The following is a 56,966-nucleotide window of genomic DNA, read 5'->3' as shown; positions in this document are numbered from 1 at the left end:
CGCCGCCCTGGATCGCCCCGTCGGGCAGGCCCTGCGGGTTGGCGACGACATGGTCGGTCGTCTCGCCGCCGACGTCGCCGGTCGCCGATCCGACGACGAGCAGCGGCGACGCGGTCGTGATCGCAAGCGAGCCCGGCGCGGCATCGCCGTCGCCATCGACGATGGTCACGGGCACGTTGAAATTCACCGGATTTTCGGTCTGCACGACCGCGCCGAAGTCGCCGATCTTGAACGTGTCGCCGCCCGCGTGGTGGAATTCGATGCTGTTGTAGCCGTCGGCGGTGAAGCCCGCGATGACCGCGTTCGACACGACCCCGGCGACGGTCGCCTCGCCGTTCGCGAAGGTCACGGTGAAATTCTGCCCGCCGACATTATAGGTGCCGTTCGCGGTCACCGAGAGCGTCGCGCCGTTATAGCTGATCGCGACCTTGGTGATCGTATCCTTGATGCCGTCCCCGATGTCATTGTCGGTATCGACATCGTCGCGCGCGACCAGCCGGACGCTGCTGCTGCCGTTGATATTGGTGAAGAGCGCCGACGCGCCGTTCGCGGTGTAGTGCGAATCAAAGGCGTGGTTCTGGTTCGCCAGAACCCCATAGTCCTGCCCGTTGCCCGGCGATCCGGTCAGGTCGATGACGAAATCGACGCGCACCGCTTCGTTCGCTCCGACATTATTGTTGTCGACGCCGGTTTCGGTGTTGTTCGCGTTTACCGTGCCACCGTCGGCATTATTCTTCATCGGCGTGATCAATATGTCCTGGCTGTTGTTGTCGCCCGCCTTCACGAAACCGACCCAGGCGGTGTTGCCGCCGACGAAATCATAGCCGCCGCTGTTAAAATCGACCGTCGCGGTCGAATCGAGCTTCTGTACCATCTCGACCTGATACTGGTCGGCATGGCCCGCGGGTTGTAGGCGGATGATGAAGACATCGTCGCCGTTCGGCTTTTCAGCGGTCAGGACGGTGCCGTTTGCCGAAATGACATAGGTCAGCGCCTGGCCGCCCGACGTCAGATTCTGGCTTTGCAGCGCGGCGATCGTCGCGGCGGTGAAGATCACGCTTCCCGGGCCGTCGCCGCCGTAATTGTTATCGACGTCGCCGTCGCTGTCGAGCGACTGATAGACCGACGAGCCGGGCGCATTGATCAGCGCGGCGGCCAGCGGCGCGATGGCAACCGGCGAATCGTCCTCGAGCCCGATCGTCAGCGCACTCGCATTGGTGACCGTCGTCGTGCCGTCGTTGGCGCTGACGGGCACGACGAGCGACAGTGCATCCTCCTGCGTCGTGTCGGGGTGATCGATCGGCCCCGACAGCGTCACGGTGTAATTGCCGCCATTGTCGATCGCGACGCTGATGATCGTTTCGGTCCCGACCTTGCCGAGCAAGAGCTGCGGGTTGGTCGTGTCCCACACGATCGGCTGGCCGCCCGAGAACAGCGCGGTCGCGGGCGCGCCGAGCGATAGCGTCAGCGGATCGCCATCGGGGTCGCCGACCGCGATCGTGCCGGTGCGGAGCGTGAGGTTGGTCGTGTCGACGGTCCCGGCGCTATCGGGAAAACCGCCCGCCAGACCTTCGTCCGACACCGCGGTCGTCGCCGATCCGATCGTCGGCAGGTCGTTCGTGCCGTTGATCGTGATCGTCAGCGTCGTCGTCGAAGTGTCGCCGTCGCCGTCGGTGATCGTGTAGGTGAAAGTCTCGGTCAGCGTTTCTCCGACGCCGAGCGCCTGCACCGTCGCATTGCCGTTGTTCAACGCATAGGTGTAGCCGCCACCCGCGCTCAGCGTCAGCGAGCCGTAGCTGCCGGCCAGCGCCGCACCGACATTGCCGGTCACCGCCGTCGCCGATGTCCCCGCCGCGACGCCGGTTACCGTAGCGCCATCGGCGCCAGCAGTGTCGGCGCTGCCCGGCGCGTTGGTGGTTCCGACGCCGGTGATGACATTGCCCGTCGCGTCGCCGGCATCCTCGGCCACCGCATCGGTGTCGGGGCGTGCGGTCGGCACGTCGTCGATGATGGCGATCGACAGGAGGCTGTCGACATTGTCGCCGTCGGTGTCGGTGAGCTCGACGGCGAAATCCTCGAACAGGCTGTTCTCGCCCTGGACGCTCGCATGCGTTTCGGCCGCGTTCAGCGTATAGCTGTAGCTGACCTCGCCGGTCGCGGCATTATAGGCCGTGATGTTCAGCATATTGCCGAGCGGGGTGGGAATCGCCGCGGGCGTGAAGACGCCGTTGTTGATCACCTGCACGCCGTGGATCGACAGATCCGCGACGCCGTCGGGCGCCGAGATATTGAAGCTGCCTGTCGTGGTCAGCGATTCCTTGGTCGTGTCCGACCCGGCGGGCAGGTCGTCCTCGTCCACCGTCGCGTCGCCGCCGTCCAGCTTGGACGTCAGATTGGTGATCGTCACCCCGTCGTCGGTGCCGGTCAGCGTCACCGTCAGCGTCGCGGGATCGCTGTCGCCGTCCTTGTCGGTCAGCGTATAGGTGAAGATATCGGTCAGCGTCGCCCCGGGCGCCAGCGCATCGATGGCGGCCTGCCCGGCGGGCGTGAGCGTATAGGTCTGCGTCCCATCGCCATTGAGCGTGATCGTGCCGTAGCTGCCGGTCAGGCTGGCGAAGCTGCGGCTGCCGAATCCGTCGGCGCCGTTGTTGTCGTTGGTATCGACATCGAAGGTGACGAAGCTCGGACCGCCTTCGGTCAGCCCCGCGTTGTCGTCCTCCGCTACCGGCGCGTCGTCCCGGAAGACGAGGTTCTGGCCGATATTCGCCGTTGCCGTCGCCGTGTCGCCGTCGCCGTCGGTGACCGTCGCGGTCAGGGTGATCAGGTTGTCCGCGACCAGACCCGTCGGCTGATCGGCCCCGCTGTCGGGCGTATGGACCACGGCCCGGATCTGGTCGAGCGTGACCGTCCCGTTCGCCGCGACGCTGAGCGTGAAGACAAGTGCGTCCGACGTCGCGGTCCGCCCCTCGACCACGCCGCCGACGACGCTGAGGACGACGGCTTCGTTGGTCGCGGTGTCGACCAGCCCCGTCGCCCCGGCATTGATACCGAGCGCATAGGTCGTCGCATTCGCCGCCGCAGCGCCGTCGGCACCGAACACCGGCACAAACACCGAAGCGAAGCTGGCCTGTGCATCGGTGCCGAGCGCCGTCTCGTCGACCGTCAGGACCGGCTGCGTGCCGCCTGCGGTGACCGTCGGCGCATCGTCGTCGAAGGTAATTTCGAGCGTGCCGTTCGCGGGCGACCCGTCGCTGTCGGTGACGGTGAAGGTCAGCGTCGCGGTGGCGTCATTCTCGTCACCGCCGGCGGCGTGCAGGACATTGTCGAGCAGCGTCACCTTATAGGCGCCCGCCGCGCTATCGGTCACCTCGACGGTGAACAGGGGGCCGCGCGGACCCGTGCCGGTCAGCGTGCCGGTGCCCGCGTTCCAGGCGAGCTGCACCGATTCCTGACCGACGCTGACGAACAGTCCGTCCATCGCGGCGAAATCGACCGAACCCGCGCCGTCACCCCCGAAATCGAGGTTCAACAGACCAGCGAAGGTCGCCTGATCATTGTCGCCATCGCTGTTCGGATCGGGCAGGTCGCCCGCCGTGCTCGCGGGATTGCCGCCGGCGAGCGCATCATCGTCGACCGACGCCTGCGTCGTGCCTGCGGTCGGGACATTGGCGTCGGCGATCGTGAAGGTGATCGGCGCGGTCGACGTGTCGTTGTCGCCGTCGGTCACCGTATAGGTCGCCGAAGCGCTGCCGGTGCCCAGAACCGCAGCGTCGGCGGTGAAGCTGTAGCTGCCGTCGGCCTTTACCTTGATCGTGCCGTCGCCGATGTCGATGGCCTGCGAGAAACCGTCGCCGCCGAATATCAGCGTCGTGCCGTTGATCGCCGTGACGCTCGCGCCATCGGCGCCCTCGACGAAATCGAGCGTACCGGTGACGGTCGCGCCCTCGGCGACATTCTGGTTCGGCTCGGGCGAGGCCGCCGGCACGTCATCGATGACGATGATGTCGAGGCTGGCATTCGCGCTCGATCCGTCGCTGTCGGTGACGGTGACCGCAAAACTGTCGGTCACATTGTCCTCGCCCGCCGCCGGATGGGTCAGCGTATTGTCATCGAGCACATATTCGTAAGTGAAGGTGCCGCCGATCACCGAACCGTCGGCCGCGGTCACGGGGGTAAAGCCGGTGATCGTCACCGTGCCGAACGCACTTGTCGTCGTCAGGCCGGGCGTGAAGACGCCATTCGTCATCACCTGCGCGGTGCCGATGGTGACGTCGTCGAGACCGTCGGGCGCGGTGACGGTGAAGGCACCCGTCTGGGTCAGCGCCGCGGCATCGGGCGACGATCCGTCGGGAAGATCGTCTTCGTTGACGACCTCCTCACCACCTGGGACCGCAAGGCCATTGATCGTCACGCCGTCGTTGGCGCCGTTGATCGTGATCGTCAGCGTCGTCGTCGCGGGATCGCCGTCGCCGTCGGTGATCGTGTAGGTGAAGGTCTCGGTCAGCGTCTGACCGGCGGAAAGCCCCTGCACCGCGCTGTTCGCGTTGTCGAGGACATAGGAATAGCCGCCGTCGGCGTTCAGCGTCAGCGTGCCATAGGTGCTGACGAGCGGCGCGCCGACCGTGCCGCCAACGAGCGCGGTGACGGTCGCGCCGTCGGCGCCCTGCGTATCGGCGGCGCCATCGGTGGCGTTCGCGTCGCCGCCGCCGCTGCCGGTCAGGACGTTTCCGTCGGCGATCAGCGCGCCGTCCTCGGTCACGCTGTCGACATCGGGGTTCGCCGCCGGAATATCGTCGATGACCTGCACGGTGACGACGCCGGTTGCGGGGTCGCCGTCGGTATCGGTCGCCTGCACGGTGACCGTTCCCAGCGCCTGCGTCTGCGCGGCATTGGCGATCGCGTGCGGCAGATTGTCGGCGAGGGTGACCGTGACGCTGGCATTCGCCGTCGCGCCGGGCGCGATGCTCGCGGGCGCGGTCAGGCTGATCGTGATCGCGGCGGGGCCGCCCAGCGTCAGCGAGCCGGTGATCGTCTGCCCGTCGGGCGCCATCGACCAGAAGATGTCGGTACCGGCGCCGTCGAGATTGGCGACAAGGCCCGCGACCCCGGTAAAAGCGAAGCCCGAGAGCGTGTCCGATCCCGCGGTGAAGGCAAGGGTGCCGCTGTCGGTCTCATCCGGGCTTGCCGGATTGCTGCCGATGCCGTCGATCGCCACCTCGTTCACGGTCAGCGTGACCGGCGTCGCGTTCACCGGGCCTGCGCCGTCGACGATCGCGATCGTCAGGCTGTCCGACGTCGGATCGCCGTCGCGATCGACCGCCGACAGGGTGAAGGTCGCGGACGGATTCGTGGCGTCATCCTGATCGTTCGCCGCCGCGAAGCTGAAGCTGCCGTCGGCGCCCACCGTCAGCGTGCCCGTCGGCTGCGTAATCGACACGCTGCTCCCCGGCGTCAGCGACAGAGTGGCGCTGCCGCTGCCGAAGCCGACGAGCACCGACGCGACACCGTCGGCGCCCTGATCGAGCGTCCATGTGCCGTTCACGGTCGCGCCTTCGACAACACTCACCGGCGTGTCGGAGACGCTGAGCGTTGGCAGATCGTCGACAATCGTGACGTCGAACGCGCCCGACGACGGGGTGCCGTCGCTGTCGGTGACGGTGAAGCCGATGCCCGCGAGCAGATCGCTGTCCTCGCTACCCGCAAGCGCCTGATCGATCGCCTGCGAAAGCGTGACCGTATAGCCATAGGTGACTTCGGTCGCGCCGGGACCGGCGACCGCGCTCGTCAGCGCGATGCGGATCACCTCTGCGCCGCCGACCGAGCCGACGAGATCGTCGCCGTCCTTGGCGAAGGTTACCGGAACGGCGCCGACGGTAAGCTGCGTGTCGAGCGCGCCGCTGTCGTTCAGGACAAGCGAACCGGCGAGCGCCGCCGGCACGTCGCTGCCGAAATCGACGGTGATCGTCCCGCTGGCGCTTGCGCTGCCCGTCGAGGTCACCTCGCCCGCAAGGCCATTGTCGGCATTGGCGCCGGGAAGCCCGTCCTCGTCGACCGTCACATCATCGGCATTGCGGATCTGCGGCGCCGAATCGGCGACGAGCGTAATCGTCGCGGTGGCGACGTCGGTGTCGCCGTCGCCGTCGGTGATGCGATACTGGAAGCTGACGGTGCCGCTTTCCTGCGCCGCGGGGGTGTAGGTGAAGCTGCCGTCGCCATTGTTGACGAGCATGCCGGTGCCCGTCAGCGATCCGGCCACCAGCTCGACCGCCCCCGGCTGGACGCTGTCGGCACCCTGTACGTCATTGGCGAGTACATTGATCGTGACCGGCGCATTTTCGATCGTTTGCGTGGCCGCGTCGTCGATCGCATCGGGGACGTCATCGGTGATCCGGACGTCGATCGTCGCGCTGGCGCTGCTGCCGTCGGCGTCGGTGACGGTCACGCCGACGCTGTCGGTGCGATCGTCCTGTCCGGCGGCGGGGTGGTCGGTGCGGTTGTCGGTCAGCGTATAGCTGTAGGTAAAGGTTCCGCCGATGACCGATCCGTCGGCGCCCGTCACGGGCGTGAAGCCGGCGATGTCGAGCGTGCCATAGGCGGTCGCGACCGATTGCGGCGTGAAGCTGCCGCCGGCGGTGACGAGCGTCAGCGGCGCGCCGAGCGGCACGCCGTTGAAGCTGTCGAGCACGACGCTGCCCATGCCGTCGGGGGTCGATACGGTGAAGCTGCCGCCGTCGGTCACGCCGTCGGGGGTCGTATCGGACCCCGGCGCTTCGCCGGCACGCGCGGGCAAATCGTCCTCGTCGACGAACAGTTCGGCGCCCTCGGCGTCGAGCCCCTCGATCGTCACGCCGTCGTCGGCGCCATTGATCGTGATCGTCAGCGTCGTCGTCGCGGGATCGCCGTCGCCGTCGGTGATCGTGTAGGTGAATATCTCGGTCAGCGTCTCGCCCGCCGACAGGCCCTGCACCGGCTGCGCCGCATTGTTCAGGACATAGCTGTAGCTGCCGTCGCTGTTCAGCGTCAGCGTGCCATAAGCGCCCGCCAGCCCCGCGCCGACGCTGCCTGCCGCCCCGCCGAAGCCGACCGCGGTCACGCTCGCGCCGTCGGCGCCCTGCGTATCGAGGACGCCGTCGGTGCCGTTCGCGTCCCCGCCGCCGCTGCCGGTCAGCACATTGCCGTCGGCAGTCAGCGGCCCGTCCTCGGTCACGCTGTCGGTGTCGGGGCGCGCCGTCGGCACGTCATCGACGATATCGATCACCAGCGTGTCGGTCGCAGTATCGCCGTCGCTGTCGGTCACCACCGCGGTGAAGCTGTCGAAGGTGTCGTCCCCCGACGTATTGGTGGTGAGCGTATAGCTGTAGCTGTAGGCGCCCCCGCTGACGGTCACGGTCAGCACGCCGACAGGCGTTGTCACGGTGCCGCCGGAGGTCACATCGACGCCGTTGATCACGAGCGATGCGATGCTGTCGTTGCCCGTCGTCAGCGTGAAGCTGCCCGTCGTCGTCTCGCTGTCCGAGGCGAAGCTCGAGCCGTTCGGTAGCCCCGCCTCGTCGACGCTGTTGTCGGCGCCCATATCGATCGTCGGGACCGAATCCTTCGCGAGCGTCACCGTCACCGTCGCGGTCGATGTGTCGCCGTCGCCGTCGGTGATCGTGTAGGTGAAGCTGTCCTCGCCTTCCTGCCCCGCCGTCGGGGTATAGGTGAAGGTGCCGTCGCCATTGTAGACGACCGTCCCTTTCGCCGGCGCGGTCGCGAGCACGACGCCCGTCGCGGGATCGACGCCATCGGCGCCGCGAACGTCGTTCGCCAGCACGTCGATGACGACCGGCGTATCTTCGGCCGCGCCGGCGCTATCATTCGCCGCGGTCGGCACATCGTCGACGATCCGCACATCGAGGCTGGCGTTCGCGCTCGATCCGTCGCTGTCGGTGACGGTGACGGCAAAGCTGTCTGTAACGCTGTCCTCGCCGTCGTTCGCGTGCGTCAGCGTGTTGTCGGCAAGGACATATTCATAGGTGAAGCTGCCGCCGATCACCGAGCCGTCGGCGCCGGTGACGGGCGTGAATCCGGTGATGTTGACCGTGCCTAGCGGACTGGTCGCGGTGCCGGGGGTGAAGACACCGTTGGTAACGACCTGGGTGCCGCCGATCGTCACATTCCCGAGCCCGTCGGGGGTCGAGACGCTGAAGCTGCCGTCCTGGGTCAGCGCGGCAGCGTCGGGCGAGGAACCATCGCCAAGATCATCCTCGTCCACGGTGAGCTCGGCGCCCTCGGCGTCGAGGCCATCGACCGTCACGCCGTCGTCGGTGCCGTTGATCGTGATCGTCAGCGTCGTCGTCGAGGTGTCGCCGTCGCCGTCGGTGATCGTGTAGGTGAATATCTCGGTCAGCACCTCGCCCGCCGACAGGCCCTGCACCGGCTGCGATGCGTTATCGAGAACATAGCTGTAGCTGCCGTCGGCATTCAGCGTCAGCACCCCGTAGGCGCCCGCGAGCGGCTCGCCGACACTGCCGCCCGCCAGCCCGGTCACGACCGCGCCGTCGGCGCCTTGAGTGTCGGCGACGCCGTCGGTCGCATTGGCGTCGCCGCCACCCAAGCCCGTCAGAACATTGCCGTCGGCGGTCGCCGGACCGTCCTCGGTCACGCTATCGCTGTCGGCGCGCGCGGTCGGCGCATCGTCGATGACGTCTATAATCAGCGAGCTTTCGCTGCCGCCGCCGCCAAGGTCGGTCACCTCGAGCAAAAACTCGAACTCGGTGTCGTCACCCGACGTATTGTCGGTCAGCGTATAGCTGTAACCGACCGAACCCTGCCCCGTGGCGGGATCATAGGTGTAGCTTGTGACGACGAGCGTGCCTGCCGCGTCGCTGAACACCGTCTGCGGAAGGCTGCCCGGGGCGATGACCGTCCCCGCCAGCGTGACACTGGCGACGCCGTCGAACGAAAAGAAGGGGATCGTGCCCGCGGTCGTCTCGCTGTCGGCGGCGCTGTCCGAACCCGCGGGTTCGCCTTCGCGTGCGGCAAGTCCGGCTTCGTTTACCGTCGCAAAAACCGGCGGCGGCGGCGGCGGTGGCGGTGTGGTCCCGATCGCGATCGTCAGCGTCGCGGTCGAGGTATCGCCGTCGCTGTCGGTGATCCGATAGGTGAAAACGTCGTTGACCCCGCCCGGCGTGCCCGGATTGCGGACATAGCTGTAGCTGCCGTCGGCGTTGATGGTGAGTGTGCCATATTGCCCCTGCACCGTCCCCGGCGCGGAGAAGCTGTCGCCGCTCCCCGACCGGATGCCGGTCAGCGTCGCGCCATCGGCACCCGACGTGTCGGCGCCCGCCGTACCGCTCGTCGTTCCGGCGCCGGTCAGCACATTGCCCGTTTCGGGACCGCGCGTTCCCCCTGCCAGCGCATCGGTGTCGTCGCGCGCGGTCGGCGCGTCGTCGACGACGCTGACGGTCAGCGTCGCCGCCGCGGTGTCGCCGTCGCGATCGGTGACCACCACGTTGAACACGTCGGTCGGATTGTTGTTCGCATTGGTGTTGTCGGTCAGCGTATAGCTGTATCCGACGTTGCCCGGCGTCAGGCTTGTGATCGTAAGCTGGCCGAGCGGCGTCGTGATCACCTGCCCCACGGCGGTGACCGCCGTGCCGTTGATCGCGATCGAGTCGAGTCCGTCGCCCGCGTCATAGACAATCGAGCCGGTCGTCGTCTCGCTGTCCGCCGCCGCATTGGTACCCGCTGGCTCGTTGCCGCGCACGGGCAGGCCGGCTTCGTCGACGCTTGCGGTCGCCGCCGTTACCCCCGCGGGTTCGTTCGGTGTGACGATGACGACTTTGGGCTCCTCATCGAGCACGTCGGGAAGCAGTTCGCGGTCTTCGGGCTGCGGAAAAGCGAGTTCGGTGTAGGGCAGCAGGTCGCCAAGCGCATAGGCGTCCTGGATCGGTCCTTCGGGGTCGGCGAAATTGCCGCCCGAGCTGCGCGTGCCGGCCTCGGGATTGAGCTCGCCGAGATTGTCGAGCAGCTGCGCGACCGTGCTCGCGGGCAGGGTGTCGCCGTCGACGACGATAGACGGAATATCGACCGCGCCGTTCGTAATGATCAACACTTGCCCGTTCGGCAGCGTGACGATCAGGTCGGCGCCCGACACGCTGATGTCGTCGATCGATGCGCCGGCAGGCAGGACGACGCGCCCACTCGCGTCGGGAAGGAGGATCGCCTGGATTGCCAGCGGAAGCGCCGATGCGGCCGCGGTGACCTGTGCGGCAGCGGCCAGGAATTGGCTATCCGCTACGGCCTGGCTCGACGGGTCCGCCGATGCGCCCTCCCCGCCTCCGCCTTGAGGCCCCGTGATTCCGTTGCGGGCCGGATTGTCGAAAGAATCCATGGCTATTTTCCTCGCACGCGCTTCACCCCGCCGCGAATGCAGCAAAGCAAAGTTCCACCAATGTCAGTGCGACCCACTGTCCGAGCGACTCGGACCTTCCCCACTCGTCAGGAGAGCATGGATTCTCGAGACTCCGCAAGCGCGTTAACAATTTTTTAGAAAATGCAGTCTCCGACTTAACCCTGTTCCTCTGGAGCGGGATTGATCCCAATAAAAGTGTTACTGTTCAATTAGATGAAGTTATATTTCAAAGCGGCAACCTGTTCGTTCTCCGCCCGATTGCGTCCCGATTCGGTCCAAAGGATGCAACGGTTCATCGCACATCTCCCCGCCAATGATGCAGAATCCGCTTAATTGTTAAGTCCGGAATCTCGATGTCGACGGCAAGTCTGCGGGTATTTTTGCGCATCCAGCTCAGCGATCGGGCTGGCGAAAAGGCAATATTAAACTTGGCGCGCGATAGCTGGTCGTCAAAGGAGACGCCGGTGAGATCGCTGCTGGCCCATATCGCGGAACCCGTCGAGGCGGCCGACCGCAGACGAACGCCGCGGCGCACCTTGCGGCTCGACGTCGCGGCGCGCTCGGCGACGAGCGAGGCGATGGTCGTCATCCGGAACCTGTCGCGAACGGGCCTTTTGATCGAGACCGACGCCCCCTTCGCGCTCGGCGAAACCTTTCTGCTGGTCCTGCCCGAGCTGGGTGCCGCGCCGGCGCGCGTCGTTCGCGAGAACGGCCGACTCTTCGGGTGCGAGTTTCTGACCCCGGTCCCGGCGAGCGCGATCAGCGCCGCGTTGCTAAAGACGCCGCACGGCGACGGCGCCGTCGATGATGCCGATGCGAGTGCGGCGGGCGATTTCGGCGAACTTTATCCGCGGCGTCCGTCGAGCGCCTTCCTATTCACGGCGCTGACCGCGCTGTTCACCGCGGTGATCCTGATCTTCATCGTCGCCCTCGCCTCGCTGACCTTCTCCTGACCCTGCGCGCGCATTCTACATGAGATGCGCGGCCGATGGAGAAATGGAGACGAAGGGACAGCCGCAAGCAAACGGCCCGCCCGAAGATGGCGGCAGTCTCGCTGGGATTGTCGAGAAAAACTGGAGCGGGCGAAGGGATTCGAACCCTCGACCCCAACCTTGGCAAGAAATTACTGCAAATACCCCAGAGCTTCTTTTTCTACGCCAAGGTACGAAAATCCAAGCATTTGTTGACTTCGGCCTACGATAATTTATCCTAGCCCTACCCTGCGAAGCGGTGATTTTCTATTACGTCCTCATTACTTTTCGAATCGGCCACCCTCGCGTAATATGATGGAGGAACTTGTGGCGCTTGCGAAGCTCAATAAGCGGACGGTCGATGCGCTGGCTGCACCAGCGACAGGCCAGGCATTTCTTTGGGATACCGAGATCAAAGGTTTCGGTGTCCGTGTCGGCGCAACCGGGACGAAAACCTTCGTCATCCAGTATATGAATGAGGAAGGCCGGGTTCGGCGAGTGAAGATCGGGCGCTTCGGCGTGATGACGGTCGAGCAAGCCCGCGAGCTCGCGAAGATTCAGTTGGGCAAGGTCGCCTCTGGCGAAGATCCCGCAGAGGAGTCGCGCCGGGTCCGGAAGGATCTCAATGTCGCCGAGATGTGCGAATGGTATCTCGTCGAAGCGCGAGCCGGCCGCATTCTTGGACGGAAGAACCGCCCGATCAAGGACACCTCGCTCAACATGGATGAGAGCCGCATCCTGACGCATATCATCCCGCTGATGGGCAAACGCCTCGTGCGGAAGCTGACGATCGCCGACGTCGAGGCAATGCAAAATGACATTGCAACCGGTCAGACCCGAAAGCCTCCTTCGGGCGGGCGCGGCGGCCGCCCGACGGGCGGTGCCGGCGTTGCCGGGAGGAGCCTCGGCACCCTCCAGGCCATCCTAGGCCATGCAAAGCACAAGGGACTGATTGCGGAACATCCTACGAAGGGCGCGAAGAAGCTCGCGACCAAGAAAAGGACCCGGCGTCTCAGCATCGCCGAGATCGAGCTGCTGGGTCGGGCGATCGGCCGGGCCGAACTGGGTTCCGAGAACCCCGTTGCGCTCGCAATTGTCAGGACGCTCCTTCTGACCGGCTATCGGCGCGAAGAGGCGCAGGCGCTGCAGCGGCAGTGGGTTAACCCCATGGGCGGCTACGTCGCGTTCCCCGACACGAAGAGCGATGCACAATTTCGGGCGATCGGACCCGAGGCGATCAAGATCGTCGTCGCTCAACCCGAAATAGCCGGCTGCCCCTACGTCTTTCCCGCGTCGAATGGCGAAGGCCCGTTTACCGCCGTCAGCGACTGCTTGGCCCGACTATGCCGCTCGGCCGGCATTGAGGGCGTAACGCCGCATACGCTGCGCCACACCTTCGGCAGCATGGCGGGCGAACTCGGCTTCTCCGAGCTCACGATCCGCGCGATGCTAGGCCACGCGTCGCAAAGTGTGACGCAGGACTATGTTCATATCGATGAAGCCGTGAAGCTGGCGGTCAGCCGCACTTCGGACGAGATCGCAAAACATCTTGAGACTGGCGTGCGGAAGGCGGCAAAGATGAAGTTCGCCGCCTGATCAAGGCGGCGAACCGTCGCGCGCCTCCATTTGCTCGAGAAGCTGCACTCCGATGATTTCCAAATCGGACTTGCCGATATCGGCAACTCTCCGGATCGAGAGGTCATGCTTTAGTATGGCAAGGTCCATCATCAGATCGGGCTCGCCATTCTCCTTCACGTAAGTGGGAACCAGAATGAACGAGCCACCCGCGGGATAGTTATCGAGAAAGAACCTCAGATTCGTGTCGGCGGCAGGTTCGAGCAGCTTGAGGCGGCTCGGCATGCTCACCAGCGTACCAGCGAAATCCCCTGGCTCAGTTCCCGCCATCAATAGCACCGCATAGTGGGACGGGGGCCGACCAGGTAGTTCGCGCAAGATCGCGATGTGGATAGCCCCTTTGGCATCTCGTGCGCCGAACCGTTCGCGCCAACGCTCGAAAATTTGGCGTCCCGCCTCGCGATCCTCAAAGTGCAATCCGACGATCGGGAGATCATGCTGCAGACCGAGCATCACGCCGATCCAGCGGGCCTGCTCCCATTGCGGAATGTCCAAGATCGAGCGCACTTCGACGCTGCGGTGATCGCCAGTCGCGTATCGCTCGCTGATTGTTTCTTCTTCGGGATCAGCCTCTGGCACCCTTACAATTACCGGCCGGTCGGCCTTCGGCGGAAACCGCTCGAGCGATAGCTCGTTCCAATCCGTCAGTCGCGACGCTGGACTGTTCATCGCCCGGATGCGGCTGTTCGAACTCGCGACTGCGGCGCTGACGCGCTCAAGGAGTGATTCTTCCCGAAAAAGCTTCTCCAGAGATATTTTTTGCCGGTCGGCGAGTGAGGTCGCGACGAGCATCAGCGTTGAGAGAAGCAGGAATTGGCTATGGGTTCCGCTCTCACCGAGATGATCGGCGGGTGTCGATCCGGCAGGCCAATGAAGTTTGGCGCGCATGTTATTGCCATCGAAATCAACGTTCGGTGCTGTGGCAACATCGCTTTCCACGAGATCGATATCAAAGCGCTCGACGAATGCTCCGATCCGCAGGCCGATAACCGTAGCAAACAGCGTGTCGATAACCGCCAGCAGGGTTTGGCCGGCGAGCAGCGCTGTGTCGCTGCCCGATAGATGCACCGCGACGCGCATGCCGATAACGCGGGTCTCGATGCTGTGCGGTCGCGGGCTGCCGGTAACCAGCGGCCGACCACCGAGGTCGCCCGCTGGCTGGTTGGCCGCGCGCGCGAACATGCCTTCAAGTCCCCCTTCCGGCTCCTCCTCGGGCTGACGTTCACCCAGGCGCTCCGCATAGCCCAAGGCGTAGAGAAGCGCGCCGCAGGACATAGGCAAACCAAGGCGTTCCAGAACCGTCGGGAGGCCCGCCATCGCCTCGAAGTCATCGGCCGAGCTGTTGAGAAACTGGCAAGTGAGGACGCCATCAAATTCCTTCAACCTCTCGTCGACGCGAACCTTCGAAGCGTCGTCGAGCGGCAGCAACTTTCGGCAACCATTCACCATCCGGATCGCGTCGAGCGCCTCGGGCAGCAGCCGCAACTCGATGTCTATCCAGATGAGGAGCATCAACGCGGGAACGAGGGTGACCGATGGATGGCTATCGTGCTCCGAATCTGCAATTATCGATGCGACAGCAAACAGCGCCGCGGCACGCGCAGCCCAGAGCGTACCGGTGCCCCGATAGGCGACCGCGAGCATGTAGCTCGCTTCGATGAGCTCTTCCGCATATTCGCGCTTGGTGAGTTGATGCGTGGCCCGTCCGAGCAGACGAATTATCTCAAGACGGTCCGCATTTGTGTCGAGCCGCCGCGCCCTTCGCAGCAAAATACGTCCACTCTCGCCTTCGCCGACCCGCTTGCCCATGAAGTCTGCGAGCTTGTCGACCAGTTCACCATAGGCCGGATCGTTCCCGGCAAGCGGCCCCACCTCCTCGATCAGCTGCGCGAGCCGCTCGGCATCATATTCAGCGAGCCCCGACGCCGCTTCGAGGATAGCTTCGGCTTCCTGCCAAAAGGGGGAGATTTCGTCGCGTCGATCGAACGCAAGGGAGGTGATCTCGAGCATTAGGGAGGTCGTGCGCGCTTCGAGCGCATTGTTGGGACGGTCCTTCTGACCCGCAAAAAATTCGAGGCGAGCGACCAACGCGGACCGGCGTTCCGAGAGGCGAACCTGTTCGGCTGAACGATAGCCCTGTGCGACCGCCGTAATCAGGCATTGCAGAAGGTTTGCAAGGCGTTCCGCGTGTCGCGCCGCGGGCGAGCCAAACGCGAGTTCAGCGAACGCGTCAAACTCGCGGTCCAGGAGGTCAAACTCGTCGAACCAGTAGAAGGCCGTCCAAAGCCGCTGATAGCGTGCTTCGATCTGCTGGCTGAGCAGACCATGTTGATCGGCGATGCGGATCGCCCGATCAAATCGCCCATGGGTCTCGAAAGGCGGCCGCTCCAACTCCTTCGAAAGCGTCGCAGCGAGCAGGGCGTCGGTCACGCGCTGCGCCTCGATGCCGGCATAAGCGGCAGGGTCCTGGATTGCCTTCTCCAGATCTTCGAGTTGCTGCGACCGCGCGTAGTCGGCTGGCCCGACACGCGCCTTCTCGTTTCGCTTACCGACTCCGAGATAGTCGACAGCGATATCCTGATTTCCGTGCGTCAGAACCCGGTCGATGATCCAGCTTCGGTCGAATATCTCGACGCGAAAGCCGAATTTCTCTGACAGCTCATCCTGAATCTTGGCGACATCTTTGGAGCGGCCATAACGCGAGGTGACGACGAACACCTTCGTATAGGGACGCCCAGTCGCCGCGATCCCCTCGATGTCCGATCGCGCCTTCTGCTGCCACTGCTTCTTCGCGCTGAAAGCAAACGCCCAGCGCTCGCTTCCAGAGTTGGCCTCGCCGACATAGTGAAGTGTCGTAATCTCGTCGGAGACCGCAAAGGTCTCACTGTCGGCCTTGCTGTCACCGCCGCCCTCCGGGCCCGTCGCAGGCTTCAGATTCTTGCAGACGATCCGCTCGCAAAGCTTCCGACAGAAAATCTCGAAATCATGGGTCTCGTTGCGCGCCGTGACATACTCGAGGCGCTGCTCCAGCTCATAGGCTTCGAGGATGAAGGCAGGCTCGGACCCGCTATCGGAAAACTCGTCGGGTCTCAGCTGGCGCATGAATTCCGAGGGAAGGATGGCGCGTGTTGCCGCAAGCTGATCGGCCGAATCGTCGGGCTGGTCCATAGAACAAGTCTAGAACATCGCGATTTCACACGCGAGCGGGAATTCCTTCCGGCCTGCTCCGCTACACTTTCGGGAGAAGCGCCAGAGCGACTCTCAAATCCGCATCGGTCTCACAAGCTTCGATCGGGCGACGACCGGCAAGCTTCGGGTGCGCACTGTTGAGAAAAAGGTGCGCGCGGTCGGGATCGCGGAAGGCCTTGTTGGAGGCGGTCGTGAGCCGCTTGCGAAATTCCTCCGCCGCTTCCGCCGCCAAAACCCGGCGCTTCCTCACGTCCTCGGCGCGCTCGATATGGCTGAAGGCTCGCCAATAGAGATCGTCGCTGCCACACGCCCACTCGGTGATCGGCACTCCATCGACCACCGTCGATGCGAGCCAGGTCTCGGCCTCGTCCTTGAGCGCGTTTTTCGCGGCAATGGCGAAGTTCCGCCGCCGGCTTTCCTTTGCGTCTTCGATCCGCTTGCGCTCGGCGGCTTCCTTCGCCTCGCGCTTCTGTCGGATACCGTCGCGCCACTCCTGAAAGGGCAATCCGCAAAGATCGTCGACGATGGGAAGGTCGCGATAGCTGCGCGACATGTCGAAGATCGCCCGGACCCGCTTGTCCAGCGCGTGAAAATCATCGCCGCCTTCCGCCGCCACCTTCCAAGGATTTCGGCCGTCGACATTATATCGCCGCATCCAGCGCCGGCTGAAACCATCGGGATCGGGATGGCCGGCATCCTTGGCGATGCAGGCAACGGTGCGCTCAAGGTCGTAGCGATTGTGAACGCGGGCATGAAGATCGGGGTCGACATAGAAGCGCTGCTCGTCACGCTCCCACACCACAGCCTGCCGATCGGTGAAGAGATTGAAGAGATATTCGGTCACGGCTTGGCTGGGCGACCCGAAACTCTCCCGCGAGTAGCCGGCCGCTGCCAGCGCGTTCGGTTTGTAATTGCTGAGGTCGGTGCGCAGCATCCATGTCGGCAGCACGCTCTCGAGATTGGCCTCGTTCGGCCACTCGCCATGGATATGGATGTCCGATCCCGCCGAGTATTTGATGCTCGGCGTGTAGATCAGGGCATGCACGAGCGCCGCCTGCCAAAGCTGCGGCCTTACCGTGAACCAATGGCCCATCCGGCTCTTGGCCCCGAACAGATAGTCCAGTTCGGCATATTGCAGGTCGGCCATGATCTCCGCGACCCATTCGGTATCGACGGGAGGCTTCTGCGGTCGCTCCCGGATATGCCATCGGAGCGCCTCGCCCTTGCGCGTCGCTTCCGCCGTGACCCGCTCGGACAGGCGCTGCGCGGAACGCTCGCGATCCGGATGATGGATCCAGTGCCGCGGTGCGTCGTGCAAAATCTGCTGGTCGAGTTCGGCGCCATCAAGCTGGCGCCAACGCACTCCGTAAAGATCGATCTCGATCATCGGGCAGCCTGCGCGCGCGACCTTCTGCTGCTTCTCCTCATCGACCGCGTGCGACACCTTGAATTCCACCGCGCGGCGATCGGACCCGATCCACACCATGGCATCGGGCTGAAAATCGCCCTCCGATGTCTCTAGCCTCACCTCGTCGAGCGCGAATTGCCCGCCTTCGAAAACGACCTCCTCCAATCGCTCCTCGCGGAGGACAAGGCTTGGCAGGGTGACCCACCGGACAGCAGCCAGCAGCAGCTTGGCGTAGAGATGCAGGGCCGTCTCGCCTGAGCATCGGCTGTCGGACTGGTGCGCGAAATGCTTCCGCATCTTCTTCGGGAGCCGAAGGGTCAGTCGTTCCTTGCATCCAAGGCAGGTAAAGGGGCCGTCGCGGTGCGATACGATCTGTTCGACGTGCCGAACCACGCCATCGCCGCATGCAGCGAATGGCACCCGCAAGCCCGAGGGATCGGGCTTCGTTGTGCAAGGCCGCGGAGGTTGGGTCGGCCGCTCAGGAGCAAAATGCTCGTCCACAGGGCGATCATAATCGACCCTGTGTGCGCATACAAAATACTCTTTACCGCCTAACGCCGCGCCTTCGCAAAACCGCGATCGGTCGCGACGAACCGTTCCAGCATCGGCGGTATGAGCCGTTCGATCGACAACGGCTCCGACAGGCCATTTTCCTTCGCATGTGCCGCGGCATAGTCAGCGAGATCGCGCGCAAGCTTGCCCGTGAGTTCGACAGTAGCCTTGACCGGCTTCTCCTCGACGATCGGCCCAAGTCGCAGCCGACTCATCTCCAATCCGCCTGCGGCTCGAGAATAAGGTCGCGGGTGACGACTACGCGGAGCGCGAAACCCGGCCGGATGGTGAGCGTCGGACGCACCGCCAGTTCGCGCTCGACGATGCGGCGCCCGGCCTGGCTCGTGCTGTCCTGCATCCCGTAGCGGAGCGCCCGGGCGAGTTCGTCGTCGCCGCCGACGCTGAGCTCGCTCCCGACCCCGAGCAGGGTCGAGACGAGCGCGGCGCGGACCATCCGGCCCCAATGATTGTTCACCCGATCCTCCAGCCCCGACATGCCTGCGGCGTCGGCGCCGGGCTGCCGTTCGAGGCGGATCGATCGTCCGCCGGGCAAGATGAGGCGATCCCATGCGAGGAGCACCCGGCTCTGTCCCGCCGCGATCTCGCTGTCATATTCGCCGATCAACCGCGACCCTTGCGGGATGAGCAGGATACGCCCGGTCGGACTGTCATAGATATTCTGCGTCACCTGCGCGCTGATCTGGCCCGGAAGGTCCGAGCGTATGCCCGTGATGAGCGCTGCCGGAATGACAGTCCCGGCCTGGACGATCAGCGCGGAGCTCGGGGCGATCAGCCGCTCGCCACTTTCGAGGGGCCGTTTCGAACCCGATGCCAGAAACTGACGCCGCCCCTCATTGGCCGTGCGAGGCTCCGCCGCCTGTTCGGGCGCGGCCGCCTCGGCGGGCACAATATCTGTTGCTGCGGAACTTGCGGTTCCGCCCCCCAGAAAGAGCCGGCTCGTCTGGGCGCTCTCGCGCTCCTGCAGTGCCCGCTGCCGCGCCTGTTCGGCGGCCGCCACGCGCGGATCGGGAGGATTGCGCCCTTCCGCGCCGATCGGCGGGACGGGGATGGCTTCGCCGCTCCCCTGCGCCGCAACGATCGGCCGGCCAAGGTCGCCGGGGAGCGGCGGACCGAGCTTCGGCACGGCGCCATAATCGGCGGGTGCTCCGGGGACCGCGTCGGGCCGCGCATTGTTGCTCGCTTCATAGAGCTCCCGACGCTCGGCCGGGGCCGGCGTTCGCAGCGCCCACATGAGCGATGCCGCAATCGCAAGACCGCCGGCCCCGCCGATAACCGCCAGCGTTTTCCGTGACAGACGCATGACCCGCGGAGTCTCACCCGCCAAGCGGAACGCATCGGGGCTCGCAGGGGCGATCGGCGCAACCTCGGCCTCGGCGGGCACAGCTTCCGTGCCCGGCTGTTCGGGCGCCGTCACGACCGGCCTCGCGCGCGCGGCGTTTCGCGTTCGATCCGCACGGCCTTGGCGCCGCGCCCGCTCCCCAGCCGGAGTTCAGCGCGATCGAAAAGGCGGTCGACGATCATGTAACGGCCGTCGACCCGGTAGTTGAGCAGCTCCGCCGCGCCTTTCTCGCCGACCGCGAACAGCGGGGGCATGTCCGCGGTTGCGATCGCAGCACCGAACTCGACGAAGAGCTGGCGCCCATCGTCGAAAACGCGCACCGGCCGCCAGGGGACCTTCGCGCCGGAGATGCGATACGCAAAACTCAACGCCGCGAAATCGATCCCGCCTGCAACCGGAGCGAGCCGCGCCTGTTCGGTCCCGGCGGAGCGAAGCGCGATCAGCTCGTCCTGCGGATAGGACCAGGAGACCGCCGCCATATAGGTGGCGGGGGTCGCGCGCAGCTCGATGTGATAGGTCCGACGGCTGGTGTTGATGACCAGATTCGTCATGATGTCGGGGCGCGTGGGCTTCACCAAAATATGGACGCGGCGCGACGCGCCCGTCCCGCTCACCGTATCGCCGATCACCCAGCGCACGGTGTCGCCGGCCGCGACAGGCCCCGGACCGACAAGCTCCTCGCCTTCCTGCAATGCGATGTCGGTGACCTGTCCGGGGGCGGTGTAGACTTGGAACAGCGCGCCATCGGCCCAGGCATATTTCTGGATGGCGTTGAGGAAGGTCGCGCGCTCGGGCTGGACGCGCGCCGCGTCGTTCGCGCGGCCGACCTGCGTGCGCGGATCGGCGGGTGCCGCCTGCGCCGGCAGCGCGAGCGCGGCAGCGCCGAGAAGAAGGGTAAGGCGGATCATTGGCTGAGCTCCTTCGACCAAGAAATAGCGGTGACAAAAACGCCGAGCGGGTTCCGGCGCAGGGCGTCGGGAGTGCGGGGCGGCTGGATCGAGGTGGTCAGGATCGCCGACCAGCGCGACGTCTCGACCAGGCTGCCATCCTGATAGCGGCGCTCGGTCCAGGCGATGCGAAAGCTGTCGCGCGATGCGCGGATGACGCTCGATACATCGACGGCGACCTGCATCTTGCCGACTTCGGCAAAGGGATCGTTCGCGCGGGCGTGATCGCTCAGCGCCTGCGCGCCCTTGGGCGTGGTGAAGTCATAGGCGCTGAGCCAGTCCTTTCGGAGCACCACCGGATCGGCCGGGATCGAGCGGACATGCTCGATGAAGCGCGCGAGATGGAATGCGATCTGCGGGTCGGTCGGCGAAAAGTCGGCATCGGCGGGCGCCACCGATCTTGCCTCGCCGAGCTTGTCGACCTCGACGACCCAAGGGGTGATCGTGCCGCGGAGCGACTGCCACACGAGCGCCGAGGCGAGTCCGCCCGAAAGCGCGAGACAGCCGAAGAAGGCGAGGCGCCAGCTTTTCGCCTGGGTGCGGGCCGAGCCGATGCGGTCGTCCCAGACCTGCGCCGCGCGCTGGTAGGGCGTAACCGGGACCGGGGACTTGCCATAATGTTGGGACGGGCGTCGAAACATGGGTTCAATCCTTCTGGCTGATGTCGGGAGCGGAGCCGGCGCCATGGCTGTCGCCGGCCTTGAGGGTCTGCGAGGCGATGGTGGCGCCCGAGGTGACGGCCTGACGTCGCTTCATGGCGGCCGCCCAGGTCGGGGGCGACGCCGCGCCGTCGCTCGCGGTGGCAGCGCCGGCCACGGACTTGCCCGCCTGCCCCGCGGCATAGCTTTGACGCAGGCGGTCAGCCGCGGCGCGGAGCGGCGAACCCGCGCCGCGCGCCGTGTCACGCGCCACATTGGCGAGCCCCGCACCGAACGCCCGCATCCCGCTCTTCCCGGCCGCGCCCCGGGCATAGGATGCCGAAGCGCTGCCGGACGCGCGCGAGGCGCCGAGCGCGGTGCGACCGACGGCGCTGCTCGCCGCGCCCGCCGCCAGCGTCGCGCCGGCGGCCCCGGCGGCGATCGTGGCGCCGGCCGCGAGGGTCGTGCCTGCGGCGGCGCCTGCGCCGAGCTGCGGGCCGCCCGCCACGATGCCGTTGGCGACGCTCGGACCGAAGATGCCGAGACCGAGCAGGGTCAAGGCGCCGAGGGCGATCGCCATCACCTCGCGGATGTCGGGTTCGGTCCCGAGCCCCGCGTCCATGAAGCGCTGGAAGAGGGTCGTGCCGATGCCGGTGATGACCGCGAGCACGAGCAGCTTGATGCCCGAGGAGATGATATGGCCGAGGACGCGCTCGGCCATGAAGGCGGTACGTCCGAAGAAGGCGAAGGGCAGCAGGACGAAGCCCGCGAGCGTCACCAATTTAAACTCCAGGATCGTGACGAAGACCTGCACCGCGAGAATGAAGAAGGCGATCACGACGATCACCCAGGCGATCAGCAGGATCAGGATCTGGACGAAGTTGGTGAAGAGCCCCACCGGGCCGACAAGATCGGCGGTCGCGTCGAGCAAGGGCTCGGCGGCATCGAGGCCGGTGGACGCGATCATGCCGGGGCGCATGAAATCGCCGATCGCCATCGCGCTTCCTGCCGCTTTCAGGCCCAGCCCGGCGAAGCTCTCGAGCAATATCGTGGCCAGCGCCTGGAAATTGCCGATGATGAAGGCGAAGACGCCGATATAGAGCGTCTTCTTCACCAGCCGCTGCAGCACATCCTCGTCGGTGCCCCATGCCCAGAAGAGCGCCGCGATCGTTATGTCGATCACGATCAGCGTCGAGGACAGGAAGCCGACCTCGCCGCCGAGCAGACCGAACCCGCTGTCGATATAGGTCGAGAAGACCGACAGGAAATTATCGATGACGCCGGTGTCGTTCATGGCTTGCTCTTTTCGGTCCGGAAGAAATGGCGCCGCTTCGCTTCCCAGGCCGCCTCGCATTCGGGATCGGCTTCGGTGGCGGTTCGGCAGCGACGAAGCGTGTCGCCATAATCGGGGGGTGCGTCCGCCCCGGAGATCGCGGGGGCGGACGCACGGGGCGCGGGCGGATCGAGCGCGGCGACAAGGGCAAGGGTCAGCGCAAGACCCAGGACGATTGCCCCCATCACCAGCCCGCCCGCCCGGCCCATCTCAATTGCCCTTGCGGAAGCGGCGGAAGCGCTCGCGGCCTTCGGCCTCGGCGGCCGCCGCGCGCGCGGCATCGAGCATCTCGGCGCGGCCCTGCGCACTCATGACGGCGGCGAGATCGGCGATCTGCTGCGACTGGATGGCGAGCAGCTGGTTGCCCGCCTGCGCGGCCTGCAGCGCGCCGGTTGCCGACTGGCTGGCGCCGACGATCGTCGAGATCGACGTCCGCGTTCCGCCCATGTTCGTGACGATGCCGGCCTGCACCTTCATCGCATCCTCGAAGGCGCCGACGCTGTCCTTCCAGCGCGCCTCGGCATTGGCGACCATCTCGGCGGCAGAGCCCGTCAGCGCTCCGCCCTTGTAGCGCGCCTCGAACCCCTTCTGGATGTCCGACACGTTGAACGCGATGCCCTCTGCCTGCGCGAGGAGCTGGCGCGTCTGGTCGACCTGCGCCTCGAGCGTGCCCAGCGTCGATGTCGGCAGGCTGTTGAGGTTCTTCGCCTCGTTCATCAGCGAGGTCGCCTGATTCTGCAGCTGCTTGATCTGGTTGTTGATCTGCTCGAGCGTGCGCGCCGCGGTCAGGATATTCTGCGAATAGTTGCGCGGATCGTGGACGATGCCGCCGAGCTGGGCGCTCGCCGGGACGGCCAGCATCGCGCCCGACACGGGCAGCAACACAAGTGCCGCGGCAGCGACGGCGCGGACGATATTCTTCTTCATCGGGGGCACTCCTCATTGGGGGCGGCAATGGTGGGGAGCAGCTCGGCCGCCCATTCGAGCTTGCGGTGGGAAAGCCAGGCGGCCGCGAACCCTTCGGGGCCGTGCGCTGCGAACAGCTCCGCGATGCGCGTCTGATCGGTCTTCGAAGATGCCGCGGTGAAGGCGAGCGCAACCTCGCCTAGCCCCAGGTCGAAGAGGCGATTGCCGCGCCGCGACTGGCAATAATAGTCGCGCTTCGGGGTCGCCCGGCTCAGTATCTCTATTTGCCGGTCATTGAGACCGAAGCGCTCGTAGATGCGGGCAATCTGCGGCTCGAGCGCGCGCTCGTTCGGCAGAAATATGCGGGTCGGACAGCTCTCGATGATCGCGGGTGCGATGCTAGAGGTTTCGATGTCGGCAAGGCTCTGCGTCGCGAAGACCACGCTCGCATTCTTCTTGCGGAGCGTCTTCAGCCATTCGCGGAGCTGCGCCGCGAAGGCCGGGCTGTCGAGCACGAGCCAGCCTTCGTCGATGATGATGAGCGTCGGCGAGCCGTCGAGCCGTCCGGCGATCCGGTGAAACAGATAGGACAGGACGGGTCCCGCCGACGCGGCGCCGACAAGGCCTTCGGTCTCGAAGGCCTGCACGCGCGCGGCCCCGATGCGCTCCTCGTCGGCATCGAGCAGCCGCCCCCAGGGTCCGCCGACCAAATAGGGCGCGAGCGCCTGCTTGAGGTCGCGCGACTGGAGAAGCACCGCGAGCCCCGTCAGCGTGCGTTCGGCGACAGGCGCCGTCGCGAGTGAGGTCAGCGCCGACCAGAGATGCTCCTTCGCCGCCGGGTCGATCATCATGCCTTCGCCCGCGAACAGCGCGGCGAGCCATTCGGCAGCCCAGCTCCGCTCGGACGCCTCGTCGATCCGGGCGAGCGGCTGCAACGCCACGCCGCCCTCGCCATCGTGGAGCGCCCCGCCAAGATCCTGCCAGTCCCCGCCCATCGCGAGGGCTGCGGCGCGGATCGAGCCGCCGAAATCGAACGCGAAGATTTGCGAGCCCGGATAGCGGCGAAACTGCATCGCCATCGTCGCGAGCAGCACCGATTTGCCTGCCCCCGTCGGACCGACGACGAGGCAATGACCGACGTCGCCGACATGGAGGGAAAGGCGGAACGGGGTCGAGCCTTCGGTCTTGCCATAGAGCAAGGGGGCGTCTCCGAAATGCTCGTCCCGTTCCGCCCCCGCCCACACGGCAGACAGGGGGATCATGTGGGCAAGGTTGAGGGTGGAAATCGGCGGCTGGCGGACATTGGCGTAGGCGTGGCCGGGCAGGCTCCCGAGCCAGGCCTCGATCGCGTTCATGCCCTCGATCGTGCAGGTGAAGTCGCGCCCCTGGATGACTTTCTCGACCAGCCGGAGCTTCTCGGCGGCGAGGGCCGCGTCGCTGTCCCACACGGTGACGGTCGCGGTCACATAGGCGACGCCGGCATGATCGGCGCCGAGCTCCTGCAACGCCATGTCGGCGTCGGCCGCCTTGTTCGAGGCATCGCTGTCGACGAGCGCCGATTGCTCGTTGGTCATCACCTCCTTGAGGATCGCCGCGATCGACTTGCGCTTGGCGAACCATTGTCGCCGGATTTTCGTCAGCAGCTTGGTCGCGTCTGTCTTGTCGAGCATGATCGCGCGGGTCGACCAGCGATAGGCGAAGGCCAGCCGGTTGAGATCGTCGAGGAGGCCGGGCCAGGTCGCGGTCGGAAAGCCCGTGATCGTCAGGGTCCGCAGATGCTGCTCGCCGAGCCGCGGCTCAAGCCCGCCGATGAGCGGCTGGTCCGTCAGCAGCGCGTCGAGATAGACTGGCGTCTCGGGAACCCGGACACGCTGCCGCTTCGTCGATACGGTTGAATGGAGATAGGTCAGCGTCTCGCCGTCATCGAGCCATTCGGCCTCGGGCATGAAGCCTTCGACGAGATGAAGGATGCGGTTCGACCGGTCGATGAAGCTCGCGAGATGCTCCTTCGGATCGACCCCCGAGCGCTCCATACCCTCATAAAGCCAGCCCTCCGCCCGCGAGGCATCCTCGGCCGGCGGCATCCACAGGAGGGTCAGATAATAGCGGCTCTCGAAATGCGCCCCTTCCTCCCGGAATTGCTCGCGGCGCTCCATGTCGACAAGAGCGGATGCCGGATCGGGAAATGAGGATGCGGGATAATCGCTCGACGGCAGCCGCTGCGCCTCCACGAACAAGGCCCAGCCGGAGCCGAGGCGCCGGATCGCATTGTTGAGCCGGGCGGTGACCGCGACGAGTTCGGCGGGGGTGGCGCTGTCGAGATCGGGGCCGCGGAAGGCCGCGGTTCGCTGGAACGAGCCATCCTTATTGAGCACCGCGCCCTCGGCGACCAGCGCGACCCAGGGGAGATAATCGGAAAGGCAGGCCGACTTCGAGCGATATTCGGCGAGGTTCATCATGGCCGCATCCAGACAGGATATTTGAGGTGACGCTTGGCGACGTCGACGAATTGCGGGTCGCGGCGCGCCGCCCAGACCGAGAGCGCATGGCCGACGATCCAGAGGACGAGACCCGCGATCCAGAGGCGGAGGCCAAGGCCGATCCCGGCCGCGAGCGTGCCATTGGCGATCGCGAGGGCGCGCGGCGCGCCGCCGAGCAGGATCGGCTCGGCGAGCGCGCGGTGCACGGGCGCGAAGAAACCGGTGACTTCGGCCGGGGCATCCATCAGACGACGGCTCCGCCGCCGAAGGAAAAGAAGGTCAGGAAGAAGCTCGACGCCGCGAAGGCGATCGACAGCCCGAACACGATCTGGACCATGCGGCGAAAACCGCCCGACGTGTCGCCGAACGAGATGGTCAGCCCGGTGATGATGATGATGATCAGCGAGATCACCTTCGCGACGGGCCCCTCGACGCTTTCGAGGATCGATTGCAGCGGCGCTTCCCACGGCATCGACGAGCCACCGGCCCGAGCGGGCAAGGCGGTAACGAGCGCGACATAGAGAGCGGTCGAGGCGAGCAGGAAGCGCGGCGCCTCCCGCCGGGCGGCGTGGGTCATGGTCAGTCTCCTTCGGGGGTAAAGAGGGGGGTGATGCGATAGTCGCCGGTCGACGCATCGAGACCGTCGACGCGGGCGAGTTCGGCAAGGCGCCGCCCGGCGCCGTCGCGCACGAGAACGGCAACGAGATCGATCGTTTCTGCGAGGAGGGCCCGTGGGACCGTGATCACGGCTTCCTGAATGAGCTGCTCCATGCGGCGGAGCGCGCCGATCGCGCTGCCCGCGTGGATCGTGCCGATGCCGCCGGGATGTCCGGTGCCCCAAGCCTTCAGAAGGTCGAGCGCCTCGGCACCGCGGACCTCGCCGATCGGGATGCGGTCCGGCCGAAGCCGAAGCGAGGAACGGACGAGATCGGACAGCGACGCGACCCCATCCTTGGTGCGCATCGCGACGAGGTTCGGAGCCGCGCATTGGAGCTCGCGGGTGTCTTCGATCAGGACGACGCGTTCGCTGGTCTTGGCGACCTCGGCGAGCAGGGCATTGGTGAGCGTCGTCTTGCCCGTCCCGGTTCCGCCGGCGACGAGGATATTGAGGCGCTCGGCGACCCCGGAGCGTAGCGCCTCGGCCGCCGGTGCGGACATGATGCCGGCTGCGACATAATCGCCGAGCGAGAAGACGGCGACCGCGGGCTTGCGGATCGCGAAGGTCGGCGCCGCGACCACGGGCGGCAACAGACCCTCAAAGCGCTCGCCGCTTTCGGGAAGCTCGGCCGACACGCGCGGCGACCCGGCATGGACCTCGGCGCCGACATGATGCGCCACGAGCCGGATGATGCGCTCACCGTCGGTGGCCGCGAGCAGGATACCGCTATCGGTGATCCCTGCGCCGAGGCGATCGACCCAGAGCCGACCGTCAGGATTGAGCATGATTTCGATGACCGCGGGGTCGGCAAGCCACTCGGCAATTGCGCCGCCAAGCGCTGTACGCAGCATGCGGGCACCACGCCCCTGCGCCTCGAAACGGACCGGCTCTGCGCCCATGATAGTCCCCGTTGGATGGTCCGGGCAAGGACGCCCGGCTCGACGGGGACGAGTAAGAGACGCAGAGATTCACTATTTTCAACAGAGATTTGCGCGCGTCGTACTGTGGGTAAGAAAGACAGAGAATGGCGTAGGCCGCGATGCGATCAGTTCCGATTCGGTGGCGATTAAATGAAGGTCGGCGGGTTGTGCCGAGCGTAATTTTGACAACAGTGTCAGGATGAGTGATTCGGGGTCGCAGCATTCGGACGAGTTCTTGAGGTGGACGCGCTTGACAGAAAAGCAGCGGGCCTGTCTCGATTTGCTGCTGGAACGAAAAACCTCGAAACAGATCGCCCGCGACCTCGACATATCGAAGCAGGCGGTGGATCTGCGGCTCACCACCGCACGCGACACGCTGGGCGCGGCCAACCGTGACGAGACCGCGATCATCTATGCGCGGCTGCGCCAGACCTATGATCGGATACCATGTGATCCGGTCATACTACCGCCAGCCCCCGAGCTGGTGCCATCCGACTTCCCGGACGGTGACCCCGCCAGCTTGCTGCATCTGAACGATAATTTGGCAAGCCGAGCCGGGCCTCGGAGCGAAGGCTCTCCGTTCAGGGATTTGCTGAGGCCAAATTACAGGCCTCAGGCCCGGGTCGTGATCGTCGTGAGTTTGCTCATTGCGATCCTGCTCATGGTGATCGCAGGCCTGTCGATCGGTCATTCGCTGACCCGGCTCGCCGCGGCCTGATCCCAACTCTTGTTGAACCATGGTCCGGGAGCGCGGTGCGCTTCCCCGGAGAGGAGAGTCTATGCAAAATCTGAACAACGTTGCGGCCGAGCGGTTGCAGAAAGTGGTGCCTGCCGCTGAGGCACAGATAGACGGCGCCCTTATCGCCGTATCGTCGCTCATGGCGGAAGTGGTAACCGCACGTCGCGACACGGCAGGCGTCCCCGCTGCCAAGGGCCATGCGACGATCCGCCGTATTGCCGAGGCGCAGCTGGCGCTGGTTGGTGTGAGCGGCGACATCCTTCGTGTTCATGGCGACCTTGCCGACATCGGCCGTGAAACGTCGGGCCTCGATCTTCACGAATGCCCGGCAGTTGCCGAGGCTGGCCCGGCGAAGATTGCCCTGGTGAGCTGAGCGACATTGACGATGGGCCATCGGCATGGTGAATGAGCGCGATGCTGCGGATCGCAATCTTCGTGACATTGCTGCTGGTGGCTCTCGTCTACGCCCTCCGGAAAGGGGGCGGCCCGGAGAAGGCAGTAGCAGCCATTCTCCTGTTCATGCTGATTTCCGACCAAGCTCTACACCTGATATTCGCGGTGAATTTCCTCTCGGTCGATGCGGGTCACCTCCTGATCGATCTGATAGCGGCGGCCGCGACGATGACCGTAGCGCTGACGGCCTATCGTTTCTGGCCCATGCTGGCGGCGGTCCTGCAATTCCTTCCGCTGCTGGCTCACACGACCCGCGCGATCGACATGGACCTTCATCCGATAGCTTATCTGACGATGCAGGTTGCTGCATCCTGGCTTCTTCCGCCGCTCCTCGTGGCCGCAACCTGGCAACACCAAAAGCGATTGGCTCAGGCCGGCAGCGATCGGTCCTGGTACATTTCATTGCGACCATCGAGCCGGAACGCTGCGAAGCACTAGCCGACCAGCTTCTTGCTGCGTTTCATTCGATCAGCCGCATTTGGGCGCAGTCGCCCGAAGCACTTGCTCGCGTAATTGGCGACGCGCCGCAGGTGGCAGAGGTCATTCTCGAGGCGCGCAAGCTCGCCGCCGAGAGCTTTTCAGGCGACCTTCGAGGTATCAGCATCGATCCTTTCGATCGGAGGCTGCGCTCCTATCTTATCATGTCGATGGGCTCGCTTTCCGACGAACGGCTCCGCATCCTTTTTCTCGACGGCGGGCGACATCTTCTTGCCGACGAAGTTTTGCAAAGCGGTACACTTGCCCAGCTTGCCATCTACCCCCGGACGATCTTCCGGCGTGCGCTCGAACTCAATGCCGCCGGGCTGATCCTCGTGCACAACCATCCGAGCGGCGACCATCGCCCCAGCGTCGAGGACATCGAGGCGACGCGGAAGCTCGAAATGATCGGACGGTCGCTCAACGTCGAGATCATCGACCACATCGTCGTGACATCAACCCACTGTCATCACGTCATCAGCAATGACACTCTTGCCGGGACGCCCATTCCGTCAGCCTCCTTCACATTGCGAAGTCCGGGAGGTCCCGCGCGCATCGACCACGGGGACATTGCGCTGGCCAATGCAAGGGCCGCAATGCGCAGGCGCCTCCTCCGCCAGCAGCTGATCGGGACACCCGAACTATTCGGCGATCCCGCTTGGGAGATGCTGATCGATCTCTTCGTTCACGAATGCGAACGCAAGCGTCTCTCCATCAGCGCGCTGTGCGTCACATCCTCGATCCCAATGAGCAGCGCGTTGAGGCTGGCACAGCGCCTCTGCGATGCCGGGATTACGCGCCGCGTGCCCGATCCGATCGACGGCCGCCGGACTTTCATCCGGCTCGACCCAGTCATTGCCCACCGGATGCGCGCCTATTTCGAAGCTGGCGCCGAATGAGGGTGGGTCAATGCTCGCGCGCGCCGCCAGCATGTTCGGCGGCAGCGCGCACCATCTGTGCCCAACTGCCGACATAGGCGGCACGGTTCCGGTACTGCTCACCGGACTCGGCGGTCATCAGGGCAACGCCGCCAAGAGTTTCGGCAAATTCGGTGGTGGTACAGACGCCCTTTCGTTCCAGCAGGCCGCCGATCGCCGCCAGGACTGTTCCAACCGCGAACAAAGCGTCTTCGTCCATTATTCTCTCCCAATGTGATGGAGCACCGGGGATGCCAGCATTCGCCCCCGGAGAAAAGCGAGCATGACCAGACAGATTGGTCCAGGATGGAATGCTGATTGCGACAGGTCTGGAGTTTGGGGGAGAGGCCCGTCACTATGCTGCCGAATGCCTGCACTAGCCGGGCAGCATCGGGAGATGGACATGAGCATATTCGACAGCTTCGCACGCCCGCCCTGCGCAGAAACACTTGGCTGGGAGCTTATCGAGGCCGAGGAAGCCACCGGCACCATACGGGTGAGAATGGAAGGGAAGCCCGCCTTCTGTAATCCCGGAGGCAATATCCAGGGCGGCTTCGTCGCTGCGATGCTCGACGATACGCTGGGACCGACGGTTCTCGTGAAATCGGGGGGCGCCTATTATTGCGCAACCATCTCGCTCAACATCAGCTATCTCGCTCCCGCGCGGCCGGGCAGCTTCACCGGTGTCGGCCGGATCGTCCAATTGGGGAAGACGGTCGCCTTTCTCGAGGGCGAGCTTTTCGACGCCGAGGGCCGATGCGTGGCGCGCGCGACGGCCTCGGCACGGGTGGTGTCCACGGGCGGCCTGGATCGCGGCTGATGCCCGAACGCCTTTTCGATGTCGCGCCCGATGGGCAGCTGTTCTTTGGCCCCGGCGTTTTGCGCCGTTCGCCGTTCGCGGCTGATGTAGCCTATATCATAGCGCTCTGGGCCCACATCGATGGCGATCTCGCGAGCATCCTCAGCCGCATGCTGAAAGCCGATATCGCGGTGGGCACGGCCATGTATCTTTCGCTCGTCAATTCGGGAGGCCAGAGGTCGGCGCTCAACGCCGCGGCCAAGGAAGCGCTTCCTGAATGGCAGCAATTGCTCCTGCAGACCATCGGGTCGGTGGCCGAGACCTCGCGAACCGAGCGTAACCAGTTTGCGCACCGCGTCTGGGGTCATAGCTCCGAACTGCCGGATGCAATCCTGCTCACCCATCCGAAGACGATCGTGAACCATAATGTCAGCCATCGACAAAGATCTGAGATATTGCCCGATGGACGCGGCGTGATCAGGCCCGAACCCATCGATGACAAGGACATACTGGTTTACCGGCAGGGCGACATCGACGCTGCCGTGGCCGGAGCCGAGCATGCACAGGAGCTATACCGGCTCTTCTATGCTGTCGTCTGCGGTTCCGGCGAAGGACCCAAGGCTCAGCTCCTCGCGGACCCCATAGTGAGAAAGCGCCTCGACGAGATCGGCAAGAATGCGAGCGAGGAAGCGAAAGCCATATTAGGGATCAAGGCCAAAGAGAAACTGAAGCACTGACCATGCGATACTGGAACACGGGGGACACGCCCACCAATTCGAACCTTGGCGCGCTCGAAAATCTGGCGCGGCCCTGGGCCGGGATCGACGCCGAGCGCCTTCTCGGCGTCATTCGCGGAGTGATCCGGATCGAGAAGATGCTGCCGAAGGCAGTGGGGGCGCATTTCAAGCTGCCGCATCTTTTCGTCGGCGCTGGCCCCTATGATTGGGACGCCGCGCTCCGGGATAAATATCATAGCGAACTGTGCGAGGCACTCAGTGCGGGCCTTGCCGGTGTACAGGCCGACCCGACCCTTGCGAAAGATGGTGGGGCTGATCTCAGCGATCGCCCTCCGACACGGGGTGAAGAGCTTGAGTTCGCCTGCAGGGCCTGGAGCCGCAATCGAACGAGCAGCAATCTCGACGATCTGCGCATCGCATGCAGCGTGCAGGGGATGCAGAGCCGCTTCGACAAGCTAGAGCGCTGGCTGGGCCGAAAGCGCCCGGGCTCGTCTCCCCATACGGTGGCCTATGAGGTCGAATGCGCGCTCGGCGACATCGATCGCTACGCCGATGACTATCACTCCGTCGAAGCGAGCTACCGCTATGCCGAGAGACTACGCGAGCGCGAGCAGCAGGGCGAAGAGGACTGAACGAACTCCGGCTTTCCCGGAAATGCGGCAAGATATCCCCAGACGCACCCCCGACTGTTGATAAAATTGCGATTCACCCTGTTGACAAGCGACTCGCCTGAGGGGCACTCCAGCCCGGAGGGCTTATCCCTCACGGTAACCCGCACGCGCATCTGTAACAGCGCGCCATTTTTGCGATGAATCCGTGAGGTTTGTGATGACCGACATGCCCCCTCTCCCGCCCGTAGGTGATCGTCCGATGACTGACCGTGAGGCCGAGCTCGCCCAGTTCATGGCGCTTGTGCAATTGGGCCGCCACAAATCGGCGGTGCTTCTCGAGCTGTGCCGAACTCCTCTGGCCAAATATCTGGCTCTCGCGATACTGCTGCTAGCGGCTGCCCTGTGCGGTGTCCCCGCCGAGGCCATCAGCTTTCTCTTAAAACTGCGGGCTGGATGAGCCGGTTAAAGGCTTCAATTGGAACCGCCGACATCACGCATCAGCTCCGCGGCGAGCTTTGGTCCAACTTCCATCCTACGTGAAAGGGCATCGACGAAAGCCTCCCACCGCCGCTTCCCGCTGGCCTGCGCGGCCGGCAATGCATCATCGGGCAAAGGCGCCGTGCTCGTGAGCCAGTGTCGAACGAACAGGGCCATCGCTTCTCCCGACATTTCGCCATGCCATTCGATGCGGTCGAGCTGGCGGCCGATGCGGTCGAGGCGCCGGGTCAACAGCGCCTCGATCCGCTCCTCCTGATCGGGCGAGAGAAAGGAGCGCAGTGCAGCCTCCAGCACTTCGGTCCGGGTGAGGCCGCGTCGGCGGGCAAGGTCTGTCAGGTCGCGCGACAGGCCGGTTTCGATCCGGAATGTCTGTTTGACATGCGATCGGATCACAGCTGGATCCCATCGTCGGGATCGAGCGCGGCAGCTTGAGCGCGCCGCGCCATCCGCCGATCCGCGGCGGCGCGAAGCCGCGCTGCATCGGCTTGTGCTCCGTCCTCGGTGAAATCAAACTCGCCATTGACGCTGCGCGGCGGCGGCGGCGCGATATCCTCATGGACGGGAAGTTCGGGTTCCTGCCGAATGCCGCCATTGGCCGCGTCATCGTCCTCCGCCGCCTTCGCTTTCGTCTCCATCGGCTGCTGTACCCGGTCGGCCATCCAATCGTGGCCGGCGGGAAGACCGCGACCGGGTGCGGGCGGCGGAATGACGCGGCCGGCCAGGCGCCGGTCGCCATAGTAGCGCGCCTTCTTGGCCCGGATCGGTGCGAGGCCGGCGGCCATCACGATCTCGTCGTCCGGGGGGAGCTGCATGACTTCGCCGGGGGTGAGCAGCGGCCGGGCGGTTTCGGTGCGCGACACCATCAAATGGCCGAGCCAGGGCGAGAGCCGATGGCCGGCATAATTCTTCATCGCGCGTTGCTCGGTCGCAGTGCCAAGCGCATCGGAAATCCGTTTGGCGGTGCGCTCATCGTTCGTCGCGAAACTGACCCGGACGTGGCAATTGTCGAGGATCGCATTGCTCTGGCCATAGGCCTTCTCGATCTGGTTGAGCGACTGGGCGATCAGAAAGGCCTTGATGCCATAGCCCGCCATGAAGGCGAGCGCGCTTTCGAAGAAATCGAGACGTCCGAGCGCGGGAAACTCGTCGAGCATGAACAGCAGCCGTTGCGACCGTGCCTTGGGATTCAGCTCCTCGGTCAGCCGCCGCCCGATCTGGTTGAGGATCAGGCGCATGAGCGGCTTGGTCCGGCTGATATCGCCGGGCGGCACCACGAGGTAGAGCGAGACCGGGCGCTCGCTTCCGATCAGGTCCGCGATGCGCCACTCGGAATGTCCCGTGACCTTGGCGATCACCGGATCGCGATAAAGACCGAGGAAGGACATGGCGGTCGACAGCACGCCGGACCGCTCATTCTCGCTCTTGTTGAGCAGCTCCTGCGCCGCCGCGGCGACGACCGGGTGGACGCGATCTCCCAAATGGCTGGTGGTCTTCATCCGGTGGAGCGTCGCCTCGATCTTGCGCTCGGGGTTCGACAGAAAGGCCGCGACACCGGCAAGGCTCTTTTCCTCCTCGGCGTAGAGAACATGGAGGATCGCGCCGACGAGCAGGGCGTGGCTTGTCTTCTCCCAGTGGTTTCGGCGCTCGAGGCTTCCTTCGGGATCGACCAGCACGTCGGCGACATTCTGCACATCGCGTACTTCCCACGCGCCGCGCCGGACTTCGAGGAGCGGATTATAGGCGGCCGATGCGGGGTTGGTCGGATCGAAGAGCAGCACCCGGCCATGCTTTGCGCGAAAGCCCGCAGTGAGCTGCCAGTTCTCGCCCTTGATGTCATGGACGATGCAGCTCCCCGGCCAAGTCAGCAGGGTCGGCACCACGAGGCCGACGCCCTTTCCGGATCGGGTCGGCGCGAAGCAGAGGACATGCTCGGCGCCATCGTGACGCAGGTATGTTCCGGCCATGCGCCCGAGAATGACGCCATCGGGGCCGAGCATGTTGGCAGCCCGTATCTCACGCTCCTGCGCCCAGCGTGCCGATCCGTAGGTCTCGGCCCGCCGGCGCTCGCGCGCACGCCACACCGACATGCTGATCGCGACGACAACCGACAGCAGCCCGCCCGACGCGGCGATCGCGGCACCGCGATAGAAGATCGGCGGCGCATAGGCGTCGAAGGCAAACCACCACCAGAAGAAGGCGGGCGGGGGATAGACGGGATAGTCGCCGATGCGGAACCAGGGGGCACCGAGCGCCGCCTGAAATCCGAGCGCTTCCGCCGTCGCTTGGGTCGCGGTCCAGACCGCCGCGAGGACGATCAGCAGCACCGCGAAGATCTGGCCCCATAATATCCTGTCGCTCATCGTTCATCCTTTCTCAGATTGCGATCCCGCGATCGCGGCCAAGGCTCCAGTCGATGCCGCCCGCGGTGGCGGTGCCGGTGACATGCTGCCCGAGGTGCCGGTCGAGCGCCGGGCGCCAGGGCACGAGTTGAAAGCCAAGGCCGTCGTCGATCATCGCGAAGCGCCCCGAGGCGAGCGACACGCGCTCGCGGTAGGTCCCGCTCACCGCGTCGCCGGTGGCCGGCGGGCGATGCGCGAGCCCGGTGCGCGCGGCGATGGTTTCGCAGGCCGCCTCGAGGTCGCGCCGCTTCAGCGTTTCGATGAGATCGGGCGCCAGTACGAGCTTGCCGTTCTGTCGGCTCGCGAGGCCTTCGCTCGCGAGAAACTCGGCGCGCGCTGCCATGGCGCGGCGAACATCGATGCCGAAGCCCGAGGTTCCTGCCGTGGGCTTCGCCGCGACCAGCTCGCGGTCGAGCCAGGTTGCGCCGCGCGCGGATGTCTGGTCGGCGACCGCAAGGTCCGATCGCAGGGCGAGCGAGAGATGCTCGCCGCCGTCGCGTCCTTCCCAGCGCCGCAGCTCGACGACCGCGCCCGGCTTCGCGTCCCCGGTCCATTGGAGATCGGAGAATTTGATGTGATGGGTCCGTCCATCGGTCCCGTCGACGATGGCGAAGGCGGAGCCGGCAAGCTCATCGTCGAGGCCGCGTGCGACCAGCCGCCCGACGAGGCCCGAACGCTCCGCCTCGCCGTGAAGGGCGAGCCTCGATGCGTCGAAGGAGAGCCCTTGCATGCGCATGGCGCGGTGGACGCCCTTGATGATGTCGCCTCGCTCGCCGAGGTCGCGCAATAGGGTTTCGGCGCGCGGATCGATCTCGAAAATGCCGGGTCCAAGGCGCGTCGCAAGCCCAAGCGCCTCGAGCTTCGCCGCACGTCCGATGAGATGCCGATCGCGGCCCGGCGGCGAGCTTGGGTCGGGACGAAGATCGACGATCCCCGTTTCGCCGCCGCGTTCGCGCAGGCGCGCATCGAGCCCGGTCCAACGCTCGGCGCCCGTCTCCCGCACGAGGCTCGCGTCGATCTCCTGTTCGTTTCGCGGGCCGAGTTCGAGGGTCGCGATCTCCGACGCCCGTCCGCGCACGCCTTCCGACATATAAGCGCGGTCGACGACCAGGTCGCTTCCGTCCTCGGCGACGCCGCGCAGGAGTATATGGATATGCGGATTGTCGGTGTTCCAGTGATCGACCGCCACCCAGTCGAGCCGGGTCTCGAGATCCTTCTCCATCCGGCCCATGAGATCGCGGGTGAAGGTCCGAAGGTCCTGCAATTGCTCCGCATCTTCAGGGCTGACGATGAAACGGAAATGATGGCGATCGTCGGCGCAGCGATCGGCAAAGGCCTCGCGGTCGGCGGTATCTCCAGACGCATCGAACATCATGGCATCGCGACCATCGCGGGTGACGCCGTCGCGTTCGAGATAAGCGATATGCCGTGCGAGAGGCGCGGAGCGAAACTGCGCGCCCTTATGCCGGACGATGCGCGCCATGACCGTCACGCGGCGCTGCGCGGGGCCGCGCCGGATCGTCGCAAGCGCGGCGCGGCCGCGGCCATGCCGACCGGTTCCGCTGCGACCGCCGCCGCCCCGACGGGAGCGGGTGTAACCCGAGCGGGCGGCTGCCTTGCGCACCTGCGCCGCGAGCCTCTTCCCGCGCCGCGCCGATCCCGAACCCGCATCGCGACCCCTTCCCGGTCGCACCCGAAAATCATGCTCGTCGCCGCTCACAACGCCGGTGCCATATCGTAAGCGCTTGTTCTGCCTCGGAAATCCAGAGGTCGATATGGCAGCCGGAGGGGGGTGCCATACGCATAAAGCGCTGTAATCCAACCACAATCTGCCGGCGAGCTGGCAGGTCTTTTATCTTGCCATCCCCCCGAACCCCTTCTGAACGCCAAGCAGTGCCTATCCATGGACCGGCGCACTCCAGCAAATATCGCCAGGACGACCATCACCGATTGTCCCCGGAAAGCGGGACGAAGAGGGGCGAGGGAGCAGGCGCGGAATTCGACGGCCCAGCAGGCGCGGCGTCGCCGCGCTGCACCGAAGTTGCAGCCGGCGTGTCCGATCGCTGCTCGGCGAAGAGCGAGGCGCTGCGCCAGCTCGGCGGTTCGGCAGTCCGCGCCATCGCAGATGACGGAGCAGCCGGCGCACCGAGCGCGGGCGCGATGGCTGCGACATAAGCCACCGTCTCGGCGGGCAAGCCGCGCCGCCCCGCTGCATAGGCGTCGGCGCGGCCGGGGCCTGCATTATAGGCAGCGAGCATGAGGCGAACGTCGCGATATCGGTCCCACATCGCGCGCAGATAGGCCGCGCCCGCGAGGATGTTGGCACGCACGTCGAAGGGGTCGGACCCGAGACGATGCTGCGCCGTCAGCATCGCCCAGGTTGCGGGCATGATCTGCATCAGCCCCATTGCACCGGCATGCGAGAGCGCCCGCGGCTTTCCGCGGCTCTCGACATGCATCACGCGCCATATCCAGACCTCCGGAACGCCGAAGCGATGCGATGCCTCCGCCACATGAGCGGCATAGGGGTGGGCCGCGGCCGTCGGCTCTTCCGCCGGTGCCGCGCCCCATGCCCGGTCCGGGGCGGCGCTCGCCGAGCAGAGCAGCAGCAAGGCGAGGCGCACGGCGCGGACGCGCGCCGAGCGAGCCGGATGCATGATGCTCACGCTTGTTCGCGTGGAACGGGACGCGTCCAGAGGAGATGATATTCATCCTCGTTCTGCGTCGAACGGAGCAGATTGGCGCGCAGCGGAACCGCGAGCGCCGGATCGTCGATCTGCAGGGCGATATAGGAGCCGGCGCGTTCGCTGCGGCGTTCCCAGCCTGCCCCGATCTCCACGCCGGTATCGGCTTCGACGAGCAGGACGCGCCAGGCCGGCGCATTTTCCGCGTCGTTCGGCTTCGCCGGAACGATCGCGATCATCGCATCGAGCAGCAGCGTCCGGATCTGTCCGGCATAGCCGTCGCCAGCAGTTTGAAAGCTTCCGATAATCATGAGGACATATCCTTTCCTTCGAGGGTGAATGCGGAGCGATCGGCGTCACGGCGCCAGCGCAGCGGCGCGCCGGGCGCATCGCGCACGAGAAGCGGGTGCGCGACGCCGACGACGCCGGTGTCGGGGAGCGGTCCGAAATATCGGCCGTCGAGACTGTCGGGCGCGGGGTTTAGGAGGAACAGTTCGCCGGGGCGCAGGAGATGGCAGCCGAGCCAGCGCGGCAGCGACCGCCCGAGGCGGTCCGCGTCCCGCGCGCGCGCTGCCGGCGCGCCGTCGATCGTCACGAAGGTGCCGCTGCGGCAGACGAGCGCGCCTTCACCGGCGGCGACATGCTTCAGGAGCGGCACGCCGCGCGGCACATAGCCGCGCACCGCGAGGCGCGTCGCGACCGCCTCGGGCGGGTGGAAGAGGATGAGGTCGCCGACCTCGGGATCGGCGCCGACATCGACGCGGTAGAAGCCGATCGGAACGCTCGGGCTCGCGTTCCAGATGAGGCGCGGTTTCGGCGCGAGCGCTGCCGCCGCGACGAACAGCCCCGCGAAGAGCGTAGCGCTCGCCGCGGTTGCGCGGAACCAGCGGCGGTTCATGGCGCGATCGCCTTGCGCTGGAGCCATGCCCGGTGCCGCTCCGGACCATAGGGCCGGAACGGCAGTCCGGCGGCGATATGGCTGCCGATGTGGCGCCAATGATCGGGCGCCGTCTCGCACGGGTCGAGCCCGTCGGCCTCGATCGCATCGATCGCCGAGAGCACCTGCTGGACCTTCGGCCAACCGTCGACGCGGAGCAGGATGTCGCCTCCGGGACGCACGTAGGGATGCGTCGCGAAGGGGGCGCGGGGCGCGGGCGCCGCGATGACCGAGATGCTCGAGAAGATCGTGCCGAAATCGTTCGCGCCCCAACGGACGAAGCCGAAGACGGCCTCGGGCCGGAAGGAGACGATGCGCGTCCGGCGGCTGACGATGCGCTCGGCGGCGACGCGGCCGAAGCGCAGCCAATTCTCGAGCCGCTGCTCGATCCAGGTCAGCTCAAGGTCGGTGAGACCGCTCGCGGTCGCCGCGACCGGCTGCACGCCGGGAGCGGGCGGGATGTTCTGGGCGGAGCGCATCAGCGGCGGACCGGGCGCGCGGGATGGACGACGCCCTTGCCGGGATCGGATGTCGACTTCTTGCGGCCGATCTCGGCCCAGGCGTCGAGATCAGCGATCGCGTAGACGATCCGCCCGCCGAGTTTGCGGTATTCGGGACCCGTTCCGAAGCAGCGATGTTTTTCGAGCGTCCGGCTCGACAGGCCGAGGTGCAGCGCAGCGTCGGGCGTCTTGAGGTAGCGCGGCGAAATGGGGGTATGCATGTCGCTCAAAAGGGGCCTCCGTTCGCAGCGCCGGGTCCCGTGGGGGGCTCCGGCGGAGAGGCGGCGACATTCGGAAATCGGGATGCGGTTTAGGAACGGACAAAGTGACGACGCGCGGAATGTCCCGATCAGGCGGCGCCGAGCAGCTCCTGATAGCCGCCGTCGCGCATCGCGACCGCGGCGCGGTGCCAGCGCGCGATGCGACGGCGCTCGCTCGATCCGTCCCAGTCGGCGGCCGAGAAATCCTGGGCATCGTCGAGGATGAGGGCGGCGGCGATGTCGCGCGCCGAACGCCCTTCGGCGGAGGCGTCGAGGAGCCGCAGCCACTGGATGAGACGCCAGCGCTCGGATGGTCCGGGGGCGCCTCCCCGCAGGAAGCGATGCGTCGTGACGCCCGCCGAGAAGCGGCGCTGTACGGCGAGGCTCACGGCCATCCGCAGCTCGCTGTGCGGATCGGCCGGATTTACATAGGCGAGCCGTTCATCGGCGAGGAAGCGGCGAAGCCAGAGGCGGAAGCGCCGTCCGTCGGCCACGAACACGAGATGCCACTCGCCCGGCAGGATGATCTCGGAGGCGATATCCGCGGAGGCGATGAGCTCGGCGAGCCGCGGCGCGGCAAAGCCGTCGGGCGCCGGTTCGGCGATGGCGACATGCGCGCAGGCCTCGGGCTGCCAGAGCGCGGGGGATTCGGTGACGGATCGGTCAGGGTCTAGGGCGAAAGACCAACCCCCATCGTCGCGCCAGCCCAGCGAGGCGCGCGGTGCGCCGCCGCGTCGGCGCCAACGCGGCCGAACGATAGGCGCGGCGATAGGCCGGGCTTCGGCGCAGGAACTCCTGCGCGAAATCGGCGCGATCATATGTTTCGAATATTCTCGGAAAATATGGCGATTGCCAATCGACGACCTGATCCATTCGCACCTCCGGCTGATCTTCAGGAATGAAAGCAAAGCCTATCAGCAGCTTGCCCGCATCGGCTGGAACATGGTTAGCGGCATGCAAAGGATCATCGTAACGCATTGCGGCGGAGAATCCCCGCGCGAAAAGCCTCAAAATGAGAGTATCGCCGCCCGGCTTGCGGCCGGGCGGCGTGCTCGATCAGTCCCGCCGCTGGGGACGGGTCCAGACGAGGTCATAGTCGCCGTCGCTTCCTTCGAAGAGCTGCGCGAAGATGGGCGCGGTGAAGCTCGGGTCGTCGAACTTGGTCGAGAGATAGGTGCGGTCGTCCTGGCTGGTCTTCTCCCAGGCCGCACCCACCTCGACGTCGCCGACATAGATGCGGTGGGTCGGAGCGCTGGGTTTGGGATTGTCCTCGGGGACGATGCGAACCGCGTCGACCGAGAGGGCGAGGCTCGCGATTGCGCCCCGATATTCGCCCTTCGCTTTCTTGAAGGTTCCGATCTTGGCCATCTTGAAGTCCTTTCCTTGCTTTCGAGCCGCAGGATCGCGGTCTCGATGCGCATCGGTGGCCGGAAAGGAGACCGCGCCGCAGCCGCAGGCCCGGAGCGAAGCAAAGGACGGCAGCGCAGCGATTTTCTTGGTCCGCGAGGAACGGCGGCACGCCGGGGGAAGAAAATCGGGGAGCGCCGTTGCGGCCAGCGGGCTCAGCGCAGCGGCTTGCCGGCAGATCGCGCAGGGAAGAGACCGTGTTCCTGCGGCGGGAGCGAAGGACTCAGAGGCGGTCGGAAGCGGGCGAAGCGGAGGCCGGGATCGCGGGTGCGCGATCGTCACGTTCCCGGTCGCCGACACCAATTGCATCCACCGAAGACCCGTTAAGTCCCCGGACCGCCGCCACGGCGGCGACGACGGCAGCGAGCATAGGCAGGATCGCCACCAGCATGCCCTCCGTAGCGAAGAGCCGCACGATCCCCGTCATGCCATAATAGCCTGCGACCCCCGCCGGGAGGAGGAAGAGCATTGCGACACAGGCTCGCAGCAATGTCGATCCGCCGTGCGCGTAGAGGTGCCGTCCAGCAAGATGGAGCAGGATCCCCGCCAGGAATGCCATCGCAAGGGCAGCGCCAATGCCATAGCCCCGGTCCAGAAGTTCGAAGGCGAGAGCAATGCCGGTGCCAAGCGGCAGCGCGAGTGCCGCCAGCCGGAACAGAAGCCAGATGAGATAGAGGCCTGCGGCAGCGCCGAGGATAAGCATGAAAGTCACGAGCGTCCTCCCTGGGGACGCGCTCTCCACCACCACCACAGCGCGGTCTGCACCGTCAATCTAGCAGACAGCCGCCCGCGACGGAACCGGAACTGGAACCATCGCGGGGCAAATTTTGCGGGCTCAGCGGTTGAACGGGTCATATTCGCACACGATGTGTTCGGGGTCGCCGTCGAACTCTTCGATGGGCATCACCGCATAGCCTTTTGTCGTTTCGATAAGGACGATGATCGTCATCATCGTGCGGGCGAGGCTCCAGCCGAGCGATTGAGCGGTGGAAAGCGGCATGGGTTTGGCTCCTGTCCTTTCGGAGCGGGACCGTTCCCGCTCGACAGTCGCCCCGCCGGCCGGGGGCGGGCCGCAATCACCGCAGCAAGGCTGCGGCCGCACGCGAAGCGTAGCGGACCCTTCACGGGTTGATTGAAGGAGGCCCGGCTTCGAGCCCAGGGATCAGCGGCTATCGAGAGCGGGTATGGTTTCGCGGGGACTGGAGGCCCTTGCGCCTTCCTCCCGGACCACAATCTGCGTGCGCCGTGGCCCCTGTAGTGGGACTTGGCGATCGTGCCTCTCCACACGAGGTTGCTTGCCTTCTGCCTTGGGTAGGGGTAGGGGGTATCCCTATGGCACATCTTTCAGGCGATAATTCCGAACTCATTGCGCGCGTCCGCCGCATCAGCGGACAGGTTGGCGCGATCGAGCGAGCGCTCCAGTCGCAAGCGCCGTGCGCCGAAGTCCTGCATCTTGTTGCGGCAGTCCGCGGCGCGGTCGCCGGGCTCATCGAGGAAGTGATCTCCGATCATCTCGAGGAGCATGTCTCGCGCCCGGGGCTGACCGACGCCGAGCGCGCGGCCGGTGCCGAGGAGTTGCTCACCGTTATCCGCCGCTACAGCAAATAGGATCGCATAATGGCCACTACCCCCATCGCGGACGCGCGTGTCCACGATCATATGTTCCTGGGCGCGTCACATGACGAGAATGCCCGGCGCACGCTGCTCGTCGTCGTTTTGACCGCGCTGATGATGGTCGGCGAGATCATCGCCGGCTACATCACGGGATCGATGGCGCTGCTCGCCGATGGTTTCCACATGGCGACGCATGCCGGTGCCCTCGGCGTGGCGGCGATCGCTTATGGTTATGCGAAGCGCAATGCGCACAACGCGGCCTATAGCTTCGGAACCGGCAAGGTCGGCGATCTCGGAGGATTTGCCTCGGCGATGGCGCTCGGGCTTGTTTCGCTCGGCATCGGCGTCGAAGCGGTGTCGCGACTGTTCAATCCGACCAACGTCGCTTTTCTCGAGGCGACTGTCGTCGCGGCGGTTGGCCTTGGCGTAAACATTGCGAGCGCCTTCCTGCTGTCGGGCGGGCATCACCATGGTCATGGGCACGGACATCACCATGGTCATGGCCATGGCCATGGCGACGATCATCATCACAACCATGGGCCAATGGCGCAGAGCGGCGACAATAATCTGCGCTCGGCCTATGTGCATGTGCTTGCCGATGCGTTGACGTCGGTGCTCGCCATCGCAGCCCTGCTTGCGGGACGCTATCTCGGATGGGTGTGGATGGACCCCGTAATGGGGATCGTCGGCGCGATCGTGATCGCGCGCTGGTCGTGGAGCCTGATGCGCGACACGGCCGCGGTCCTGCTCGACCGGAGCGACGATCATGTGGCGGAGGAAGTCCGCGAGCTGGTCGAGGCGCCCGGCGATGCCCGGATCGTCGATCTTCACGTATGGCGCCTCGGACCCGACGCGCATGCCGCGATCGTCAGCGTCGCCGGGCCTGCCGGTCTCACCGGCGCGGCGATCCGCGAGCGCCTCGCGCCGGTCCACGAGCTGCGTCACGTCACGATCGAGTGCAACTGAGCGATGCGTTCGCCCTGCATCGAATTATGTGCGTTCGACGGTCGGACGGGCTGGTGCCCCGGCTGCGGCCGCACCCAGTCCGAATGCCGGAGCTGGAAGAAGGCCTCGCCATTCCAGCAGCGCAAGCTGGCCTCGGAGCTTCCGCGCCGATTGGCGAAACTCACGCAGGAAAAATGACGGCCCCGCCCGAAGGCGGGGCCGCTGGGGTCAGCTCGGCGGGTTCCAGATAAGCACCTTCTTCATCGGATCGTCGCCGGGCGCGTTCGCGATATTCGCGTAGATCGTGCCGAATTCGGGGGCCGAAAGGGTGACCGAGACATATTCGGTGCCGTTCGACTGCGACGTGCGGGTCCAGCCGGCGCCGACCTCGTAGCCGTTCTTGCGCGCGATCACGCGGAAGTCGGGCTCATTGTCCTTCACCTTGCGGCCGTTCGGGACGATCGCGATCGGCGCGGTGACCAGAAGGGTCGTCAGCGTGCCTTCGAAGCTGCCGTCGGCCTTGACGGTGAGATTTGCGATGGTGGCCATGTCGTGTCTCCTTGGGTTGCTCGGGACCATCCCCGATGGCGCCGACCGAAGGGCCCGCGAGCCGCCGTCACCGAGCGGTACGCGAGGGCGAACCCCCGCAGGGGGTTGACGGCATGAGGCGAGCCGAGGCCCGCAGTCAGGCAGCCAAGGAGGGAGTGGTCCTGCAACCGGAGCATTTGGCCACCATCAGTGAAAGTCATGGCTCCGGACGCGCAACGCAGGCTCGCGGCTGTCGGGCCCGCCCCCGTTCCGCGCCCCGTCCCCGCGTCCCGGCGCAATGGAAAGCGCGCTGCGCCCGACCTGCCGCAGCATCGCGTCATGGTCGGTTATCCGGTCACAGATGACATGAATGATCTCGCCTTCCTTCTGGACGCGGCCGCGCATCGCGATCATCGACGCCGCCATGACCTGGCGCCGATAGATGTCGAAGCGATCGGGCCAGAGGATGCCGTTGGCGATACCGGTCTCATCCTCGATCGTGACGAACAGCACGCCCTTTGCCGAGCCGGGGCGTTGCCGGACGAGGATCACCCCGGCGACCTCGATATTCCGGCCATCGCGGATCGAGCCGAGATCCGCGCAGCGGACGATCCCCATCCGGTCCAGCTCCTCGCGCAGGAAACTTAAGGGATGCGCGCGCAAACTCAGTTGAAGCGTGCGATAATCCTCCACCACCTCGCGTCCTTCGGTCATCGGCCGAAGCGCGGTCGGCGGTTCGAGCCCTTCGGGCGAGAAGTTCGCCTCGCGCGCGTCGGCGGCCGCGAAGAGCGGCAGCGGCGCCTCGCCGAGGCCGCGGACCTTCCACAGCCCCTGCCGCCGGTCCTCGGACAGAGAGGCAAATCCATCCGCTTCGGCGATCCGCTCGATCGCGGCGCGCGGCACGCCGGCGCGCCGCCATACATCCTCGACGCAGTCGTAGGGCACATCGCCGCGCGCCCCGACGATCGCGGCACCATGTATGTTCGCGAGCGATCGAACCTGGCGGAAGCCGAGGCGAACCGCGAGATAGCGCCCGTCGCTCCTTTCCAGCGTGCAGTCCCAATGGCTGTCGTTGATCGAGACCGGGCGCACCTCGACGCCGTGATTCCGGGCATCGCGCACGATCTGCGCGGGCGCGTAGAAGCCCATCGGCTGCGCGTTGAGCAAGGCCGCGCAAAAGACGTCCGGATGATGATGCTTCATCCAACATGAGGCATAGGCGATTTTCGCGAAGCTCGCGGCGTGGCTCTCGGGAAAGCCATAGCTCCCGAAACCCTCGATCTGCTTGAAGGTACGCTCGGCGAAATCCTTGGGATAGCCGCGCTCGACCATGCCGCCGACGAGCTTGTCGTAGAAATGTGATACGCCGCCGGTGAGCTTGAAGGTCGCCATCGCGCGGCGAAGCTGGTCGGCCTCGACCGGCGTGAAGCCGGCACCGACGATCGCGACCTTCATCGCCTGCTCCTGAAAGAGTGGCACCCCCAAGGTCTTCTCGAGCACGGCGCGAAGCTCGGGCTTTGGATATTCGGGCTTCTCCTTGCCTTCACGCCGCCGAAGATAGGGGTGCACCATGTCGCCCTGGATCGGGCCGGGGCGGACGATCGCGACCTCGATCACGAGGTCGTAGAAGCATTTGGGCTTGATCCGCGGCAGCATCGACATCTGCGCGCGGCTCTCGATCTGGAAGACGCCGAGCGTGTCGGCCTTCTGGATCATCCCATAGACCGCCGGGTCGTCGTCCTGCAGGTCGGCCATGCCGACATCGATGCTCTTGTGTTCGCGGAGCAGGTTGAACGCCCGGTTCATGCAGCCGAGCATCCCGAGACCCAGCACGTCGACCTTCATGAATTTGAGGACGTCGATATCGTCCTTGTCCCATTCGATGATCTGGCGGTCCTCCATCCGCGCCGGCTCGATCGGCACAAGATCGTCGAGCCGCTCCTCGGTCAGCACGAAGCCGCCCGGGTGCTGGGAGAGATGCCGCGGCGTCCCGATCAGCTGCCGCGCTAGATCGAGCGTCAGCCGAAGTCGATAGTCATTGGCGTTGAGGTTAAGCTCAGCGATGCGCTCCTCGGGGATGCCGTCGACCGACCAGCCCCAGACGAGGCCGGTCAGCATCTTGGTGAGATCCCGCGGTAGCCCGAGCGCCTTCCCCACCTCGGCGACCGCCCCGCGGGTTCGGTATCGCGTGACCACGGCGGTCAGCGCGGAGCGATGACGGCCGTAGGTCTCGTAGATCCACTGGATGATTTCTTCGCGCCGCTCATGTTCGAAGTCGACGTCGATATCGGGCGGCTCCTTGCGTTCACCCGACACGAAGCGCTCGAAGAGCAGCTCGTGCTTGATCGGGTCGATCGAAGTCACGCCGAGCAGGAAGCAGACGCAGCTGTTCGCGGCTGACCCGCGCCCTTGGCACAATATGCCGCGCCGCCGGCTCTCGGCGACGATCGAATTGACGGTCAGGAAATAGGGCGCGTAGCCGAGCTCGCCGATCAGGCGCAGCTCGTGATCGATCTGTTTCCGAAAGGCAGGCGGCACGCCGCCCGGAAACATCCGGTTCGCACCTTCCTCGGTCAACGCCGCCAACGCTTCCTGCGCGGTGCGGCCCTCCATCACCTGCTCATAGGGATATTGGTAGCGGATCTCGGCAAGGTCGAAGCGACAGGCTGCCGCGATGTCGGCGGTCGCCGCGATCGCGTCGGGGAACAGCGCGAAGCGCCTTTCCATCTCGGCCGGGCTCTTCAAGGCCCGGTCCATGAAGCGTTCGCGCTTGAACCCGAGCGCATCGACCGTCGTCTTCTCGCGGATCGCGGTCAGCACGTCCTGCAGCGGGCGCCGTTCGGGCGCATGGTAGAGGATGTCGCCGAGCGCGACGCTCCGCACCGCCACTTCCTGCGCCAGCGCATCGAGCGCGCGAAGCCGCGCGAAATCGCCGGGCCGGCGGCGCAGCGCGAGCGCGAGAAAGGCGCGCGGGCCGAAGGCGCCGCTGAGCTCGGCGAGATCGAGCCGCGCCCGTTCGTCGGCTTCACCGGGCAGGAGGATCGCGACGAGGCCCTCGGCCGAGGCCGCGACGTCGGGCCAGTCGAGCCAGCAATTGCCCTTGCCGCCGCGCCCCTTGCCCAAGGAGAGCAGCCGGGTCAGCCGCGACCAGGCCGCGCGGTCCGTCGGATAGAGGAGGATCGAGCGACCGTCGCGAAGGTCGACGCGCGTCCCCGCGATCAGCCGGACGCCGGTTGCTTCCTGTCCCGACAGACCGCGCACCATGCCGGCGACGCTGCCCCGGTCGCAAAGCCCGAGGGCCGAATGGCCGAGGGCAGCGGCGGCCGCGAACAATTCCTCGGGCGAAGAGGCCCCCCGCAGAAAGGAAAAATGGCTCGTGGCGTAGAGTTCGACATAGGTCGTAACGGGGTCCGTCATCCGAACACGCCGTGCATGTACCAGCTGAGGTCACCCGTCTTGTCGGTGATCGCGTCGCCGCGGCGGAAGAGCCAGAAGCGCTCGCCGCTTGTCGCCTCGACCCGGAAATAGTCGCGAACCGCCCACATCTCGCCCGGGCGGCGCCACCATTCGCCATGGATGCGCTCGGGGCCATCGCCTGCGACCACCGCATAGCTCCGCCCGCGCCACGCGAAGCGGCGCGGCGGATGGTCGGGAAGCAAGGCGACGACGCCCGACAGCGCCTCGGGCCGCGCGAGCATCCGGATCGGCCGCGGCCAGACGGGCCAGCCGGCAGGCTGGGCCAAAGGCCCGGCGCGCACGATCGCGCGCTCGGGGACATCGCTTTCGATCGCGGACAGGCGGAACAGCGCGGCATCGCCGGCGCGGCCGGCCAGCGCATCGACGAGCGGAGCGAGGTCGGGCGCCTGGCGTGCCGTGTTGAGCACGGCGGCGATCGCCTCGGGCGCCAGCGCTTCGACCTGCGGCGCCGCGAGAACCATCGTCTCGATCCCGAGCCCCGGCTCGATCCGGTCGATCCGGAGCCTGAACAGGCGCAGCAGATGTTTCGCATCGCGCGTCGCGCGCGCCGTGCCGACGGTGACGAACTGCGCGCCCATGTCGAGCCGGTCGCAGCGCAAGACGAGGCTCCGCACGCCAAGACTGCGCTCGCGCAGCGCGAGCACGAGATCGCCGAGCAGGTCGGCGATGACCTGCTCGATCGCCTCGGCGGTCCCGATCGGCTCGAGCAAGGAACGGCGCGCCTCGGGCATGTCGAACGGGACGACGGGCACGATCGGCTCGGGTACGAACCCTCGCGCCTGGTCGAGCCGCTCGACCGCGCCGCGCCCGAGCCGCCGGGCCAATGGCCCGCGCGGCATCGGATAAAGATCGGCGATCCGCTCGATCCCGAAGCGCGCCGCCGCGGCGAGCGCCTCCGGCGCCAGCCGGAGCGCCGCCAGCGGCAAAGGCGCCAGCGCCTCGCTCTCGCCTCCTTCCGGCAAGATCCGCACGCCCGCGCCGCCATCGCGTGCGAGCGCGTGAGCGGCGCCGGGCGTGCCGGCGATCGCGACACGCGCGGTGAAGCCGAGGCGCCGTAGAAAACCGAGCAGACGCGCCGCGAAACGCTCTTCGCCGCCGAAGAGATGCGTCGTGCCCGACAGGTCGAGCCACAGCCCGTCGATGCCCGACACTGCCGCCGTCGGCGTCCAGCAGCGGGCGGCGTGGAGCGCAAGGCGATCGAGCCACGCGCGATCGGCGTCGGGTGCGGCATCGAGTATGTCGAGATCGGAGACCAGCGCGCGGGCATGGGCGGCCGCCATGCCGGGCACGAGGCCGAGATCGAGCGCCGCCGGACAGGCGGCGGTCACGACGTCGCGCTGGCCGGTTCGCGCGACGACGATCGTCGGACGGAGGCCCCAGAGCGGCGGCAGCGGCGCAGCGATCCCGCCCGACGTCCCGTCGTCCGAGCGCAACGCCCGGAACACCGGTGCGGCAGCTTCGCTCCGCCGTCCGAGCTCGCGCATCGTCGGTCGCTGGTGCGCCGGGAGGGCGTCGAGCGACGGCTCGCCGGAGTGCGTGCCTTGCGCCCAGCGCGCGCCCGGACGCCAGCCGCCGCCGCGCGGCACCGAACAGGTGCCGGGATTGTCGTCGACAGGCTCGGGGAAGCGCGGACCCGCCCGCGCCCGATCAGGCGGCGTGCCCGAATGCGACGGTGTCCGTTCTGCCCGGCGCAACCGCTCGATCGGCAGTTGCGGCAGGAAGAGCGAGGCGACCCTGGTCATCGCACGCCTCCAGTTCGAGGGAAAAAGGCGGCCCGCCGCGCTGCCGGACCAGCTCGACATTCCAGCGCCCGCGCCCGACGCCGGGCGAGGCGAGGCGGCCCGACGACAAGGTGCCGATGCGCCAGCGGGTCATTGCGAGCGACGGATCGGCGAGCGGGCATTGGCCATAACGCCGGTACCGGCGATAGAGGATCATCGGCGTGTTGCCCTCGGATGCTGCCAGTTGCAGCCGGCGCGTCGCGGTCTGATCGGCCGCTTTCACTTCGGCAACGACGCAGGCGAGCGAACCGTCGCGCAGCGCGTCCTCGCACAGCGCCAGCAGTTCCTTGTCGGTCCTGCCTTGAGCATAGAGCACGCGGTCCGGACCGAGCCCCGCCTGTTCGAGACCGGGGGCATAGAGATCGAACCGCGTCAGCGCCCAGAGCGCCGACACGTCGGGCGCCGCCGCGAAGCGCGACGCGATTCCAGCCGCGAAGAGCGTTGCCGCAGCGTCATCGCTCCAGCTTGCCGAGGCGCCCGTGACCTCGTGCAGGCCTGCGCCATCGAGCCCGCCGCCAGCGAGAAGATGATCGACCGGCCCGACGCCGAACGGCAAGACCGGCCCGCGCGAGGCGGCTACACGCGCCACCGCCGCGCGAAGCACGTCGATATCTCTGGCACTTGGCCGAGGTGCAGATTGGGGCGTCGTGCTCATGGGAAATATCGACTCAAATGTTCCCTTTATGTTCCACCGAGTCAAAGGGCGCGTCAAGCGGGCCGCGACGAACCGCCGGGAATCGGTGCGCGCCTTCCGCCCGGCCTCTGTAAAAGCGAAACAAATTGGGCTCATGATCGTGACGGCTGCGTCCTGCTGACGGAACGAGGATCGCCGCCAAAGCATTGGAAGACCGGTGACGGACCTATTGCGAGGCGAATCATGCGTGAGAATCACAGCCGCTATTCCACCGTCTCGATCGTCCTGCACTGGACGATCGCCATCCTGATCATCGCCAATGCCACCTTTGGCGGCTGGATGGAGGACGCCTCGGACAGCGAGAAACTTGGCTATTATCATCTGCACAAATCGGTCGGGATCACGATCCTCGCGCTCAGCATTATCCGGCTCGGTTGGCGCTTCGGCCATCCCTGGCCGGCCTTCCCCGGCGGCATGCCGTCATGGGAACGGATGCTCGCGCGCACGACCCATGTCCTCTTCTATGTGCTGATGATCGGCGCCCCGCTTCTCGGCTGGGCCGCAGCGTCGGCGGGCGGGGCGCCTGAAGTGCCGCTTTACGGCGCCGTGCCCGCGCCCAATCTTCCGCTACCGCTGAACGAGGATCTCGCCGAAGAGCTCGGCGACATACACAAGCTGATGGTGAAGGCCATTTACGTCGTGCTCGCGCTGCATGTTCTCGGCGCGCTCAAGCATCATTTTTTCGACAAGGACGAAGTGCTCCACCGGATGCTGCCGCTGTTTCGCAATCCGCGCGGCTGACACGCGTCGGCGTCACGGCATGCTGTCGTCGCGGCTGAGCAGGCCGAGGGTGCGCTCATCGCGCTCGCCGCCGAACCAGCGGATGAGCGCGGCGGAGAAGAGCGGCCGCCGGCTCACGGCCTCGAACAATGTCAGCGATGAACGCAGCTTGACGGCGTCGACCTCGCCGAAGACCGCCACCGGGTCGCTTGCCGGCAGGTCCTGGATCGCTTCGACGCATTCGGCATAGCGCGCGCCGAGAAGCGGATGGGCCAGATAGGCCCGCGCCTCATCGGCTCCCGCGAGACCGTAGAGCTTCGACGTCGCGCTTCGGCCAAGGCCTGCCAGCTGCGGGAATATGAACCACATCCAGTGCGAGCACTTCTTGCCGCGGCGAATCTCGCCGAGCGCGCGCGGGTAGATTTGCTCTTGCGCGGTCACGAACAGATCGAGTCCCTCTTCGTTCGTCATAAGGCAAGAGCGCCTTGTGCAGGCGGCTTACCATATACCTGCGTCACCTCGAGGCTGCCTTCGGGAAGCCATTTCAATATGTCCTCGGCCGGAACGCGCGGATCGAGCCAAGCGGCCCATTGATCGCGTGGCAGCGGAATGATCTGGCGATGGTGATAGGGTGCGATGTCGGGACCTGCGTCCATGGTCAGGAGGCTGAAGGCTTCGCCGACATGGCTGTCGCGCCAGACGCCGGCCATGCAGAACCAGCGATGGTCCTTCAGCGTGAACAGCCACTTGTCGAGCCGCTTCTGCGCAGGGTCGGTGGGATCGGTGAACTCATAGAAACCGTCGCAGAGGACGAGGCATCGCTGCATGCCGAGATCGCGGCGCTCCGAGCGCACATTATAGACCGGTTTGCCGCCCTGTCCGGGCCAGCTCCAGCGCCGGTTGACGAGCGATCCGGCGGCGGCGCCGTCGCTGCTCTTCACGATCGGCGCTGTATCGGTGATGCGGACATCCTCGCGCGCCGGCACGTTCGGTGCGCCCTCGGGCATGTCGATCTTGATCTGGAGGTTGTCGAAGTCCTCGGCGATCGACGCGATGTCAATTTCGAGCCGATAATCATTGCACATGCGCGTCGGCCCCCTCGCCCTTGCGACTCAACATCGTTCCCATTATGTTCCACATATGGGTATCGCGCCAACCCCTTTCGATCCCGACGCCCCGAGCGGAGGCGTGCAAGCGCTCGTCCGGCGCAATCCCGACAATATGACCGAGATCGAAATGGTCAAAGCGGTTTGGGGTTCCGACCCGCGGTTTAGCGACGGGATCAATTATCGTTTCGTGCGCGCCGAGGGCCGCGCCTTCCCGGCGCGCCGCTGCCTGATCCCGGCGTCCGAGTTTCGCATGGGAACCGGCGATCACCGCTACCGGGTGACGCTCGACAGCGGCAATTTCTTCTATCTCGCCGCAGTGTGGGACCCGCCACTCGCCGACTGGCCGCTGTCCTACCGCATCCTCACCATCCCGGCGGGCGCCGATGTCATTCCCTATCAGTCGCGCCACGGCGTGATCATCCAGCGGCGCGACGCGAACCATTGGCTCGACGGCAGCCTGCCGAACGAGCTGCTGTTCGAGGAACCGCCGCGTCGCACGCTGTTCGTTGAGCCTTTGCGCAAACAGGCGGAACTTCCGCTCTAGGTCATGATGTCGCCGGCCCGCAGGGCCCGAACAACCGCACTCTTGGCGAGCCCGCAGCGGGGCGGCGTGCGATGCGCTCCCGTGCCTAGCCGCCGCCCCGCAAGGATAGCGAGCCGAGTGTGCCGCGCGGCCAAAACAAAAGTGCGACCCCTGGCCGAGCCTGCGAGGCCAGAGCGCGCTCATCAGATGCCGCGCCCGACATGCCGCCGCGCGGCCGTCCCGCCGGGCACGCCGGCGGGACGTACCGGCTCAGCCGTTCAGACGATCCTTGACGGCCTTCGCGGCGCCGAAGGTCAGCTTCTTCGAAGCCGCAATCTGGATGGTTTCGCCAGTCGAGGGATTGCGGCCTTCACGCGCGGCCGATTCCTTGACCTTGAACTTGCCGAAGCCGTTCACCGAGACTTCGTCGCCCTTGGCGGCGGCGTCGGTGATCGCAGCGAAAACGGCATCGACAGCCTTCTTCGCATCGGCCTTGCTCAGACCAAGTGCGGTTGCGACGCTGTCCGACAGTTCGGCGTGGTTCATAAAATCATCTCCTTGAGCGGCCGGAAGGATCCCGGCCGGGCGGGCGCTATAGCGCCGCGGACGGATCGGCGCCATCTGCGCCGCGCCAAGGCGCGGCACGGCGAGTTGCACTCGGTGGCGGCGTGCGGCAGTAGCGGCGGATGCTTCCCCACCGCCTCATCGCATCCGCCCTGCTCCTGCTGGCTGCCGCCTGCTCGCCCGCGACCTCCGCACCCGCGAACCCGTCTGCTCCATCGAAACCGCTCAAGCTTGCGAGCTGGAACCTGGAATTTCTCGCCGCGAGGAACGGCGAAGGCTGCAACCCCAGGGATGACAGCGATTATGCCGCGATGCGCCGCATCGTCGACGACCTCGACGCCGATGTGATCGCCTTTCAGGAGGCCGAGAATGAGACCGCCGCGGCGCGGGTCTTCGACCCCGCCAAATATGTCGTGATCATGGAAGCGCGGAAGGGCGCGCCGGGCGGCACCTGCGGCGGCAAGTTCCCGTCGCAGACGGTGATCCGCCAAGCGGTCGGTTTTGCGATCCGCAAGGATATGGCCTTCGATCGCCATGCCGATGTGACGTCGCTGATGCGCGGCAACGAACAGCTTCGCTCGGGCGTCGACATCACGCTCCGCCCCGAGGGCCGCACACCGATCCGCCTTCTCGGCATCCACCTCAAGTCAGGCTGCTTCTCCGGGAACGAGGCGAAGGCCTGCCCCATATTCCAGGACCAGATTCCGGCGCTCGAAGCCTGGATCGACGCGGCCGCCGCCGGGCCCGAGCGCTTCGCGGTGCTGGGCGACTGGAACCGGCGGCTCGCGCTTCCCGGCGACGCGATCTGGACTAAAATCGACGATGGCGATCCGGCCAACGCCGATTTGATGCTCGCCGACGCGGGCCAGCCGCCGGCCTGCGATCCGCGTTACGACAGTTTCATCGATCATATCGTGCTCGACCGGCGCGCCGCCGCCGACCGGACGGGGTTCAGCGAAACGCTCTATGCGCCCGGCGAGAAGCATTATTCGGACCACTGCCCGATCGCGGTCACGCTGCGGCGATAGAAAAATTCCGGGCCTCGAAGTAGCCCACGGAACCATCGCGCGCCCGGCACGTTTCACTTACCTGTCCAGACGAAAGAATGGCAGAATTTGATCGCATCTTCGGATGCAATCTAGGGAAGCCCCGCTGCAGCGATGTAGCGGGGCTTACCATTTCCGCTCCGCAGATATGCGGGCGCCATGCCGCAGGCGAGAAGCCAAGCGGCCCGACGATCATTCTGCGTCAGGCACGTCCTCGACACTTTCCCGACCGTCGTCATCAGGAAGGGGAACCTGCTCCAGAACTTGCTCGGGGCCGGTCGGGGGAGAATCGGGATGCGGGTCGGGCGGTGCGCTTGCCATGACAGCTCCTATGGACGTTGCCACTGGGAAACGGCCGGCAAGTCCTGCGGTTCCGGCGAGCCCGAGCCGCCCTGCGATCAGGCCGCAGGCCCCGGCACAAAATAGATCCAAAATGGTTTGATCTGGCGGCGGCACTTCCGTTTCCCCCCTGTTGACGATAGCGTGCCGCGCCATGACCGTGGGGGAAGAGGAATCGATCGGACCGGGATCGTTGTGGCTGCGATGGGATCCGCACGTCCACGCCCCGGGCACGATCTTCAACGACCAGTTCAAGGGCGATTGGGAAGCCTATCTTGCCGCGATCGAGGGTGCGACGCCGGCGATCCGTGCGCTCGGTATTACCGACTATTACGGGCTTGAACTCTACAAGGAGGTTCGCGCGCGCAAGGAGCAAGGTCGCCTCAAGGACTGCGACCTGATCTTTCCGAATATCGAGCTTCGGTTCAGCGTGGGAACCGCGCGGTCGTGGATCAACGCCCATCTGCTCGTCTGCCCCGACGATCCCGATCATATCGAGCAGCTCACGCGCTTCCTTCAGCGCCTGACCTTCAAGACCACGACCGACACCTTCGCCTGTAATCCTTCGGAGCTGATCCGCCTGGGACGTTCGCTCAATTCCGAGCTGACCGATGATCGTTCAGCGCTTCGCCACGGCTCCGAACAATTCAAGGTAAGCTTCGATCAGCTCCGTGAAGAATATAAGGGGATGAGCTGGGCGCAGGAGAATATCCTGATCGCGGTCGCCGGCGCGAAGGGCGATGGGACATCGGGACTTCAAGATGGCGCAGACCAAGCTTTGCGCCAGCAGATTGAACATTTTGCTCACATCATGTTCGCGTCGAGCCCGGCGCAACGTGAATTTTGGCTCGGCCGAAAAACCAGTCGCGAGCATATCTGCGAGACCTACGGCGGGCTCAAGCCCTGCATGCACGGCAGCGACGGGCATTCTGTGGAACGAACGGGCGCGCCCGATGGCGACCGCTATACCTGGATCAAAGGTGCGGCGACATTCGACGGACTGAAGCAGGCCTGCATCGATCCCGAGGGCCGCGCTTACGTCGGGACCGAGGCGCCGCCCGCAGCTGCGCCGTCTGAGACGATCCACCGTGTGACCCTGACGAATGCGCCGTGGGCCCCCAATTCGGTGATCGATCTCAACCCGGGCCTCGTCGCGATCATTGGTGCGCGCGGGTCCGGCAAGACCGCGCTGGCCGACATGATCGCAGCGGGCTGCGATGCCCATGCCGACCAGCTCCCTATGCAGTCTTTCCTGGTTCGGGCGAGCGAATATCTCGACGATGCGACGGTGAAGCTCGATTGGGGCAATGGCGTTGTCACCGAACGCGGCCTCGATAATGCCGCGGCGGCATGGGACGGCTACGCCCGCGCTCGATACCTGACACAGCAGTTCGTGGAATCGCTCTGCTCACCGGAGGGAATGACCGATGGCCTGCTGTCGGAAGTCGAGCGCGTGGTCTTTGACGCCCACAGCCCGACCGAGCGAGAGGGCGCGGTCGATTTTGCGGACCTTCGCGACCTCAAGGCAGCCCGGTTCCGCGAGGCGCGACGCCGCGAAGAACAGAAGCTCGAGGAATTGTCCGACCGGATCAACATCGAGCTCGAGAAGCAATCTCAGATCGTGGCCATTCGGAAGCAGGTCGACGAGAAGAAGCTCAAGATCACCCAGCTCACCGAGGACCGCGGCAAGCTTGTCCGCAAAGGCAGCGAGGACCGGATCAAGCGCCTCGAGGCCCTGACCGAGGCGGCAAACGAAGTGCGCGCACGGGTTAGGCGCCTGACCAATCGCGAGCAGAAGTTGCTACTCGTCCAGGACGAGGTTTCGGACTTCCGGACCCATCAGGCGCCCGAAAATCTGCGCGATGCGCAAGAGCGCCACAAGGATGCCGGCATAGCCGGAGAGGCGTGGGACCCGTTTCTGACGCAGTACAGCGGCAATGTGGACGGCATCATCAACGACAACCTGTCCTCCACCCGGAAGAACCGTGACGGGTGGCGCGGGATCGATATCGCAATCACCGATCCAGCGACCCCGCTCATCGCCGACGATGCCGATCTGACGAGACTTCCCCTTGGCCGGCTCGATGCGGAAATCCGGCGGCTCGGCGATATCATAAACGTCGACAAGGAAACACGCGAACGGTTCAATTCCCTGTCGACGAAAATCACGACCGAGACCGAATTGCTCTCGGTCCTGCAGGACAAGCTGAAGGACTATGAGGGCGCAGAGGAGCGCGCCAAGGGCCTGCCTACGGAAAGGCAGTCAAGCTACCGGCGGATCTTCGAAGCGGTGTTTTCGGAACAGCAGGTCCTCAACGACCTTTACGCACCCATCCGGGCGCGAATGGACGAGACGGGCGGGACGCTCGGGAAGCTTGCATTCACCGTCACCCGCCGAGCAGACATGGCGGAGTGGGCAAAGCGCGGCGAGGATCTGCTGGACCTTCGCCGACAGGGCCCGTTCCGCGGCGAGGGCAAATTGCTCGAGGCCGCGAATGACGAGCTTCGCGGCGTTTGGGAGAGTGGGACCGCCGAAGAAGTGACCGAGGCGCTCAAAGACTTTCGCCAAAAATATCAGAAGAGCTTCTTCGAACATGCTCTCGCACAGCGCAGCGATGCCGCCGCATTCCGCGGCTGGCTCAAGCTGTTCGCGCGCTGGCTCTATGGCACCGATCATATCGAAGTCCGGTACAGCGTCGATTATGATGGGGTCGACATCCGCAAACTTTCGCCGGGCACGCGCGGCATCGTACTCCTGCTGCTGTACCTCGCGCTCGACAACGCAGATGAGCGGCCGCTGATCATCGATCAGCCC

General features: G+C 65.8%; 52 protein-coding genes (2 of these 52 running past the window's edge). 17 read left to right on the top strand and 35 right to left on the bottom strand.

Annotation, left to right across the window (positions count from 1 at the left end):
- A protein-coding gene (locus E5675_RS02085) for a VCBS domain-containing protein (protein ID WP_136173121.1) crosses the window boundary here: on the bottom strand, positions 1–10,375 show its 5' portion. Its footprint begins 2,813 nt before the window's first position; the window shows 10,375 of its 13,188 coding nt (coding positions 1–10,375); it begins with the start codon at positions 10,373–10,375; its stop codon lies off the left edge, out of view.
- A 485-nt stretch (positions 10,376–10,860) separates the two neighbouring features.
- Here E5675_RS02085 and E5675_RS02080 point away from each other — a divergent pair, with 485 nt between their 5' ends.
- On the top strand, positions 10,861–11,349 hold the full coding sequence (locus E5675_RS02080) for a PilZ domain-containing protein (RefSeq protein ID WP_168707777.1): 489 nt from the start codon (positions 10,861–10,863) through the stop codon (positions 11,347–11,349).
- Positions 11,350–11,694: 345 nt separating this feature from the next.
- Positions 11,695–12,963: a site-specific integrase gene (locus tag E5675_RS02070; RefSeq protein ID WP_120218387.1), complete on the top strand. Its 1,269-nt coding sequence runs from the start codon at positions 11,695–11,697 to the stop codon at positions 12,961–12,963.
- Here E5675_RS02070 and E5675_RS02065 read toward each other — a convergent pair whose 3' ends face one another.
- The 13 genes from E5675_RS02065 to trbB all read right to left on the bottom strand — a co-directional run bounded on the left by E5675_RS02065 (position 12,964) and on the right by trbB (position 27,372).
- Positions 12,964–16,170 carry a hypothetical protein gene (locus E5675_RS02065; protein ID WP_052182311.1) on the bottom strand — a complete coding sequence of 1,069 codons (3,207 nt, stop codon included), beginning with the start codon at positions 16,168–16,170 and terminating at the stop codon, positions 12,964–12,966.
- A 61-nt stretch (positions 16,171–16,231) separates the two neighbouring features.
- The gene (locus tag E5675_RS02060) at positions 16,232–17,992 is read right to left on the bottom strand and encodes a competence protein CoiA family protein (protein WP_037556049.1); all 1,761 of its coding nucleotides are present in this window, start codon (positions 17,990–17,992) and stop codon (positions 16,232–16,234) included.
- Between the two features lie 158 nt (positions 17,993–18,150).
- A complete protein-coding gene (locus tag E5675_RS02055; protein WP_037556048.1) occupies positions 18,151–18,366 on the bottom strand; it encodes a DUF2274 domain-containing protein in 216 nt (71 codons plus the stop codon).
- Positions 18,363–19,586, bottom strand: coding sequence for a TrbI/VirB10 family protein (locus E5675_RS02050; RefSeq protein ID WP_052182310.1), 1,224 nt, complete (start codon positions 19,584–19,586; stop codon positions 18,363–18,365). The genes E5675_RS02055 and E5675_RS02050 overlap by 4 nt, the downstream gene beginning before the upstream one ends.
- A complete protein-coding gene (gene trbG / locus E5675_RS02045; protein ID WP_136173117.1) occupies positions 19,583–20,419 on the bottom strand; it encodes a P-type conjugative transfer protein TrbG in 837 nt (278 codons plus the stop codon). Before trbG ends, E5675_RS02050 begins: the two co-directional genes overlap by 4 nt.
- Positions 20,416–21,099: a conjugal transfer protein TrbF gene (gene trbF, locus E5675_RS02040; protein WP_037556047.1), complete on the bottom strand. Its 684-nt coding sequence runs from the start codon at positions 21,097–21,099 to the stop codon at positions 20,416–20,418. Before trbF ends, trbG begins: the two co-directional genes overlap by 4 nt.
- A gap of 4 nt (positions 21,100–21,103) precedes the next feature.
- Positions 21,104–22,390, bottom strand: a complete 1,287-nt coding sequence (gene trbL / locus E5675_RS02035; protein ID WP_037556046.1) for a P-type conjugative transfer protein TrbL — start codon at positions 22,388–22,390, stop codon at positions 21,104–21,106.
- A complete protein-coding gene (trbK-alt, locus tag E5675_RS02030) occupies positions 22,387–22,638 on the bottom strand; it encodes a putative entry exclusion protein TrbK-alt (protein WP_039579026.1) in 252 nt (83 codons plus the stop codon). Before trbK-alt ends, trbL begins: the two co-directional genes overlap by 4 nt.
- A 1-nt stretch (position 22,639) precedes the next feature.
- Positions 22,640–23,356 carry a P-type conjugative transfer protein TrbJ gene (gene trbJ, locus E5675_RS02025; protein ID WP_037553367.1) on the bottom strand — a complete coding sequence of 239 codons (717 nt, stop codon included), beginning with the start codon at positions 23,354–23,356 and terminating at the stop codon, positions 22,640–22,642.
- Positions 23,353–25,794, bottom strand: coding sequence for a conjugal transfer protein TrbE (gene trbE, locus E5675_RS02020; RefSeq protein WP_052181969.1), 2,442 nt, complete (start codon positions 25,792–25,794; stop codon positions 23,353–23,355). The genes trbJ and trbE overlap by 4 nt, the downstream gene beginning before the upstream one ends.
- Positions 25,791–26,060: a VirB3 family type IV secretion system protein gene (locus tag E5675_RS02015; protein ID WP_037553365.1), complete on the bottom strand. Its 270-nt coding sequence runs from the start codon at positions 26,058–26,060 to the stop codon at positions 25,791–25,793. The genes trbE and E5675_RS02015 overlap by 4 nt, the downstream gene beginning before the upstream one ends.
- Entirely contained in the window at positions 26,060–26,392 is a 333-nt protein-coding gene (locus E5675_RS02010) for a TrbC/VirB2 family protein (protein WP_037553363.1), read from the bottom strand. The genes E5675_RS02015 and E5675_RS02010 overlap by 1 nt, the downstream gene beginning before the upstream one ends.
- A 2-nt stretch (positions 26,393–26,394) precedes the next feature.
- Entirely contained in the window at positions 26,395–27,372 is a 978-nt protein-coding gene (gene trbB / locus E5675_RS02005; protein ID WP_037553362.1) for a P-type conjugative transfer ATPase TrbB, read from the bottom strand.
- Positions 27,373–27,643: 271 nt separating this feature from the next.
- Between trbB and E5675_RS02000 the strand changes: the two genes are divergently transcribed.
- The 4 genes from E5675_RS02000 to E5675_RS21375 all read left to right on the top strand — a co-directional run bounded on the left by E5675_RS02000 (position 27,644) and on the right by E5675_RS21375 (position 29,961).
- Entirely contained in the window at positions 27,644–28,111 is a 468-nt protein-coding gene (locus E5675_RS02000; RefSeq protein ID WP_231732703.1) for a LuxR C-terminal-related transcriptional regulator, read from the top strand.
- Between the two features lie 61 nt (positions 28,112–28,172).
- Positions 28,173–28,505: a hypothetical protein gene (locus E5675_RS01995; RefSeq protein ID WP_052181967.1), complete on the top strand. Its 333-nt coding sequence runs from the start codon at positions 28,173–28,175 to the stop codon at positions 28,503–28,505.
- Positions 28,506–28,537: 32 nt separating this feature from the next.
- Positions 28,538–29,023, top strand: coding sequence for a hypothetical protein (locus tag E5675_RS21380; RefSeq protein ID WP_037553360.1), 486 nt, complete (start codon positions 28,538–28,540; stop codon positions 29,021–29,023).
- 203 nt (positions 29,024–29,226) lie between these two features.
- Positions 29,227–29,961, top strand: a complete 735-nt coding sequence (locus tag E5675_RS21375) for a JAB domain-containing protein (RefSeq protein ID WP_168707776.1) — start codon at positions 29,227–29,229, stop codon at positions 29,959–29,961.
- A 7-nt stretch (positions 29,962–29,968) separates the two neighbouring features.
- Here the strand turns inward: E5675_RS21375 and E5675_RS01985 are convergent, their stop codons facing one another.
- Positions 29,969–30,199 carry a hypothetical protein gene (locus tag E5675_RS01985; RefSeq protein ID WP_037553358.1) on the bottom strand — a complete coding sequence of 77 codons (231 nt, stop codon included), beginning with the start codon at positions 30,197–30,199 and terminating at the stop codon, positions 29,969–29,971.
- A gap of 183 nt (positions 30,200–30,382) precedes the next feature.
- Between E5675_RS01985 and E5675_RS01980 the strand changes: the two genes are divergently transcribed.
- The 4 genes from E5675_RS01980 to E5675_RS01965 all read left to right on the top strand — a co-directional run bounded on the left by E5675_RS01980 (position 30,383) and on the right by E5675_RS01965 (position 32,583).
- A complete protein-coding gene (locus E5675_RS01980; protein WP_197411523.1) occupies positions 30,383–30,799 on the top strand; it encodes a PaaI family thioesterase in 417 nt (138 codons plus the stop codon).
- Positions 30,799–31,515: a hypothetical protein gene (locus E5675_RS01975; RefSeq protein ID WP_037553355.1), complete on the top strand. Its 717-nt coding sequence runs from the start codon at positions 30,799–30,801 to the stop codon at positions 31,513–31,515. The genes E5675_RS01980 and E5675_RS01975 overlap by 1 nt, the downstream gene beginning before the upstream one ends.
- Positions 31,516–31,517: 2 nt before the next feature.
- On the top strand, positions 31,518–32,147 hold the full coding sequence (locus E5675_RS01970; protein WP_037553353.1) for a hypothetical protein: 630 nt from the start codon (positions 31,518–31,520) through the stop codon (positions 32,145–32,147).
- Between the two features lie 196 nt (positions 32,148–32,343).
- Positions 32,344–32,583, top strand: coding sequence for a hypothetical protein (locus E5675_RS01965; RefSeq protein WP_039579020.1), 240 nt, complete (start codon positions 32,344–32,346; stop codon positions 32,581–32,583).
- Between the two features lie 14 nt (positions 32,584–32,597).
- On the opposite strand, the gene E5675_RS01960 is transcribed toward E5675_RS01965, so the two are convergent.
- From E5675_RS01960 to E5675_RS21370, 13 genes are all read right to left on the bottom strand, one after another.
- Positions 32,598–33,017, bottom strand: coding sequence for a hypothetical protein (locus E5675_RS01960; RefSeq protein WP_037553350.1), 420 nt, complete (start codon positions 33,015–33,017; stop codon positions 32,598–32,600).
- A complete protein-coding gene (locus E5675_RS01955; RefSeq protein WP_037553349.1) occupies positions 33,014–34,984 on the bottom strand; it encodes a conjugal transfer protein TraG in 1,971 nt (656 codons plus the stop codon). Before E5675_RS01955 ends, E5675_RS01960 begins: the two co-directional genes overlap by 4 nt.
- Before the next feature lie 13 nt (positions 34,985–34,997).
- Positions 34,998–36,743: a DUF3363 domain-containing protein gene (locus E5675_RS01950; protein ID WP_037553348.1), complete on the bottom strand. Its 1,746-nt coding sequence runs from the start codon at positions 36,741–36,743 to the stop codon at positions 34,998–35,000.
- A 223-nt stretch (positions 36,744–36,966) separates the two neighbouring features.
- Positions 36,967–37,680: a lytic transglycosylase domain-containing protein gene (locus E5675_RS01945; RefSeq protein WP_081932958.1), complete on the bottom strand. Its 714-nt coding sequence runs from the start codon at positions 37,678–37,680 to the stop codon at positions 36,967–36,969.
- A 5-nt stretch (positions 37,681–37,685) separates the two neighbouring features.
- Positions 37,686–38,018: a DUF736 domain-containing protein gene (locus E5675_RS01940; RefSeq protein WP_039579016.1), complete on the bottom strand. Its 333-nt coding sequence runs from the start codon at positions 38,016–38,018 to the stop codon at positions 37,686–37,688.
- Positions 38,015–38,605, bottom strand: coding sequence for a S26 family signal peptidase (locus E5675_RS01935; RefSeq protein WP_037553345.1), 591 nt, complete (start codon positions 38,603–38,605; stop codon positions 38,015–38,017). Before E5675_RS01935 ends, E5675_RS01940 begins: the two co-directional genes overlap by 4 nt.
- A complete protein-coding gene (locus E5675_RS01930) occupies positions 38,602–39,123 on the bottom strand; it encodes a DUF2840 domain-containing protein (protein ID WP_052181966.1) in 522 nt (173 codons plus the stop codon). The genes E5675_RS01935 and E5675_RS01930 overlap by 4 nt, the downstream gene beginning before the upstream one ends.
- Complete coding sequence (locus tag E5675_RS01925) at positions 39,123–39,365, bottom strand: helix-turn-helix domain-containing protein (RefSeq protein ID WP_037553423.1); 243 nt, start codon at positions 39,363–39,365, stop codon at positions 39,123–39,125. Before E5675_RS01925 ends, E5675_RS01930 begins: the two co-directional genes overlap by 1 nt.
- A gap of 128 nt (positions 39,366–39,493) precedes the next feature.
- Positions 39,494–39,799: a DUF2285 domain-containing protein gene (locus E5675_RS01920; protein ID WP_081932957.1), complete on the bottom strand. Its 306-nt coding sequence runs from the start codon at positions 39,797–39,799 to the stop codon at positions 39,494–39,496.
- A gap of 268 nt (positions 39,800–40,067) precedes the next feature.
- Positions 40,068–40,277, bottom strand: coding sequence for a DUF6499 domain-containing protein (locus E5675_RS21660; RefSeq protein WP_081932956.1), 210 nt, complete (start codon positions 40,275–40,277; stop codon positions 40,068–40,070).
- Between the two features lie 183 nt (positions 40,278–40,460).
- Positions 40,461–40,772: a DUF736 domain-containing protein gene (locus tag E5675_RS01910; protein WP_037553344.1), complete on the bottom strand. Its 312-nt coding sequence runs from the start codon at positions 40,770–40,772 to the stop codon at positions 40,461–40,463.
- Positions 40,773–41,034: 262 nt separating this feature from the next.
- Positions 41,035–41,523, bottom strand: coding sequence for a hypothetical protein (locus tag E5675_RS01905; RefSeq protein ID WP_058801025.1), 489 nt, complete (start codon positions 41,521–41,523; stop codon positions 41,035–41,037).
- 123 nt (positions 41,524–41,646) lie between these two features.
- The gene (locus E5675_RS21370) at positions 41,647–41,811 is read right to left on the bottom strand and encodes a hypothetical protein (protein ID WP_162928261.1); all 165 of its coding nucleotides are present in this window, start codon (positions 41,809–41,811) and stop codon (positions 41,647–41,649) included.
- Positions 41,812–42,143: 332 nt separating this feature from the next.
- On the opposite strand from E5675_RS21370, the gene E5675_RS01900 reads away from it, so the two are divergent.
- The 3 genes from E5675_RS01900 to E5675_RS01890 are packed head-to-tail and all read left to right on the top strand — an operon-like array spanning position 42,144 to position 43,568.
- Positions 42,144–42,419 (top strand): metal/formaldehyde-sensitive transcriptional repressor, encoded by a 276-nt coding sequence (locus E5675_RS01900; RefSeq protein ID WP_037553343.1) that lies wholly within the window; start codon positions 42,144–42,146, stop codon positions 42,417–42,419.
- Between the two features lie 9 nt (positions 42,420–42,428).
- Positions 42,429–43,391, top strand: coding sequence for a CDF family Co(II)/Ni(II) efflux transporter DmeF (gene dmeF / locus E5675_RS01895; protein WP_037553341.1), 963 nt, complete (start codon positions 42,429–42,431; stop codon positions 43,389–43,391).
- 3 nt (positions 43,392–43,394) lie between these two features.
- The gene (locus E5675_RS01890; RefSeq protein WP_037553340.1) at positions 43,395–43,568 is read left to right on the top strand and encodes a DUF1289 domain-containing protein; all 174 of its coding nucleotides are present in this window, start codon (positions 43,395–43,397) and stop codon (positions 43,566–43,568) included.
- 30 nt (positions 43,569–43,598) lie between these two features.
- Here the strand turns inward: E5675_RS01890 and E5675_RS01885 are convergent, their stop codons facing one another.
- The 4 genes from E5675_RS01885 to E5675_RS01870 all read right to left on the bottom strand — a co-directional run bounded on the left by E5675_RS01885 (position 43,599) and on the right by E5675_RS01870 (position 49,760).
- On the bottom strand, positions 43,599–43,919 hold the full coding sequence (locus E5675_RS01885; protein ID WP_037553339.1) for a DUF736 family protein: 321 nt from the start codon (positions 43,917–43,919) through the stop codon (positions 43,599–43,601).
- 186 nt (positions 43,920–44,105) lie between these two features.
- The gene (locus E5675_RS01880; protein ID WP_037553338.1) at positions 44,106–47,315 is read right to left on the bottom strand and encodes an error-prone DNA polymerase; all 3,210 of its coding nucleotides are present in this window, start codon (positions 47,313–47,315) and stop codon (positions 44,106–44,108) included.
- Positions 47,312–49,117 carry a DUF6504 family protein gene (locus E5675_RS01875; RefSeq protein ID WP_081932951.1) on the bottom strand — a complete coding sequence of 602 codons (1,806 nt, stop codon included), beginning with the start codon at positions 49,115–49,117 and terminating at the stop codon, positions 47,312–47,314. Before E5675_RS01875 ends, E5675_RS01880 begins: the two co-directional genes overlap by 4 nt.
- On the bottom strand, positions 49,023–49,760 hold the full coding sequence (locus tag E5675_RS01870; RefSeq protein ID WP_231732704.1) for a protein ImuA: 738 nt from the start codon (positions 49,758–49,760) through the stop codon (positions 49,023–49,025). Before E5675_RS01870 ends, E5675_RS01875 begins: the two co-directional genes overlap by 95 nt.
- Positions 49,761–50,033: 273 nt before the next feature.
- Here E5675_RS01870 and E5675_RS01865 point away from each other — a divergent pair, with 273 nt between their 5' ends.
- Positions 50,034–50,591, top strand: a complete 558-nt coding sequence (locus E5675_RS01865) for a cytochrome b (RefSeq protein WP_037553336.1) — start codon at positions 50,034–50,036, stop codon at positions 50,589–50,591.
- Between the two features lie 12 nt (positions 50,592–50,603).
- Here E5675_RS01865 and E5675_RS01860 read toward each other — a convergent pair whose 3' ends face one another.
- Positions 50,604–51,041 (bottom strand): DUF1810 domain-containing protein, encoded by a 438-nt coding sequence (locus tag E5675_RS01860; RefSeq protein WP_037553335.1) that lies wholly within the window; start codon positions 51,039–51,041, stop codon positions 50,604–50,606.
- Positions 51,038–51,655 (bottom strand): SOS response-associated peptidase, encoded by a 618-nt coding sequence (locus E5675_RS01855; protein WP_037553333.1) that lies wholly within the window; start codon positions 51,653–51,655, stop codon positions 51,038–51,040. Before E5675_RS01855 ends, E5675_RS01860 begins: the two co-directional genes overlap by 4 nt.
- A 103-nt stretch (positions 51,656–51,758) precedes the next feature.
- Here E5675_RS01855 and E5675_RS01850 point away from each other — a divergent pair, with 103 nt between their 5' ends.
- Positions 51,759–52,223, top strand: coding sequence for an SOS response-associated peptidase family protein (locus tag E5675_RS01850; protein ID WP_231732705.1), 465 nt, complete (start codon positions 51,759–51,761; stop codon positions 52,221–52,223).
- Between the two features lie 249 nt (positions 52,224–52,472).
- Here E5675_RS01850 and E5675_RS01845 read toward each other — a convergent pair whose 3' ends face one another.
- Entirely contained in the window at positions 52,473–52,748 is a 276-nt protein-coding gene (locus E5675_RS01845; protein WP_037553418.1) for an HU family DNA-binding protein, read from the bottom strand.
- Positions 52,749–52,888: 140 nt separating this feature from the next.
- Here E5675_RS01845 and E5675_RS01840 point away from each other — a divergent pair, with 140 nt between their 5' ends.
- Positions 52,889–53,794, top strand: a complete 906-nt coding sequence (locus E5675_RS01840) for an endonuclease/exonuclease/phosphatase family protein (protein WP_037553331.1) — start codon at positions 52,889–52,891, stop codon at positions 53,792–53,794.
- A gap of 511 nt (positions 53,795–54,305) precedes the next feature.
- On the top strand, positions 54,306–56,966 hold the 5' portion of the coding sequence (locus E5675_RS01835) for a TrlF family AAA-like ATPase (RefSeq protein ID WP_037553330.1). It continues 303 nt past the right edge of the window; the window shows 2,661 of its 2,964 coding nt (coding positions 1–2,661); the start codon lies at positions 54,306–54,308; the stop codon falls past the right edge of the window.

Origin of the sequence: Sphingopyxis sp. PAMC25046 (assembly GCF_004795895.1) — a bacterium.
Lineage (GTDB): Bacteria > Pseudomonadota > Alphaproteobacteria > Sphingomonadales > Sphingomonadaceae > Sphingopyxis.
Note: the sequence above shows the minus strand (reverse complement) of the source record. Positions and strands in the feature narration are given on the sequence as shown.

Bases quoted from the DNA above. Each gene is read 5' to 3' on its own strand.
- E5675_RS02065 (WP_052182311.1), bottom strand. From the start codon at position 16,170: ATGGACCAGCCCGACGATTCGGCCGATCAGCTTGCGGCAACACGCGCC.
- E5675_RS02055 (WP_037556048.1), bottom strand. From the start codon at position 18,366: ATGAGTCGGCTGCGACTTGGGCCGATCGTCGAGGAGAAGCCGGTCAAG.
- trbG (WP_136173117.1), bottom strand. From the start codon at position 20,419: ATGATCCGCCTTACCCTTCTTCTCGGCGCTGCCGCGCTCGCGCTGCCG.
- trbF (WP_037556047.1), bottom strand. From the start codon at position 21,099: ATGTTTCGACGCCCGTCCCAACATTATGGCAAGTCCCCGGTCCCGGTT.
- trbL (WP_037556046.1), bottom strand. From the start codon at position 22,390: ATGAACGACACCGGCGTCATCGATAATTTCCTGTCGGTCTTCTCGACC.
- trbK-alt (WP_039579026.1), bottom strand. From the start codon at position 22,638: ATGGGCCGGGCGGGCGGGCTGGTGATGGGGGCAATCGTCCTGGGTCTT.
- trbJ (WP_037553367.1), bottom strand. From the start codon at position 23,356: ATGAAGAAGAATATCGTCCGCGCCGTCGCTGCCGCGGCACTTGTGTTG.
- trbE (WP_052181969.1), bottom strand. From the start codon at position 25,794: ATGATGAACCTCGCCGAATATCGCTCGAAGTCGGCCTGCCTTTCCGAT.
- E5675_RS02015 (WP_037553365.1), bottom strand. From the start codon at position 26,060: ATGGATGCCCCGGCCGAAGTCACCGGTTTCTTCGCGCCCGTGCACCGC.
- E5675_RS02010 (WP_037553363.1), bottom strand. From the start codon at position 26,392: ATGACCCACGCCGCCCGGCGGGAGGCGCCGCGCTTCCTGCTCGCCTCG.
- trbB (WP_037553362.1), bottom strand. From the start codon at position 27,372: ATGGGCGCAGAGCCGGTCCGTTTCGAGGCGCAGGGGCGTGGTGCCCGC.
- E5675_RS01995 (WP_052181967.1), top strand. From the start codon at position 28,173: ATGCAAAATCTGAACAACGTTGCGGCCGAGCGGTTGCAGAAAGTGGTG.
- E5675_RS21380 (WP_037553360.1), top strand. From the start codon at position 28,538: ATGAGCGCGATGCTGCGGATCGCAATCTTCGTGACATTGCTGCTGGTG.
- E5675_RS21375 (WP_168707776.1), top strand. From the start codon at position 29,227: ATGTCGATGGGCTCGCTTTCCGACGAACGGCTCCGCATCCTTTTTCTC.
- E5675_RS01985 (WP_037553358.1), bottom strand. From the start codon at position 30,199: ATGGACGAAGACGCTTTGTTCGCGGTTGGAACAGTCCTGGCGGCGATC.
- E5675_RS01980 (WP_197411523.1), top strand. From the start codon at position 30,383: ATGAGCATATTCGACAGCTTCGCACGCCCGCCCTGCGCAGAAACACTT.
- E5675_RS01975 (WP_037553355.1), top strand. From the start codon at position 30,799: ATGCCCGAACGCCTTTTCGATGTCGCGCCCGATGGGCAGCTGTTCTTT.
- E5675_RS01970 (WP_037553353.1), top strand. From the start codon at position 31,518: ATGCGATACTGGAACACGGGGGACACGCCCACCAATTCGAACCTTGGC.
- E5675_RS01965 (WP_039579020.1), top strand. From the start codon at position 32,344: ATGACCGACATGCCCCCTCTCCCGCCCGTAGGTGATCGTCCGATGACT.
- E5675_RS01955 (WP_037553349.1), bottom strand. From the start codon at position 34,984: ATGAGCGACAGGATATTATGGGGCCAGATCTTCGCGGTGCTGCTGATC.
- E5675_RS01945 (WP_081932958.1), bottom strand. From the start codon at position 37,680: ATGCATCCGGCTCGCTCGGCGCGCGTCCGCGCCGTGCGCCTCGCCTTG.
- E5675_RS01940 (WP_039579016.1), bottom strand. From the start codon at position 38,018: ATGATTATCGGAAGCTTTCAAACTGCTGGCGACGGCTATGCCGGACAG.
- E5675_RS01935 (WP_037553345.1), bottom strand. From the start codon at position 38,605: ATGAACCGCCGCTGGTTCCGCGCAACCGCGGCGAGCGCTACGCTCTTC.
- E5675_RS01930 (WP_052181966.1), bottom strand. From the start codon at position 39,123: ATGCGCTCCGCCCAGAACATCCCGCCCGCTCCCGGCGTGCAGCCGGTC.
- E5675_RS01925 (WP_037553423.1), bottom strand. From the start codon at position 39,365: ATGCATACCCCCATTTCGCCGCGCTACCTCAAGACGCCCGACGCTGCG.
- E5675_RS01920 (WP_081932957.1), bottom strand. From the start codon at position 39,799: ATGGCCGTGAGCCTCGCCGTACAGCGCCGCTTCTCGGCGGGCGTCACG.
- E5675_RS21660 (WP_081932956.1), bottom strand. From the start codon at position 40,277: ATGGATCAGGTCGTCGATTGGCAATCGCCATATTTTCCGAGAATATTC.
- E5675_RS01910 (WP_037553344.1), bottom strand. From the start codon at position 40,772: ATGGCCAAGATCGGAACCTTCAAGAAAGCGAAGGGCGAATATCGGGGC.
- E5675_RS21370 (WP_162928261.1), bottom strand. From the start codon at position 41,811: ATGCCGCTTTCCACCGCTCAATCGCTCGGCTGGAGCCTCGCCCGCACG.
- E5675_RS01900 (WP_037553343.1), top strand. From the start codon at position 42,144: ATGGCACATCTTTCAGGCGATAATTCCGAACTCATTGCGCGCGTCCGC.
- dmeF (WP_037553341.1), top strand. From the start codon at position 42,429: ATGGCCACTACCCCCATCGCGGACGCGCGTGTCCACGATCATATGTTC.
- E5675_RS01890 (WP_037553340.1), top strand. From the start codon at position 43,395: ATGCGTTCGCCCTGCATCGAATTATGTGCGTTCGACGGTCGGACGGGC.
- E5675_RS01885 (WP_037553339.1), bottom strand. From the start codon at position 43,919: ATGGCCACCATCGCAAATCTCACCGTCAAGGCCGACGGCAGCTTCGAA.
- E5675_RS01880 (WP_037553338.1), bottom strand. From the start codon at position 47,315: ATGACGGACCCCGTTACGACCTATGTCGAACTCTACGCCACGAGCCAT.
- E5675_RS01875 (WP_081932951.1), bottom strand. From the start codon at position 49,117: ATGACCAGGGTCGCCTCGCTCTTCCTGCCGCAACTGCCGATCGAGCGG.
- E5675_RS01865 (WP_037553336.1), top strand. From the start codon at position 50,034: ATGCGTGAGAATCACAGCCGCTATTCCACCGTCTCGATCGTCCTGCAC.
- E5675_RS01860 (WP_037553335.1), bottom strand. From the start codon at position 51,041: ATGACGAACGAAGAGGGACTCGATCTGTTCGTGACCGCGCAAGAGCAA.
- E5675_RS01855 (WP_037553333.1), bottom strand. From the start codon at position 51,655: ATGTGCAATGATTATCGGCTCGAAATTGACATCGCGTCGATCGCCGAG.
- E5675_RS01845 (WP_037553418.1), bottom strand. From the start codon at position 52,748: ATGAACCACGCCGAACTGTCGGACAGCGTCGCAACCGCACTTGGTCTG.
- E5675_RS01840 (WP_037553331.1), top strand. From the start codon at position 52,889: ATGCTTCCCCACCGCCTCATCGCATCCGCCCTGCTCCTGCTGGCTGCC.